34 protein-coding genes and 1 pseudogene are annotated in these 43,350 nt (G+C 30.7%); 14 read left to right on the top strand and 21 right to left on the bottom strand.

What is annotated here, in order from left to right:
* Positions 1-337: 337 nt before the first annotated feature.
* Positions 338-517 (top strand): annotated as a pseudogene (locus M3Z80_RS00420) (RHS repeat-associated core domain-containing protein); the annotation flags it as partial.
* A gap of 231 nt (positions 518-748) precedes the next feature.
* On the opposite strand, the gene porT reads toward M3Z80_RS00420, so the two are convergent.
* From porT to M3Z80_RS00405, 3 genes are read right to left on the bottom strand one after another with little or no spacing between them, the layout of a single operon-like run.
* A complete protein-coding gene (gene porT / locus M3Z80_RS00415) occupies positions 749-1,507 on the bottom strand; it encodes a type IX secretion/gliding motility protein PorT/SprT (protein ID WP_293916449.1) in 759 nt (252 codons plus the stop codon).
* Positions 1,508-1,534: 27 nt separating this feature from the next.
* On the bottom strand, positions 1,535-2,257 hold the full coding sequence (ubiE, locus tag M3Z80_RS00410) for a bifunctional demethylmenaquinone methyltransferase/2-methoxy-6-polyprenyl-1,4-benzoquinol methylase UbiE (RefSeq protein WP_293916447.1): 723 nt from the start codon (positions 2,255-2,257) through the stop codon (positions 1,535-1,537).
* Between the two features lie 41 nt (positions 2,258-2,298).
* Positions 2,299-2,865: a hypothetical protein gene (locus M3Z80_RS00405; protein ID WP_293916445.1), complete on the bottom strand. Its 567-nt coding sequence runs from the start codon at positions 2,863-2,865 to the stop codon at positions 2,299-2,301.
* 103 nt (positions 2,866-2,968) lie between these two features.
* Between M3Z80_RS00405 and M3Z80_RS00400 the strand changes: the two genes are divergently transcribed.
* From M3Z80_RS00400 to rlmN, 7 genes are all read left to right on the top strand, one after another.
* Entirely contained in the window at positions 2,969-4,045 is a 1,077-nt protein-coding gene (locus M3Z80_RS00400) for a 3-oxoacyl-ACP synthase III family protein (protein ID WP_293916443.1), read from the top strand.
* A 27-nt stretch (positions 4,046-4,072) separates the two neighbouring features.
* Positions 4,073-5,299 (top strand): metallophosphoesterase, encoded by a 1,227-nt coding sequence (locus M3Z80_RS00395; RefSeq protein WP_293916441.1) that lies wholly within the window; start codon positions 4,073-4,075, stop codon positions 5,297-5,299.
* Between the two features lie 77 nt (positions 5,300-5,376).
* Positions 5,377-6,237: a YicC family protein gene (locus tag M3Z80_RS00390; protein WP_293916439.1), complete on the top strand. Its 861-nt coding sequence runs from the start codon at positions 5,377-5,379 to the stop codon at positions 6,235-6,237.
* A 3-nt stretch (positions 6,238-6,240) separates the two neighbouring features.
* Positions 6,241-6,882, top strand: a complete 642-nt coding sequence (gmk, locus tag M3Z80_RS00385) for a guanylate kinase (RefSeq protein WP_293916437.1) — start codon at positions 6,241-6,243, stop codon at positions 6,880-6,882.
* 416 nt (positions 6,883-7,298) lie between these two features.
* Positions 7,299-8,138, top strand: coding sequence for a GH25 family lysozyme (locus tag M3Z80_RS00380; protein ID WP_293916435.1), 840 nt, complete (start codon positions 7,299-7,301; stop codon positions 8,136-8,138).
* Positions 8,139-8,449: 311 nt separating this feature from the next.
* On the top strand, positions 8,450-9,499 hold the full coding sequence (queA, locus tag M3Z80_RS00375; protein ID WP_293916433.1) for a tRNA preQ1(34) S-adenosylmethionine ribosyltransferase-isomerase QueA: 1,050 nt from the start codon (positions 8,450-8,452) through the stop codon (positions 9,497-9,499).
* Between the two features lie 18 nt (positions 9,500-9,517).
* On the top strand, positions 9,518-10,558 hold the full coding sequence (gene rlmN, locus M3Z80_RS00370; protein ID WP_293916431.1) for a dual-specificity RNA methyltransferase RlmN: 1,041 nt from the start codon (positions 9,518-9,520) through the stop codon (positions 10,556-10,558).
* An 88-nt stretch (positions 10,559-10,646) separates the two neighbouring features.
* Here rlmN and pnuC read toward each other — a convergent pair whose 3' ends face one another.
* The 5 genes from pnuC to gltB form a co-directional block, all read right to left on the bottom strand.
* Entirely contained in the window at positions 10,647-11,339 is a 693-nt protein-coding gene (pnuC, locus tag M3Z80_RS00365; protein WP_293916429.1) for a nicotinamide riboside transporter PnuC, read from the bottom strand.
* A 23-nt stretch (positions 11,340-11,362) separates the two neighbouring features.
* Positions 11,363-11,554: an EamA family transporter gene (locus tag M3Z80_RS09760; protein ID WP_366519826.1), complete on the bottom strand. Its 192-nt coding sequence runs from the start codon at positions 11,552-11,554 to the stop codon at positions 11,363-11,365.
* Complete coding sequence (locus M3Z80_RS00360) at positions 11,527-12,270, bottom strand: EamA family transporter (protein ID WP_293916427.1); 744 nt, start codon at positions 12,268-12,270, stop codon at positions 11,527-11,529. Before M3Z80_RS00360 ends, M3Z80_RS09760 begins: the two co-directional genes overlap by 28 nt.
* A gap of 725 nt (positions 12,271-12,995) precedes the next feature.
* Positions 12,996-14,417 carry a glutamate synthase subunit beta gene (locus tag M3Z80_RS00355; protein ID WP_293916426.1) on the bottom strand — a complete coding sequence of 474 codons (1,422 nt, stop codon included), beginning with the start codon at positions 14,415-14,417 and terminating at the stop codon, positions 12,996-12,998.
* Between the two features lie 17 nt (positions 14,418-14,434).
* Positions 14,435-18,934: a glutamate synthase large subunit gene (gene gltB, locus M3Z80_RS00350; protein ID WP_293916424.1), complete on the bottom strand. Its 4,500-nt coding sequence runs from the start codon at positions 18,932-18,934 to the stop codon at positions 14,435-14,437.
* A gap of 332 nt (positions 18,935-19,266) precedes the next feature.
* Here gltB and tssD point away from each other — a divergent pair, with 332 nt between their 5' ends.
* Positions 19,267-19,653 carry a type VI secretion system tube protein TssD gene (gene tssD / locus M3Z80_RS00345; RefSeq protein ID WP_293916422.1) on the top strand — a complete coding sequence of 129 codons (387 nt, stop codon included), beginning with the start codon at positions 19,267-19,269 and terminating at the stop codon, positions 19,651-19,653.
* Between the two features lie 198 nt (positions 19,654-19,851).
* Here tssD and recA read toward each other — a convergent pair whose 3' ends face one another.
* From recA to M3Z80_RS00290, 11 genes are all read right to left on the bottom strand, one after another.
* Positions 19,852-20,874: a recombinase RecA gene (gene recA, locus M3Z80_RS00340; protein WP_293916420.1), complete on the bottom strand. Its 1,023-nt coding sequence runs from the start codon at positions 20,872-20,874 to the stop codon at positions 19,852-19,854.
* A 101-nt stretch (positions 20,875-20,975) separates the two neighbouring features.
* Positions 20,976-21,434, bottom strand: a complete 459-nt coding sequence (gene bcp / locus M3Z80_RS00335; protein WP_293916419.1) for a thioredoxin-dependent thiol peroxidase — start codon at positions 21,432-21,434, stop codon at positions 20,976-20,978.
* Between the two features lie 183 nt (positions 21,435-21,617).
* Complete coding sequence (locus M3Z80_RS00330; RefSeq protein ID WP_293916417.1) at positions 21,618-22,541, bottom strand: GYDIA family GHMP kinase; 924 nt, start codon at positions 22,539-22,541, stop codon at positions 21,618-21,620.
* Between the two features lie 223 nt (positions 22,542-22,764).
* Positions 22,765-23,175, bottom strand: a complete 411-nt coding sequence (locus M3Z80_RS00325) for an acyl-CoA thioesterase (RefSeq protein ID WP_293916416.1) — start codon at positions 23,173-23,175, stop codon at positions 22,765-22,767.
* A 90-nt stretch (positions 23,176-23,265) separates the two neighbouring features.
* The gene (locus M3Z80_RS00320; RefSeq protein ID WP_293916415.1) at positions 23,266-25,233 is read right to left on the bottom strand and encodes a putative porin; all 1,968 of its coding nucleotides are present in this window, start codon (positions 25,231-25,233) and stop codon (positions 23,266-23,268) included.
* 332 nt (positions 25,234-25,565) lie between these two features.
* On the bottom strand, positions 25,566-26,978 hold the full coding sequence (locus M3Z80_RS00315; RefSeq protein ID WP_293916413.1) for a RagB/SusD family nutrient uptake outer membrane protein: 1,413 nt from the start codon (positions 26,976-26,978) through the stop codon (positions 25,566-25,568).
* A 17-nt stretch (positions 26,979-26,995) separates the two neighbouring features.
* Entirely contained in the window at positions 26,996-30,061 is a 3,066-nt protein-coding gene (locus M3Z80_RS00310) for a SusC/RagA family TonB-linked outer membrane protein (RefSeq protein WP_293916411.1), read from the bottom strand.
* Between the two features lie 244 nt (positions 30,062-30,305).
* Positions 30,306-33,155 (bottom strand): translation initiation factor IF-2, encoded by a 2,850-nt coding sequence (gene infB / locus M3Z80_RS00305; protein WP_293916410.1) that lies wholly within the window; start codon positions 33,153-33,155, stop codon positions 30,306-30,308.
* A 64-nt stretch (positions 33,156-33,219) separates the two neighbouring features.
* The gene (nusA, locus tag M3Z80_RS00300; RefSeq protein WP_293916408.1) at positions 33,220-34,455 is read right to left on the bottom strand and encodes a transcription termination factor NusA; all 1,236 of its coding nucleotides are present in this window, start codon (positions 34,453-34,455) and stop codon (positions 33,220-33,222) included.
* 19 nt (positions 34,456-34,474) lie between these two features.
* On the bottom strand, positions 34,475-34,942 hold the full coding sequence (gene rimP, locus M3Z80_RS00295; RefSeq protein ID WP_293916406.1) for a ribosome assembly cofactor RimP: 468 nt from the start codon (positions 34,940-34,942) through the stop codon (positions 34,475-34,477).
* Between the two features lie 203 nt (positions 34,943-35,145).
* Positions 35,146-36,228, bottom strand: a complete 1,083-nt coding sequence (locus M3Z80_RS00290; protein ID WP_459251429.1) for a putative type IX sorting system protein PorV2 — start codon at positions 36,226-36,228, stop codon at positions 35,146-35,148.
* Between the two features lie 309 nt (positions 36,229-36,537).
* Between M3Z80_RS00290 and M3Z80_RS09755 the strand changes: the two genes are divergently transcribed.
* The 5 genes from M3Z80_RS09755 to M3Z80_RS00275 all read left to right on the top strand — a co-directional run bounded on the left by M3Z80_RS09755 (position 36,538) and on the right by M3Z80_RS00275 (position 39,843).
* The gene (locus M3Z80_RS09755; protein WP_366519828.1) at positions 36,538-36,633 is read left to right on the top strand and encodes a DUF6056 family protein; all 96 of its coding nucleotides are present in this window, start codon (positions 36,538-36,540) and stop codon (positions 36,631-36,633) included.
* Between the two features lie 165 nt (positions 36,634-36,798).
* Positions 36,799-36,963 carry a DUF6056 family protein gene (locus M3Z80_RS09750; protein ID WP_366519827.1) on the top strand — a complete coding sequence of 55 codons (165 nt, stop codon included), beginning with the start codon at positions 36,799-36,801 and terminating at the stop codon, positions 36,961-36,963.
* A gap of 780 nt (positions 36,964-37,743) precedes the next feature.
* Entirely contained in the window at positions 37,744-38,493 is a 750-nt protein-coding gene (locus M3Z80_RS00285; protein ID WP_293916402.1) for a CDP-alcohol phosphatidyltransferase family protein, read from the top strand.
* Positions 38,474-39,238 (top strand): 3'-5' exonuclease, encoded by a 765-nt coding sequence (locus tag M3Z80_RS00280; protein WP_293916400.1) that lies wholly within the window; start codon positions 38,474-38,476, stop codon positions 39,236-39,238. Before M3Z80_RS00285 ends, M3Z80_RS00280 begins: the two co-directional genes overlap by 20 nt.
* On the top strand, positions 39,235-39,843 hold the full coding sequence (locus tag M3Z80_RS00275) for a fumarylacetoacetate hydrolase family protein (RefSeq protein ID WP_293916398.1): 609 nt from the start codon (positions 39,235-39,237) through the stop codon (positions 39,841-39,843). The genes M3Z80_RS00280 and M3Z80_RS00275 overlap by 4 nt, the downstream gene beginning before the upstream one ends.
* Before the next feature lie 4 nt (positions 39,844-39,847).
* Here the strand turns inward: M3Z80_RS00275 and M3Z80_RS00270 are convergent, their stop codons facing one another.
* Positions 39,848-40,543, bottom strand: coding sequence for a DUF421 domain-containing protein (locus M3Z80_RS00270; RefSeq protein ID WP_293916396.1), 696 nt, complete (start codon positions 40,541-40,543; stop codon positions 39,848-39,850).
* 387 nt (positions 40,544-40,930) lie between these two features.
* Positions 40,931-43,237, bottom strand: a complete 2,307-nt coding sequence (metE, locus tag M3Z80_RS00265) for a 5-methyltetrahydropteroyltriglutamate--homocysteine S-methyltransferase (protein ID WP_293916394.1) — start codon at positions 43,235-43,237, stop codon at positions 40,931-40,933.
* Positions 43,238-43,350 lie beyond the last annotated feature (113 nt).

The following is a 43,350-nucleotide window of genomic DNA, read 5'->3' as shown; positions in this document are numbered from 1 at the left end:
GTTTTTTTAGTAAAGATCCTCAGGCGGCCAAGTCCAACGCAGCTCATTACTAAAAAATCCGTTTTAGATATTTTTTTCATCTGAAAAAAAAGAATTGCAAGTAGTGTTAAGTGTTATCTGACGCATATAACTAACTACAAAATCCTATCATTATTTAGAGTTGAAAAATAGAATAAATAACAAAACCTATTTTTTATTTCAATTGAAATAAAAAGTATATCTTTGTAATTAGATAAAGTTGATTGACATATGGCTGTTTTTATATTTAAACAGTAGAGAGTAAAAGGAAAATCTCGGGCGAGGGAAATGTTATGCAGAAGCGTGACTATATTATTACGGTGCTAGGTATTACAATCCTAGAGAGAGTATCTTCTTAAGCGTGGATCCAATGTTTGAACAAACAGGAACCCCTTATCAGTATACCTACCAGAATCCGATTAGATTTATCGGTCCAGATGGACGTTTACCATTAGACGTTATCATAATATTCAATAAATCAACAGGTAAATTCTCTTAATTTTTTCCGAAATTAATAGATATTAAAAAAACTATATAATTTTATAAAAAACAAATTTACAGTTCAAAAAAGAATAACCGTAAATTATTAAAAAATGCTTGAGTAACATTTTAGTAAATGAGCTTATACAAAAAAGGAAATATTTATACTTATAACTAAGATAAATTATCAGCAGTAGTTTATTAAAAGATTAAAATGCCATAGGTATAATAAGAATAAAGAAAATAATGATTACTCAAATTTTAATGAAAAAACTACAGCCCTTGTATGTATAGATTTTAATGCCCCTGCCCAATATGGAGGTGTTCCGGGATTATCTGCAACTAATTCATTATTAAAAAAGAAAATTCCTCTAACCGATGGGGTCATTTTGAATCTCTTAAAATAAAGTTCAACACCTGCTTCTAATTGATAGGAAAAATTATTTGTTTTCATCCGAAAAGTCTGATTACTATTATCCTTTTCCTTTTTCTCATTACTTTGTAAATTGATCAGCCAACTTAACCCGGCTTGTAAATAAGGCCTAGAATTATACCATCTTTCTCCGTGAAATTTTAAAAAGAGTGGGAAATCTAAATACGTAGATTTGACATTTCGCTTTACATCTTGTTCGGTATAAGTGGTTTCAAGACCATTGGCTATTTCTTCATCAATAATTTTTTGAACATTGTTAAAAATCAAATCTCGTTGAGTAAAATGCATAGCCGGTTCTAACCTTAAATCAATATAATCATGGACTTTCATTTTTCCTATTAATCCTACGGTAAATCCTCCTTTAGAATCAACATCCACTAAGTATCTGCCTGAATGTTCTAATCCTTCATCATTGGGATGAATCTTTAAGTCAAAATAATTCATGCCAAGATAATACCCCCAAGAAAACTTCTGATCATCAAAATCATCATATCTTTCCATCACTTCTCTTGTTCGGAATTGCGCATTTACTCCACAATATATAAATAATATTAAAACTATGATTAATCTCTTCATAGTAGAGAAAACGATTTATTTATTTATTTATTTTATTCCCTCATAGACGGTAGCAACCCCGAAAGTCAACTTTCTAAAGCTTGCTTCTTTAAAACCGTTTTTGAGTATTAGATTTTTCATATTATCCCCATAGGGCATTACCTCTACTGAATTTGGCAAATAAGTATATGCGCTAGAATCGCCGGAAATTAATTTTCCAATATTCGGAAGTATCTTCTTAAAATAAAACATAAAGAATGGAGCAAAAAAGCCACTGGGTTTTGAAAATTCTAAAATTAGCAGCTTCCCTCCTTTTTTTAAAACCCTTCCCATTTCAGATATACCTTTTTCTAAATTCTCAAAATTTCTCACCCCAAATGAAACGGTAACAATATCAAATCCTTCATCCGGAAAAGGTAAATTTTCAGCATCACCTTTGATTAGTTTTATTCTATCTTTCAGTCCTTTCCTATCTATTTTAACCTGCCCATAATCTAGCATTTTTTGAGACAAATCTAAACCGGTAATTGCCGCCTTGGTTTTCTTTGCATGCTCAATGGCTAAATCAGCTGTCCCTGTAGCCACATCTAATATCTTTTCTGGATTATGCGCCACCACTCTTTTTTCTAGTTGATTTCTCCAATAAATATCAATATTAAATGATAACAATCTATTTAAGAAATCATAATTTTCAGAGATATTATCAAACATCTGTTCAACTTGTTTTTTCTTACTCTCTGTTTCATTATAGGGCTTTACAATATCCGGCATAATAATTATTTGCTGTTCTTACCTTACAAAATTAAATGTTTTTACTCAAATGTTGAGCGATAAAATTCTAAAAATTGGCTTTTTCTAAATAATTTAATTCTTGACTCAATCGAATCTACCTTAGTTATAATCTTAGGAAAATTTTGATTAATATTATAATAGAAATCTTGTATTAATAATTGATTATATTCATTTACTTCACCAATAAATTCTTTTCCATCAATTCTTTTTCGATGAACTTTATATAAAGAATCTATATTTTTTATATGCCCGTAGTATCTTCTAAAAGTAATATAAGTGTCAAACGAGGGATTAATTAATCCTCTTTTATTCCCATTAATAACAAAGAATGTATCTTTTAAGATACTGTTTCCATTTATATCCTGACTTGATATAGTATTTTTGCCTGCTAAAATAGGAACTGTAAGGGATTGACCCGCTGCAAGAAAATAATCCTTTCCATTTAAAACAACCTTTATTTGCTTATCACTGGAATTGTCCAATAAAAATTCATCATTTTTTTTTATATATAAATTATATATCAAAATTGAAACTAAAACTATAAATATTGCTACTAATAAACCTTGTAAGGGGCTTTTACTCAACATATAACCTTACTTTTATACACAAAGATAATAATATAATAGCTTTATTAGTAATTATTACATAAATTTGTCAAATTATTATCACGAATAATATTACAATTTTAATATGTTGCAAAGTATTATAACTGGATCTGGATCGTACTTACCTAAGAAAGTGGTTCCAAATAGCAATTTTGAAGGAATTACTTTTTATGACGAAAACAGAGAACCTATAACCAAACCTACTCCGGAAATTATTAAAAAATTTGCAGATATCACAGAAATAACTGAAAGACGTTATGTTGATGATAACAATATCATGAATTCCGATCTGGCCGCAGAAGTAGGTAGATTAGCAATTGAAAATGCCGGAATTGATAAAGAAGAGTTAGATTATGTTATCGTAGCTCACAATTTTGGTGATATAGATGCTAATGAGAGACAGGTTCGAATAATGCCATCCATATCTGCTCTTACAAAGAAAAAAATAGGTATTAAAAATATTTTGTGTAAACCCTATGATATGAATTTCGGATGTCCAGGCTGGAATGAAGGCATAATTTTAGCCGATCAATTATTAAAAGCAAGAATTGCTAAAAAAATCTTAGTAATTGGTTCTGAAACTCTTTCCAGAACGGTTGACCCTTTCGATAGGAATTGTATGATTTTTTCTGACGGAGCAGCCGGTGTGGTTCTTGAATCCAGAGAAACTGATCATAAAATAGGTATCCTTAACCATTATACAAGAAGTGATAACGGAGAAGAGGTATATTATATAGCTACGGATTCGTCTTTAAATCCGAATTATGTCGGCTCAAAGGCCAATATCAGAATGAAAGGAAGAAAAGTATATGAATATGCATTAACTTATGTTCCACAAGCAGTTAAAAAAGTTATTGATGATGCTGGATATACAATCTCAGATATTAATAAAGTTCTAATTCATCAAGCTAATGCAAAAATGGACCATGCTATATTAGAGAGAGTTTTCAAACTTTATAATTTAAATGATATTCCTGAAGGAATTGCTCCCATGACTATCCAAAAATTTGGAAACTCTTCGGTAGCAACCATTCCAACCATGTATGATATGATGGTAAAAGGAAATTTTCTAAATCAAACATTAAACTCCAATGATTTGGTAGTGTTTGCTTCTGTAGGTGCCGGAATGAATATAAATGCTATTTTATATAGAATGCCATAACTATAATTACTGATAATCAAAAGCGCATTGACCTCATTAATAGCTATATTATTTGTTATTTCACTTATTATTGAATATTATTGTTATCAAGCTATTAAAGTATTGACAAACAATAAATTAATAAGACATTGGTGGCTTGGAGTATCTATCAGTGCTCTATCCATTATTCTTATCTGGTCTATATTAATTGATAGAAACAATAAAGGGCAAGTCCATTTTTTATTGGGTTTTTTCATGATTGTTTTTATACCTAAACTAGTCTTAGCTTTAGCCCTAATTATTGAAGATTTTATAAGAGTTTTTAATTTTTTATTTAGGAAAATTTCTTCTAAGCCCGTTCAAAATCAGACGTATTTACCTGAACGGAGAAAAGCTATTAGTGCGATGGGATTAGGACTTGCTAGCATTCCATTTTTATCTATAATAGAAGGGATTGTTTGGGGCAAATTTGATTTTCGGGTTAGAAAAGTTTCAATTAAATTTCCCGATTTACCCAATGAATTTGACGGTTATAAAATAGCCCAACTTTCTGACATGCATTTGGGAAGCTTTGATAGTAAAGATTATGATAAGGTAGCCAGAGGCATTACAATGCTTAATAATCAAAACCCCGACTTATTTGTTTTTACTGGTGATTCTGTAAATAATCTTTCCGAAGAGATGAAACCTTGGCTTTCTCTTTTGAAAACAATAAAAGCTAAAGATGGCAAATATTCTATTTTAGGGAATCATGATTATGGAGTTTACGTTTTTGGAGAAGATAAAATAGCTCAACAAAAAAATATTGATAAGCTAAATCAATATCATGAATCAATCCATTGGAATTTATTAAGAAATGAATCAATAAGACTACATAAAGGGAATCAATTTATTAATATTATCGGAGTTAAAAATTGGGGTATTGGACATTTTCCTAAAGATGGAGATTTAGATCTGGCTACAAAAAATATTAACGATGGAGAATTTAATATTTTATTATCGCATGATCCCTCTCACTTTGATGCAATTGTAAAAAACTTTACGAAGAAAATGCATCTAACCTTATCAGGACATACTCACGGAATGCAATTTGGAATTGAAATTCCCGGAGTTATTAAATGGTCTCCCATCAAATACAGGTATCCTAAATGGGCGGATTTATATCAAGAAAATGATAAATACCTTTATGTAAACCGTGGATTCGGCTTTTTAGGATTTTCCGGAAGAGTAGGTATTTGGCCCGAAATAACTATAATTGAATTAAAAAAAGGTTAATTTTGTAATTCCTTTATTTACAAACTACATTTAAATTAGCTTAAGCTTACGCTTAGTTATAACAATATTTTATACATATGTTACAATCAATGACTGGCTATGGGAAGTCAGAAGTCAATACAGAAAATTTAAAAATTTCAATTGAGATTAAAACTCTTAACAGTAAATCATTAGATTTATTTGTAAGAATATCACCCAGGTATAGAAATAAAGAATTGGAACTAAGAAAAATTATAGGAAGTCAATTAGTCAGAGGAAAAATAGATTTCTCCATAATTATTGAAAATTTAGGAGCTGAGAATAATTCTCGTATTAATGCAAATGCAGTTAAAAATTATATATCAAATCTTGAAGAATTGCAAATAGAAGGTACTCAATTGGATTTTCTTAAGATGGCAATAAGAATGCCTGAGGTATTTACTAATCAAGAAGTAGAAATTAGTGAAGAGGAGTGGAAACTCGTTTTAGAATGCCTTAATTCTTCCCTTGAAAAAGTGAACGATTTTAGATCTGAAGAAGGGAGAGCATTAGAAGCTGCATTAAAGAAATACGCAAAAAATATACTTACTTCATTAGATGAGATAGAAAGATATGAGCAGGAAAGAATAATTTCCGTAAGACAAAAATTGGAAAAACAATTATCCGAATTAAAAATCCAATTTGATGAACAGCGCTTTCATCAAGAAGTGGTTTACTATATAGAAAAATTAGATATAAATGAAGAAAAAGTCCGATTAAAACAACATGGTGAATATTTCTTTAAAGTAATTGATAACGATGAACAAGCCGGAAAAAAATTAGGCTTTATAGCTCAAGAAATGGGTAGAGAAATAAATACAATAGGATCCAAAGCCAATCATTCTGAAATTCAGAAATTAGTTGTATTAATGAAAGATGAACTTGAAAAAATAAAAGAACAAACTAATAACGTTTTATAATTTATGGGATTAATATATCAGAAGCCGGGAAATGATACTTTTCAACTTAAAGAATTGCTTCCGGGAAAAAATTTAGAAGGTAAATTAATCATTTTTTCAGCACCCTCAGGTGCTGGAAAAACGACTATTGTGAAATATCTTTTAACCATATTTCCAGAAATTGCATTTTCAATTTCTTGTACTACACGCCCTAAAAGAGAATTTGAAGTTAACGGAAAAGATTATTATTTTCTAACAGAAAAAGAATTTAAAGAAAAAATCAAAAACAACGAATTTATAGAATATGAAGAAGTATACGAAGGTCGATTTTATGGAACACTTCATTCTGAAATAGAAAGACTTTGGAATCAAGGGAAACATGTAATTTTTGATATTGATGTAAAAGGAGGACTAAATCTTAAAAAACAATTTAAAGAGAGAGCTTTGGCTATTTTTATTGCTCCCCCCTCTTTAAAAGACCTTGAGGAAAGATTAAAAAATAGAAATACTGAAAATTCGGATTCACTACTTGCCAGAATTCAAAAAGCTGATGAAGAACTTTCATTTGCTAAAGATTTTGATGTAGTAATAATTAATGATAATTTGGAAAAAGCTCAAAATAAAGCCAAAACATTGGTAAAAAATTTTCTAGAAATAAATAAATAAGCTAATTATATTTTCTCTCATCGAAAATCTATTCTGCGCCTTTGTAATCTTTATCAATCACTATTCTCAAATTATAGCATTTCAAATAGATAAATTATTATACGTTATAGCAATCTTAACTACTATTATAAATGCAAAGGCATTTTTGGAATAATAAAAATATTATCAAATTATATTTAGAATTCTTTTTTAGTTCAAAAATTTAACACAATATTTTAAGGTTGCCTACCATTTCTTTGCATAACATTATCAATCTTTTTAATAAATACATATCATATTTATGGTGGAATTTTATTAGGATAAAACACATAATTACTATTTTTCTTATCCAATAGTTTATTATCTTTGAATCAATCTTATTTAAAGATGTCATCGAAAATTCAGAACCATATTCAACGAATATTTTTCATTTACTTATGAAAAGAAAAACTAACAAAAAAAATACTTATAGAGTACTTTACTATTGGCTAACAGGTGTCATTGTAATCCTATCCTTACTCTTTTTTTTTCGTACTTCGCTGATCACGTATTATTACCTTATTAAAAATAAGTGGGCCGGAGCGAACTTTGAAAATGAAAATTTAGAAAAAAATATTAAAATATCTGAAATTCAAAAGATCCAAGCTGTTTTCACTAAATATAAAAATAATGTTTTTGGGCTTGATATTAGTCAGCATCAGGGTAAAATTATATGGGATAGTATTCAATTTATCGATAAAGAAATTCCAATATCTTTTGTATTTGTAAGAGCAACACGGGGCGCTTTTACTCAAGATGCTTCATTTAAAAAAAATTGGAGAAATCTCGCTAAAAAAAATATTATAAAAGGCGCTTATCATTATTATGATGTTAACAGAAATTCTACCATACAAGCTGAAAATTTTATTAAGACTGTTACCTTAGAAAAAGGTGATTTACCACCTGTGCTTGATGTAGAAGAATTACCGAAAGATCAATCATTGGAATTATTAAAAACCGGACTTATAAACTGGTTAACTATCATTGAAAAAAATTATAAGGTTAAACCAATTATTTATTCCAACGATGCCTATTTCATTCATCACATATCTGATATGGATTTAACCGATTATATGATATGGACGGCAAATTACAATCCTATTGAAAGTCCTTTACATCAAAAATGGTCCTTTTGGCAGTTTACTGAAAAAGGAATAGTAAAAGGTATTACAGAAAATTATGTAGATATCAATGTTTTTAATGGAAACATTGAAGATTTAAAAAAGCTAACCCTATAAAAAACAATAAGGATAGAAAAATTTTCTACCCTTATTGCTCTAACTAAGTATAAATTTATTTGAAAGAAATTTTACTTTAAAAAAAATTTAATTTACTTTTAAATTATGTGTTATAAATAATTTTTCAGAAATTTTAAATCATTTCCCCATGGCTTAAAAATTATATTTTAAATATAACAACAATAACTTCTTACTAGTGAAATTTCAAAAAACTTGCCAAAAATTCTTTGCGATAAAGGTGTCTTAAAAATAAATACTTGACTTTAGGGGTACGCTTATTGTATATTTGTATTATAAACATAAATTTAATAATGAAAACTTCAGATTTTGATTTTAAGTTACCCCCTGAACTTCTTGCAGATAGACCTTCCAAAAACAGAGATGAGGCAAGGTTAATGGTGGTACATAAAAACACAGGAGAAATAGAACATAAATTATTTAAAGATGTCATTGATTATTTTGATGAAGGGGATGTCTTTATTTTAAATAATACTAAAGTATTTCCGGCCCGTTTATATGGTAATAAAGAAAAAACCGGAGCTCAAATAGAAGTTTTTTTATTAAGAGAGCTGGATGCTGAATCTAGAATATGGGATGTATTGGTTGATCCTGCAAGAAAAATAAGAATCGGAAATAAATTATTTTTTACAGAGGACGATAGTTTAGTTGCCGAAGTAGTTGATAATACTACATCCCGAGGTAGAACCTTACGTTTTTTATTTGACGGCTCTTATGAAGAATTTAGAAGAAAATTAAAGGAGTTAGGAGAAACTCCTCTACCTAAATATATTAAAAGAAAACCAGATGCGGATGATGCAGAAAGGTATCAAACAATTTATGCCAAAGAAGAGGGAGCTGTTGCCGCACCAACTGCAGGATTGCATTTTTCTAAACATCTATTAAAACGTTTGGAAATTAAAGGAATTGAATTTGCAGAAATTACTTTGCATGTTGGTTTAGGAACATTTGCTTCCGTAGAAGTTGAAGATCTTTCTAAACATAAAATGGAAAGTGAGCAAATCTCTATCTCAGAGAAAACTTGTAAAATTGTAAATCATGCTATTGAGACTAAACATCGCGTTTGTGCAGTGGGTACTACTTCAATGAGAGCTATTGAAACCTCAGTTTCTGCAAATAAACGACTAAATCCTTATGAAGGATGGACCAATAAATTTATTTTCCCATCTTATGATTTTGGTATCGCCGATTCCATGATTACTAATTTCCATACACCAAAATCAACATTAATGATGATGGTTTCTGCTTTTGCAGGATATGATTTAATCATGAAAGCCTATAAAGAAGCAATTAAAGAAAATTATAAATTCTACTCTTACGGAGATGCAATGTTAATCATTTAATTTAGCTTTATAACTAGTTTGAATCAAAATAAAAAAGATATAAGAGCCTTAAGTTTACAAGAACTTGAGGCTTATTTTTCCTCAATAGGAGAAAAAGCTTTTCGTGCAAGACAGGTATATGATTGGCTCTGGAATAAAAATGCGCATTCCCTTGCAGGTATGACGAATCTATCCAAACCTCTTCGTGAAAAACTGGAAAATCATTTTATAATTAGACCGGCAGAAATTCATGTAATGCAAAGGTCTAAAGACGGAACTATAAAAAATGCGGTGAGACTTCACGACGGAAATGTTGTGGAATCTGTTCTAATACCTACTGCAAAAAGAACCACAGCCTGTGTATCATCTCAAGTGGGATGCAGTTTGGATTGCACATTTTGCGCAACTTCTCAACTTATTCGAATGAGAAATTTAACCACTGCTGAAATTGTAGATCAGGTAACACTTATAGATAAACAGAGTAGAGAATACCATCAGAAACCTCTTTCCAATATTGTTTTTATGGGAATGGGAGAGCCGCTTCTAAACTATTCTTCAGTACTTGATGCGATTCGGAAGATTACCGAAGATAAAGGTTTAGGTATGTCTCCAAGGCGAATTACCGTTTCTACATCCGGTATTCCCAAATTAATTGAGAAATTAGCCGATGAAAATGTAAAGGTTAAATTAGCGTTATCTTTACATTCAGCTATAGAAGAAAAACGGAATCAATTGATGCCTTTCAGTGTAAAATTTCCTCTTACCAACATTAAGGAATCTCTAAATTATTGGTATCAGAAGACCAAAAGCAGAATTACTTTGGAATATATTGTTTGGAAAGGAATCAATGACAGCAAGGAAGATATAAATGCTCTAGTAAAATTCTGTAAAACAATACCCTCCAAGGTTAATTTAATACAATACAACTCTATTGATAGTGGCAAATATTCTCAAGCAAGCTCGGAGATAATTCAAAATTATGTATCTACCTTAGAAAAAGAGAATATTATTGTAAAAATTAGAAAAAGTAGAGGAGACGATATTGATGCTGCCTGTGGTCAACTCGCCAATAAACATTAAAATATAATTTTTATATAATTATAGATTTAGATCATAATTAATAAAAATCACTTTATTCGATAGAATTCTACAAAATCCATAAGCAAATTTATTTTTTAGAATCAGAATACCATTTATAGATACCAATTACTGCATTTATCTCATATAAAACAGATTGGACGGCAAAAATATAATTGTGCGAAATAATATTTAAAGAAAGCCATACTAAATTACTTATACTCCATAAAATCCAAGAAAAGGGTTGTCTCATAATCATTGTAAATTGAGCAGATACCCCTATCGTAAAAGCTATGCAATTTAGTAAAAGCAGAGAAGTGGTTGCTCCTTCTTTAAAGATATAATCTCCGAAATAAAACATCAAAATGATTCCAAGTATACAAAACAAAATGGTGAATGCAAGAGCCATATAATTTGTTTTTGATACTTTAATTTTACCTTTCTCATCTTGATTTTCTTTCTTTGTCCATAAGAAAAGTCCTATTACATGAGTAATAAAATAATATAGATTACTACAAGCCAAACCTACATTACCATATAATAAATGGGTATATATTTCCCCTATATTTGCCGACATTCCTAATAGATTGGACACTACGGGTGAACGATAAACTAATATATTTACGCAAGTATATCCTAATAAAGCTGTAATTATAAAAATTATAATATTATAAGGTAATTCTTCGTTTCCCTTCCACATAGTATATCCCAAATATATAGTTAACATAAAAGCAACTAAATACCAGATAACTCTAAAAATTTTTTCGATTTTAGCTGAAACCATTTTATTTCGTCAATTGTTTTAATTTAATTTCTATTTCTCTTTATTTTTATGTCATTCTCCGAGACATAAACTCCAAATAATATAAATATAGCTCCAATAATTGATATGATAGTAATATTCTCTTTTAAAATAATTAAGGAAGTGAGTATTGTAACTAGTGGGACAACATATATATAATTAGTTGTCCTTATAATTCCCAGCTTCTTAATTGACATATTCCAAGTAAAAAACATATCATGAACGCAACAATCCCTAAAAATACCAAATTTGTCATAATAATTGAGGTGATTAGTATATCTTTCTGAAATTTAAAAGGATTTATAAAAATAAAGGGAATCAAAGTAATAATTCCATAAAAGAAAACTTTACGTGTTATATAAAGTATAGGGTATTTTTTTTCAAGCGTATTTAAAATTAAACTATAAAAGGACCAAGAAAGTACGGTCATAAAGGTTAATAAATCCCCTAAGAAATTTATTTTAAGTATAAATCTACCATTATATACTACCAAAAGCACCAATAACAATCCCTTTACCAGGTTTGCAGTAAGTTTTTCATTTTTATATATCAATACGGTTACTATAGGTGTAGTAGAAAGTATTAATGATACATTTGATACCAATGTAAGCTTTAATGCTGTATTTTCTGCAATAAAATAAAATAAGCCGCCGAATAATCTCAAAAATAATAATAATAATTCATCTTTATAATTTTTTGCAAAAATAACCTTAGAAGAAAAAAAACCAATACATACATAAGCCAACAAAAATCGATATAAAAAAATCTCGGTCGGTGTAAGTCCGTTATTTATTAATATCTTAGTTGAAATAAAAGTCGTTCCCCATATAATTACTGTAAATAAGGCTAACATATGATATTTTGAATCTATCTTATGACTGAAATTTTCGTTAGTTGTAATAGCAATCACCATCTTACAGTTGTGAGTTTACTATGATTTATGGTTCTTATCAAGAGTATTTTGGCATCAAGAGGTAAGAATATTTTGTTGCTTCATTATTTTTTCCAAAAGTTTTTATTTAGCAATGTCCTCCTTACTATCAATTTTTGTATCTATCTGCACTCCTGCATATTTTCTTTCTAAAAGCTACGGTACAAAGCCCTTTCTGTATTGTTCTGTGGAATCTTTATCAGATTCCTTTTATTTGTGGACTTTTCTTAAATCAATATCTTCATTGACAAGATATAACTGATATTCATGTTGCTCTCTTAGTCCACAGTACTCGGTTTCTCTATCAATTAATACATGAAGTAACCTTAATTCTTACTCAGCAAGGAATGTAATCGCCTGGTATTCGATAGCTATATCAATACGATTTTTAAGAATAGATTTACGCCGAGATATTTCCTATAAGGTTAGCTTTCCACCTTGTTCATAATAGTTCTTTAAAACAATAGAAACTATCCTGGCTATAGCCTATAATTATACAGGCTTTTAAATCATTTCCTAATTGTTAAACCAATCTTTAAACTCATATTTTTTTCTTAATAATTTTTTGCGGTGTAGTCATATTTAATCTTTTTATAATGTTACTGTGTTTTTATTAGTAATTATTAGATTACATTCTACAGTATTTGTATGAAAAACTGATAGCTTCTTTAAGCTATCAGTTTAACTTTTATTCTTATAGAAAAACGCTATTTTCTTAAAAACTCATCTATATGATGAGCGGTTTCCCTTCCGGATGCTATACTGGTTACAACGAGTGATTGTCCGCTGACACAGTCTCCTGCAGCAAAAATTTTATCAATGTTTGTTTTTCTGGTATTATCAGTATGTATATTTTTCCTTTCATTCATAATGATTTCCATCTCTTCCAAAAATCCCTCTTGAATAGGATTTACAAATCCCAAGGCTAAAAAAACCAAATCAATTTTTAAAATTTTAGGCTCTCCCACCTCATTCATAATAAATTTTCCAGAAGAATCTTTTTGCCATTCTACTTCTACCACTTCAACCCCTGTTAACTTACCGTTTTCACCGATAAATCTTTTTGTGTGTAAAGACCATTTTCGTTCACATCCTTCTAAATGTGACGATGAAGTTTTTAAGTAAACAGGAAAAGGAACCGGCCATCTATTTTCAACATCTTTAAGTTCTTTAGGCTTGGTTAAAATTTCAATCTGCATAATATTTGCAGCACCTTGCCGATTTGCAGTTCCAATACAATCGGAGCCTGTATCCCCTCCTCCAATGACAAGGACATTTTTACCTTTTGCGTTAATAAATTCGTCATCGGTAATTGATTCTTTAGCTACTATTTTATTTTGCATTTTTAGATATTCCATTGCATAGTGAACTCCTTCCAGCTCTCTTCCTTCAATATCTAAATTTCTAGGCACCTGAGAGCCTATGGCTATGCAAACGGCGTCATAGTTTTTTACTATATCCTTTCCTTTGATATCCTTTCCAATTTCGGTATTTACCACAAATTCTATTCCCTCCTCTTTCATCAAGTCAACTCTTCGCTGAACAACATTTTTATTCAATTTAAAATCAGGAATACCATATCGAAGCAATCCGCCTATGCTGGTATCTTTTTCATACACTGTTACTAAATGTCCTTTTTTATTTAGTTGATTCGCTACAGCCATTCCTGCCGGACCTGATCCGATAACAGCAACTTTTTTTCCTGTACGTGTGTTTGGTAACTCAGGCTTCATATATCCTTCCGAATAGGCATGTTCCATTACGGCAGCTTCATTTTCTCTAATTGTTACCGGTGAATCATCTATTGCTAAAACACAGGTTTTTTCACAAGGAGCCGGACATACGCGCCCTGTAAATTCAGGAAAATCATTGGTTGATTGTAAACTATGAGCGGCTCCTTTCCAATTTCCTTTATAGATAAGATCTTGCCATTCGGGCATTTTATTTCCCAAAGGGCACCCATATTGGCAAAATGGAACTCCACAGTCCATACATCGAGATGCTTGTAAAAGTCTATCCTCTGTATTTAATGTCTGTTCTACTTCTCCATAGTCCGAAATTCTTTCATGTCTAGGGCGGTACCCTGCTTCTTTTCTATTTATTGTTAAAAATGCTTTAGGATTTCCCATTTTATACTTATAATATCTTAATAATCGTATTCTAATTTTGAAATTTTCTCATTAATTGCACGAATCTTTTCTTCTTGCAATACTCTTTTGTACTCAATTGGTGTGACCTTAATAAAAGAATTAATTTCGTTCATCCAATTATCTAGAAGTCTTTTAGCCAAAGGACTTGAAGTATGTTTATAGTGATTGCTTATAATATCATGCAGTTCCCGTATATCGCTAATATCTTCAATTAAGGAAAGTTCTACCATTTCCATATTGCAATAGTAATCGAAATCTCCGTCAGGGTTATATACGTAGGCAATTCCCCCACTCATTCCGGCGGCAAAATTTCTTCCCGTTTTGCCTAATACTACGGTTCGTCCTCCGGTCATATATTCGCAACAATGATCACCGGCTCCTTCTACTACAGCAAGAGCCCCACTGTTTCTTACGCAAAAACGTTCACCTACCTGACCGTTAATATATACTTCTCCAGTTGTTGCTCCATATAAAAGTGTATTTCCTGCAATAATATTATCCTCGGGTTTAAAATTAGAGGTATCTGGAGGTAATAAAATTATTTTGCCTCCCGATAAACCTTTTCCTAGATAGTCATTGGCATCACCCTTTAATGTAAAGGTTATTCCTTTAGATAAAAAAGCTGCGAAACTTTGGCCTGCCGATCCTTTAAATTCACAATGAATGGTATTGTCAGGCAATCCATCATTTCCATATTTTTTTGCTACTTCACCGGATAACATAGCTCCTACGGCCCTATCTGTATTCTGAAGTATCCGTTTTAATGATACTGGCATAGCTTTATCAATAGCATTTCGGCAAGTATTAATCAATTCTCTATCCAATACTTTATCAATTTTATGATCTTGGATCTTGTTATGTTTAAGGGAATTTTCATTTTTTTCCGGATAAAACAAAATTCTACTTAAATCTAACTTTTCATGTCTTGGATTCTCTAAAGATGTTTTGGATTTTAATAGATCTGTTCTTCCAACAATATCCTCTAATTTTGTATAGCCTAGTAAAGCAAGGTGCTCTCGTACTTCTTCTGCTAAAAACGTAAAGAAATTAATAAGATAATCGCTTTTTCCTCTAAATTTTTTTCTTAATTGCTCATTTTGAGTTGCCACTCCTACAGGGCAAGTATTTAAATGACATTTTCTCATCATAACACAACCTAAAATAATCAAAGCACTCGTTGCAAAACCATATTCTTCTGCTCCTAACATAGCCGCAATTACTATATCCTTACCAGTTTTTAGTTGTCCATCTGTTTGAAGACGAATGTTACCTCTCAGATTATTAAGCACCAATGTCTGTTGTGTTTCAGCCAATCCAATCTCTAGGGGCAATCCGGCATGCTTGATTGAGCTTAACGGACTGGCTCCTGTTCCTCCGTCACAGCCGCTTATTAAAATTAAATCTGCTTTCGCTTTTGCTACCCCGGCAGCAATTGTCCCTACCCCACTTTCTGATACCAATTTAACACTAATTATTGCTTCGGGATTTACATTCTTCAAATCGTAGATTAATTGTGCCAAATCTTCAATTGAATAAATATCATGATGTGGAGGTGGAGATATTAAAGAAATTCCTGGTATGGAGTGCCTGGTTTTAGCTATGATATTATCTACTTTAAAGCCCGGCAATTGTCCTCCTTCTCCCGGTTTTGCACCCTGAGCTACTTTAATTTGTATTTCATCTGCATTTACTAAATATTCCGTTGTAACGCCAAATCTTCCTGAGGCTACTTGCTTTATAGCCGAGCGCGCTTTTGTAGAAAAACGTTCTTTAAGTTCTCCTCCTTCCCCTGTATTACTCTTTCCTCCTATGGTATTCATAGCTACTGCTATGGCCTCATGGGCTTCTTTACTGATTGAGCCAAAAGACATGGCTCCGGTAACAAATCGTTTCATTATTTCGGATGCAGGTTCTACCTGATCTATACTAATGGGATTTGTATTATAATCGATAAAATCTCGTATGAATATTTTATCTTTTTTATTATCAACTTCTTGTGTAAACTCTTTGAATTTATCGTAATCTCCGATTCGTGTAGCTATTTGAAGCTTTGCAATAGTTTCAGGATTCCAAGCATGAGCCTCTCTTCCTTTTCTCCATGCGTACATTCCTAAATTATCATATATAGTTGAGCCATGTATTCCTTCAAAAGCCTCTTCGAATGATGTTATAGTATCGTAGGCTATATCTTCCAATTCTATTCCTTCAATTTTAGAAATGGTATGACCAAAATAATTAGATAATACTTTAGAGCTAATTCCTATTGCTTCAAATACCTGAGCTCCTATATAACTTTTAAGGGTAGATATTCCCATTTTGGAAAGCACTTTCAATAATCCTTTATGTATGGATTTCATATAATTCCTTTCGGCTGTAGAGAATACCATTTGTATTTCACCTTTTTTAACTAAATCATTTAATATTGCAAATGATAGGTAGGGATTTACTGCATTAGCACCATATCCGAATAATAAGGCAAAATGCATCACTTCTCTCGGCTCCGCTGACTCAATTACTAAATCTATTTGCATACGTTTCCTTTTTTTTATCAGATAATGATGAACTGCGGAAACTGCTAAGAGGGAAGGTATTGCTATTTGCTCTATGTTTGCTTTCCTATCACTTAAAATAATATAATTACTTCCTTGATCTACAGCTAATTCGGCTGCTTCACAAAGCTTGTTAATTCCTTTTTCCAATCCATAGGCATATTCGTCAGGATTATGGGAAAAAGTCATGGGTATAACAGTTGACTTAAATCCTTTATAATGCAGATTTTCTAGTATATCTAACTCCTTATTGGTAATAATTGGATATGCCAGTCCTACCATCTTGCAATGTTCCGGCATGGGCTCTAAAATATTTTTATGAAGAGATCCGATATATCCTGCCAATGACATGACTAATTCTTCCCTTATGGGATCGATAGGAGGATTAGTTACCTGAGCAAAATGCTGTCTAAAATAAGAAAACAAACGATTGGGTTCTTTTGATAGTATGGCTAATGGAGAATCATTGCCCATAGAACCTACCGGTTCTTTTCCATCTTTAGCCATGGGGATTAATAGTTTTTCTATATCTTCCCGGTAATAGCCGTAAGCGGAGAGTATAATTCCCATATTCTCTACTTCGTATGTTACGCTTCTTCCCGAAGTGATGTTATCTAAAGATATTCTATTTTTATCCAACCATTGCTTATATGGATAGGCTTTTGCTAACTCTTCTTTTAATTCTTGATCATATTGTATAATACCGGTAGCTGTATCAATCATTAACATTTTTCCGGGTTTTAACCTACCTTTTTCTCTGATTTCCGACGGATCAAAGGTAACTACTCCGGTTTCTGAAGCTACCACCATCATATCATTATGAGTAATGAGATAACGAGCAGGCCGTAAGCCGTTTCTGTCCAACAATCCTCCTGCATATCTACCGTCACTAAATAAGATGGTTGCCGGACCGTCCCACGGCTCCATAAGTATGCTATGATATTCATAAAAAGCTTTTAATTCGGATGAAATAGGATTTTTATCATTCCATGATTCCGGAACCATCATTGCCAACGCATGAGGTAGGGACTTGCCCGACATTACTAAAAATTCCAACACATTGTCAAAGGAGGAGCTGTCACTCATTCCATTCTGTACAATCGGCCATATATCTTCTATGTTTCCGATTTTTTCAGATTTTAGTACGCTTTCACGTGCTTCCATCCACAATCTGTTTCCTTTTATAGTATTAATTTCTCCATTATGTCCTACTAAACGGAAAGGCTGCGCCAAATCCCAAGTAGGAAAAGTATTGGTACTGAAACGTGAATGTACCAAAGCTATGGCACTGGTAAAGTTTGGATGTAATAAATCCGGAAAATAATGTCTTAATTGTAGCGATGTCAACATCCCTTTATATACAATGGTTTTGGTTGACAAACTTACCAGATAACATCCGCGTTTGTTCTTTATATCTGATTTTAATATTGCTTTTTCAAATTTCTTTCTTAATAAATATAATTTTAATTCTAAAACTTCCTGAGAATACTCTTCTCCTTTTATGAATATCTGCTTTATAACCGGCTCATTTGCCATAGATATTTCTCCTAATATGTCACTATTAACAGGAACATCTCGTAAGGCTAAAAAATTTAAGCCTTCTTTCTTTATTAATTCGGATAATAAATTAAATGCTTTTTCTTCTTCATCTTTTTCTTTAGGAAAAAATAATAATCCACTTCCATACCTACCTCTTTCCGGAACTGCTATTCCTTGCAGAAGAACAAATTCATGAGGTATTTGAACCATAATGCCCGCTCCATCCCCGGTTTTATTGTCTGCACTTTCTGCCCCTCTATGGGTCATATTTTCTAAAACCTGGAGACCGTTCTCGACAATTGAATGGGATCTAACACCCTTTGTATGGACTATCATTCCTACACCGCACGCATCGTGCTCATAGTTTGGGTCATACAATCCTTTTTTACAGTATTCACTTTTCCACATAATTTTAACTCAGAAATTTTTAAGTTATAAAAGTAATAATTATAATTATAAATTATTGCATTAAACACAATAATATTTACAATTAATAGATTATAAACATAAATTAATTATTATTTTATATCTTAAAACACGCATATCGCTTTGGGATTGTAATATGATTTTCAATTCCTAAAAAATTTTAATGAGTACTTAGATAAAAATACGGTATATATTTTTTTATATTTTACAATTATTTTAACATACATTTAAAAAAAAGACAATTATCATGTGTTATATTTGTATTATAATTTCAATTAACACAATTTTATTAAGATAATCGCAAAATAATTATTATGTCATTTAGAGCAAAATTAGAAGTAGAAGGAAAAACATATAATGTATTGAATATTAATTACTCTTTAGCTCAGGAAACTGATCCTACAGGACGCCCTTCTTCTCAAACCAGAGGAGGAAGAATTGAAGTGTCTATTGAATCCACCGGTGAAACTGATATCTTTGAGTGGATGACTAATAGCTTTGAAAGAAAAGATGGTAAAATAGTTTTTATTAAAAGAGATAGTAATTCTACTTTAAAAGAATTATATTTTTTTGATGGATATGTGGTAAAATATAAAGAAAATTTTGATTCTTACGGTAAAACTCCTCTTACAGAAACTTTTACTATTTCAGCTAAAAGCATTAAAATGGGTACCGGAGAGCATATAAATGAATGGATCTAAAATTAAAGAAATTATAATTTCTTATTTTAATAAACAACTGACTAAATTTTTTTATGCCCATTTCAGTAAAATAACTATAAATTAATGATGTATTATTTACATCATAGTAGTATAAATAATATATATTGAGTTAAAAAAATGATGCATTTTGTTTAAATAAAATGCATCATTTTTTTTGATAATAAAAGGATTAAATCTTTATTGCTCCACTAATTTTTCTTTGATACGGGTTTCAATTTCCTCCAACAATTCTGGATTGTCTTTCAATAACTGTTTCACTGAATCTCTTCCTTGTCCGAGCTTGGTGTCTTGATAACTGAACCAAGACCCTGATTTTCCGACAATTCCCATTTCAACGCCTAAATCCAATACTTCTCCTACTTTGGATATTCCTTCTCCATACATAATATCGAATTCTGTCTGACGAAATGGAGGAGCTACTTTATTCTTAACTACCTTAACTTTTACACGACTTCCTATCGCATTGTCTCCATCTTTTATAGGTGAGCCTGATTTACGTATATCAATTCTTACAGAAGCATAGAATTTTAATGCATTTCCTCCGGTTGTTGTTTCCGGGTTTCCAAACATTACTCCTATTTTTTCTCTAAGCTGATTTATAAATATTACCGTACATTTAGTTTTACTTATGGTTGCGGTAAGCTTTCTTAAGGCTTGTGACATCAACCTTGCATGTAGTCCCATTTTGGAATCTCCCATTTCTCCTTCTATTTCAGCTCTAGGTGTTAGTGCAGCTACGGAATCAATGACAACAATATCTATAGCTCCTGAACGAATCAAATTGTCTGCTATTTCTAATGCTTGTTCTCCGTCATCAGGTTGCGATATAATCAAATCATCCAAATTTATCCCTAGTCTTTGTGCATAAGTAGGATCAAAGGCATGCTCAGCATCAATAAATGCTGCAATTCCACCTTTTTTTTGCGCTTCAGCTATCGCATGTAATGTAAGTGTAGTCTTACCAGATGATTCAGGACCGAATATTTCAATAATTCTTCCTCTTGGATAGCCTCCTACTCCCAATGCCAAATCTAAACCGAAAGAACCGGTTGGAATTGTATCCACCTCTTCTACAGGTTTATCCCCCATTCGCATGACTGATCCTTTTCCATAAGTTTTATCTAATTTATCTAAAATTAGATTCAACGCCTTCTTCTTTGCTTCCAAATTGTTTGCGTCTTTGCTTTCTTTTTCTGCCATTATTTATTTAATTTTTATATAAATGTTTAATTTTTCTGTTAATTTATGTATTTTAGATTCTTCTATACGTTCTTTATATTTCTATTATATTCCCATTATTTTCAATGGTCATTTTTTTCAAGTATCTGCTCTGCATGACTCTTGGTCTTTACTTTCGTAATAATATTTGTAATTATTCCATTTTCATCTACTATGAATGTATATCTTAAAATACCTTCAAATTCTTTCCCCATAAATTTTTTCATTCCCCAAGCACCAAATGATTCTATTATCTTCTTATCCACATCAGCTATTAGTGGAAATGGAAATGAATATTTTTCATGAAATGCTTTTTGCTTATCTATTGTATCTTTACTTATTCCTATAATTTCGTATCCTTCTTTTTGAAGTATTTGATAATTGTTTCTGAGGTTACACCCTTCAGCGGTACAGCCGGGTGTATTGGCTTTAGGATAAAAATATATGATAAGCTTTTTACCTTTATAATCAGAATATTTAATAATTTTTCCATCTTGATCTTTCCCTTGAAAATCAGGAATTTTATCGCCTATCTTTAACATAAACTTTTGGTTTAAAGTTTTCTTTATGTAAAGGTATTCATAATATATCTAAGTATCAATTTTTTAAAAAGCGAATACAATCCATTATCCGACCAACCTAAATAAATTACTAAAAACCAATCAAATATATATTATTGTTTTTTTATTACGATTAATAAATTTTATTAAGAAAAAAATAACCTTTCAATAGATAATTTCGTTATATCTTTTTATAACATTATAACCTTTTTTCTTGAAATAATCATCAGAAATTTCTAATTTTTCAACCATGATAAAATCGCCTCCCCAAGCGCCCAAGCTCTTAATAAATCCGGGATAATCACTAAATAATCTTTCTTTTACAGGTTGTATATTTATAAATTGAGAAATCATTTGTTCGTGTTCTAAAATAAGATTACTAAAGTGAGTAAAAGTAATTTTAGGATTACTTATTTCTCTTGTTATTTTTGAGATAGCATCTAATAAAAATTCCGATTTTGTTCTTTGCTTATACTGCTGTATTCCTTCTCTTGAATCTTGCTTCTGGTTTAAATAAACAAATAAAAGATGATCTGTTATTTCTTTGGATAACATTACCTTTTCCACTCTTGAAGAGCTATTCTCTTTTAATTGGTAAGTTATAGGAGTAATTGCATTCGCACAAGCTATATCATAACCACTTCCTCCAAATGTATTTTCAAGAAGCTTATAAGGATCTACTTTTGCCCAATGGGCAATATTGTTTATTAATGTAGAACTGGTTCCAAATCCCCAATTTTCAGGGAAATCAAGTTGTGTCGTACATTCATATCCAAAATTATTTTTGAATTTTTTACTTCCTAATTTATTTGCTTCTTGAAATATATGAAGTAATCTTTTTGAAAAATTAATATTATCGGTTTCTTCTATTTTGTTACTACGTATATCCAAAATAGTTTTAAACCATAATTTTCCATCATTTTTATGGGCTTTCCATACTATTTTATGATGGAGCTTATCAGCTTCTTTTACAAGCAAAGATTGCCCTAATCGTGTAGGGATTGCCAAGCTTAATGCGCCATCAAGCACTGTATATTCTCCTGTTAACAGTAATTTACCGTTACTTTTAAATTTTTGAAAAATACTCAAATTATGCGAGTTTGTTTATTTTAATGTTCAAGGAATTTAAAAAATTATATTCTTTTTATATTAGTTCGCAACTTAGCAAGCCAAAATAATTTACCTTTTATATAGTCAGGACTTCGTAATAAAAAGATTTTATTTTTATATTCTCATTAGATCTATAGGTTTTCGAATTGCAATAATATATTTTATAAGCTTCTTTTCCTAAATCTATTTCAATTTATGTAATCTATTTTTGAAAGTATTTAGCAAATGCTTCGTCCAATATAGGCAGTTTACTTACTCGACCATTAACGATACTTACTACTTCCGCATTTGCTTCTGAACAAATTTTATTATCAGATTTACGTATGATTTTTTGATTAAATAAATACCTAATTCCTTTTTTTTCTAAGGAATCAATAGTGCATAGAAATTTTTGCCCTCCTTTCAATGATTTCATATAGCGTACATATATGCTCACTAATACTAAATCAATTCCTTTGGTATGTAAGTCGTAAAAATCTAATCCGTGATGTTCTAAGAATTCATGACGACCTATTTCATAATAATGCTGGTAATTTGCATTATTTACGATCCCTTGAGCATCACATTCATAATCGCGTACTTTCAAATCGACTTCAAAAAGAGGTGTATTCATAATTTAACTTTTTATTCATAATAGCAAATTACAATTTACAAAAATTTAAATTCTTAAAAAGAAAAATTGCTAATTTCATATTTATAAAATCTAAGTAAATATATACCAGAGTATTCCTACATTCAAGCGAAAATCGGTATAAGGATTTAGAGGAGAACTATAGAATTTATAGCCGCTAAAACTGGAGTTGAAATGTTGTCCTTCCAAGATAATCAACATTCTTTTAACTTTAAAATGGAGAAATAAATCTAAAACAGGATATTCCCCTATATTATAATTTTCCGATTTTGATTGCAATCTAAATTCGTTAGTTACAGGAAGAAAAATTCGAGATTGGAATTTAGTAAAATAGTATGCATTTAATCCAAGTTGGAATTCGGCATTGTTTTTAAATGCTTTTGATTGATAATATACCGTTGCTCTACCTATAAAATCAGGAAGGGGTAATAGCTGTTTATTACTGGTAACATTTTGATAGGCTAGATGGGTTTCTAAATGAAACTTTTTATATTGAAAGGTATTCTTTATTCCTACTTGCACCAAATCTACAGATGAGGAAGATTGTTTAGGTAAATTATCGCTATCTAAATAGGTGTAATTCTTTATATTGTAAAATTGGGTGAAAATTCTTGTGTTATAGGGTTTTAAGTGTAATTCTCCTCCTGCTTGGACGGTTCTTTCATTTTCCGGATTTTCTACAAAGTAATTCATGGATTTGTAGAAGCTTTGGTTATACAATAAGTTAAGCGAAGGCATCTGTGATTTTATCCCCAAATTCGCTTCTATATAATAATCTTTTATCGGACTAACTATTAAATGATTATCTATATAATAAGAATTTTTAAATTCATCTCCGGACATAACTTCTCCTTGAGATTTTAAGACTATCTCTTTTTTCCAATTAAAAGTAAGTTTACCTGCTACACCTAGTCGGTTGTCCTTTAAATTTTTGGGGAAGGCTATACTTGAATCAACAATTCTGTCAAAATTAAATTCTAAGTGCTCATACTTTAATCCTGCTTCTACATGCAATCTATCGGTCCAATCATAAACAACTGTTGATAAGTTGGTAATTTTTCTCAGTTTTTTGATATTATAATGTCCTTTTAAATTATCTACCTCAAAAATTCCTTCTCTATCTGCAAAAAATGTATTAAGAGCTTTAAATTCTTCATAGGAATAATGTGAAGATTCTGCTGTAAATATATTTTTTATAGATAAGGGATATCTGTTTTGACCTGAATTAATAATCCCCAATTGCTGTCCTACATAGAATCTTCGCCTTCCATATTTTGATTGAGCTCCTGTTAAATTTACCTCCATTCGGTCTCTGTCTTTAAACTTACTGTCTCCATCTTCAAAATTTTTGGGAAATTGTATTCCTCCATTTTCTTCATCATCAACATTTGCTGTAATGTAATGGCTCCACAAATTATATTTTTGATTTTTTGTATGATAGTTAACAGTAAATAAAAGTGTATTGTTTGAAGCTAGTTGTTCAAGATATTTGCCTTCTGATCTTAATCCCCTATACTGTACTGAATAATTGATTCTTGAATTTATATTATGCGTAAATAAGCTTGATAGGGAATGTCCTTGCTTATACCCATTATTGTATTGAAATTCTGTCATGGGTGTTTGCACATCAAAATATCTCACCTCATCTGCTTCAATAAGATTGAAAGATTTCCCTATAGGAATTAAATCAATAGCAGAATTGATTTTGGTTGTATATAGTAAGGGATTAAATGTATGCCCTATATTGGAAAATGGCATGATTCCAAAACTATCTTTATGATTATACATTTTATTTCTATAGTATTTATCTATAGTTAAAACTGTATCAAAAATTTGTTTGGTATTATCTTCTGTCCAATATTTATACGACTGTATGGTAGGGTTGTAATATTTTATGGAGTCAGTACTTACTGTCTTAATATTATTAGTAGTATTGGATATAGGCACATGATCTGCTTTTTCTTCTGTTACCTGAGCAAAAGAAAATATTGAAACTATGCTTAAAAAAAAACAGACTAAAAGTAATCTAATTCTACTCATGTAATAAAACAATATGCAAATATAAAAATAAAAAAAAGGCAAAAAAATCACCTGTTTAATCTATATGTTATATTATTCATAATAATTGTTAAAATGATGCCGAATACAAACCTTTTTGCATAAAAATTTTAAGATTTCTTCTTTTAAACTTATCTTATTTGTACCTTAAACGGAAAAATTATAATCAACCTTTCAAATGATCGAATAAGATTTCATGAAAGTTCCATTAAAAATATTTTGCATTAGTTAAAAATTTATTTAGAATTTATTCATTCAAATATAATATAAAAAAACCACCTTAATAAGGTGGTTTTTTTTATGTTTACAATATATTAATAACCTTTATTTTGTTGTTTAGATAATCCTGGATTATTATCAACTTCAGATCGAGGTATAGGAAAAGCTAACCTATAATCACCCTCGGATAAAACATCTTCTTTTTCTCCCGTTAAGCCCAAACGAGTTAATGACTTGTTCCATCTTAGTAAGTCCCATACTCTGAATCCTTCCCCCACTAATTCTTTTCTCCTTTCTTCTTTTAAATCATCCATAGTTACGGAAGTTAAAGGTGCGATACCTCTTTGTTCTCTAATACCATTAATTAGATTTAGTGCTTCGTCATTAGAACCTCCGCCTCCCATCAATATAGCTTCTACCTGATTTAAAGCAACTTCTTCATATCTTATTAATTTTTGGTTGGCTTCGCCCGTTAATACTGGATATTTTCCTTCTAGATAAGTAGAACTTTTTGAAGAATTTTGACGTAACATACCGGTCTTATCTTTTTCACCTTTTTTTATAGTTGCTCTAATATCTTCCGGATCATATGCATCGACTAAACTAGGAAGCACTCTTGTATTGGCATAGCCGTCCATAGAAAAAATATAGGCTATCCCGGCAGTTCCTAATGAACCGGAAACTCCATATGCTAATTCGAATATAGAATTAAGCCCTTCAATTCTCCAACTTGTAACATATAATCCTTTGTCTATTGGAGCGTATTGGTTGGTAACTTCACTTGCATATTTATATACATTTTTATAATCTTCTTTATATAAATAATATCTTGACATCAAAGCTGCTATAGCTCCTTTAGTTAAGGTCTGTTTCGTACCTAAGCTATATTCCGATTTATCGTAAGCTTGTTGAAAATCGGATTCAATTTGGGCATAGCATTCATCTAAGGTTGATCTAGCTATGGAAAATGAAGCTGGATCTTTTATATAATCTAAAATAATCGGAACCCCTAAGTTTTTATCCTGAGTATATTTTTGTCCATATAATTTAATTAGATCGAAATAAGCCCAAGCTCTTACGGCATATGCTTGTGATTTAATTTCATTGATCGATTTTTCTGAACTTCCATCAGTAATCGTTGCATTTATAACAATATTTGCATTGGCTATAACGCGATATATGCTTCTCCAAGTTAGATTAGAATAGCTATCTTCAGCATTCATAGTAAATTGAGAAACACTCAAATATCTTCCCGATGTACCAGTTGAAAACATTTCATCACTTCCTCTTACTTCCCCATAAACTATATAATCACAGCCATAATAATATCGAACCCTCATTAAAGCATAAGTTCCATTCATAAATGTTTGCAACTGCTCTAAAGTTGTTATCGGTGTATCTTCTATTATTTCATTTTGTTGTAATTGCGGATCCGTAAAATCATCTGAACATGATACGGTTGTAATTAATGATGATAAAACAGTTACTAATATTATAATTTTTTTCATACTTTTTTTCTTATTATTTAAAATCCGACATTAACTCCAACCGTAAAAGTTTTTAATATTGGTTGATCGAAATTACTCCCTCCTCCATTCATATTTTGTTCCGGTTCTATTTTTAAATGTCTTGTTTGACTATCAAAACAATAGGTCCATATATTAGTAGCTCTTAAATATATTTTAAGATTGGTTAAACCAATATCGTCTAAAACCGATTTTGAAAAAGTATATCCTAAGGTTAAATCTCTTAATCTAACGAAATCGCCATCGTATAAAAATCTAGTTGAATCATTATTAGATTGTGAGCTATTTGTAAATACCGGTTTCGGATTAGATGCATTAGGATTATCCGGCGTCCAGAAATCACCTTGCTCTTCATATCCTCCATAGACATGTATATATTGTCCGTCACTGGTAGTATAATTTCTCCATCCGTCATAGATTTTATGCCCAAAGCTACCACTAAATGTTGCAGATAAAGATATACCTTTGTATGACAAATCTGTAGAAAGTCCTGCCATGTATTTTGGATAAGGAACTCCTTGAATAGCTCTTTGCGCTTTATTGTATTCGGTTGTCACTTCTCCATCTTTGCCATTTATATACCATTGGGCTTCACCTGTAGCTGGATTAACACCTGCCCATTTTCTCATATACCAGCTACTAACCGCTTTGCCTTTTTGAGTAATATTTACTGTTTTTACTGTCTCTCCTAAAGGTAAATCTGTTACCTCATTTTTTACATAGGTAAAATTACCTGATAAATACCAGTTGAAACCATCCGGTGTATCCGATTTAATTATCGTTCCTCCTAAGTCTAATTCAACTCCTTGGTTTACCATATCTCCGGCATTCGCTGTAACACTCGCGAAACCGGTTGTTAATGATATTGCTTTAGGAAATACTAAGTCTTTTGTTTTTTTATGAAAATAAGAGGCTGCAAAATTCATTCTATTATTAAAGAATACTGTTTCAAAACCTACATCGAATTGTCTAATTTTTTCCCAAGTAAAATCATTGTAGCCCAACTGATAGATATAGCCCCCAGCTGAATCGTTATAGTTTATATCATACGCATACAGAGAAAAGGAATTTATATCGTCATATAGTAATTGATTTCCTAATTCTCCATAGGAAGCTTTAATTTTCAGTAAATCAACAAATGTTCCTGCTAAAAAATTTTCGTTAGAAATATCATAGGCTGCTCCTACAGACCAGAATGTACCCCATTTGTTATCTGAGTTAAAGTTATTTAATGCTTCTCTTCTGATAGTTCCGTCAACAAAGTATTTTTTACCGTAATCATAGCTTAGGTTTGCCGCATATGCATTTCTGGTTGCAACATATCCGTTACCACTCGTACGTTCATTTTTTACAAAATTATCTGTGGAGTATAAGCCTAATCTTCCTACAGTCGTATTAGAAGTATATAAATATTTATAATCTTTCTTATAGGCCTCTTGTATAATTCTAGCATCGAAATGATGATTTTCTCCAACTTTGAAAAAGTAATTTAAGATATTTTGTACATTCCAATTAAAATATCGCATTCTTTGATTAATCATCCTTCCGTTTACATTGGCTCCGTCTCCGTGAATCGGATTATCATACCTATCTCTCTCTATATTAATATATTCCGGAGCAAAATTTATAATATATTTTAGATTATTAAAAATTTTGTACTCACCTTGTATATTGGCAAAAACTCTTGCTGTTTTAGTAGTATTATAATTATTTTCCAACAAGTAAGCGGAATTAAACATACCATTAAACATCCTTCCATTCCCTAAATTATAGCTTCCATCCGGATTTTTAGCATTATCAGTAGGTAGGATAAAATATTTGGTTAAAAGCGGATTGGAGAAATATCCCCCGTTTAACACACTGTTTTGTTTGGTATAGGAAGCATTGATATCAGTCCGTATTGTCAATCTATCCGTTGCCGTATAATCTGTAGCCAACCTACCACCTACTCTATCGAAATCTGTAGCTCTTACGATACCTTCTTGTGAAAAATAATTAAGAGAAGAGGCATATCTTATTTTGTCAGAACCTCCTGTTACTCCAATATTAAGGCTATTTTGGGAAGTATAATCTCTCTCCACTAGCTTAGTCCAATCGGTTACTGGAGTTTTTCCGTCCCATAGCGCTAAAGTCGTCCCATTACTAGCTAAACCGTTAATATAATCGATTGCCTCTTGCTCGGTTACGTTTCTCTTATTTTTAACAGATTCTATAAATACTTTATTCCATGTCCCGGGTGTTATGGGTTGAGGATCTTTAACTGCTCTTCTACCAAATCCTCTTTCTAAATCGACTGTGAATTTTGGCTTCCCTTTTTTTCCTTTTTTGGTAGTTATCACTATAACACCTGCGCCTGCATCTGCTCCATATAATGAAGTTGCTGCTGCATCTTTCAATACAGTATAAGATTCAATGTCATTAGGATTTATAGTTGCTAAAACGTTAGTTGACGGATCTGAGGTTGACTCATTACGATCAGTCGATAAATTCCCTGAAGAAATTCTTACCCCATCAATTATATAAATGGGGTTATTATTTCCATTTACAGAAGTTATACCTCTCAACCTTATTTGGGCTAATCCACCAGGCTGCCCCGTAGAAGAACTTACAGCTAAACCGGAAACTCTCCCTGCTAATGCTTTATCAAATGAGGCAACGGGCGCATTAGATATATCTGATCCTTTAACAACAGAAGCCGATCCTACGACATCTTTAGCATCTCTTATCCTACCAAAACCTAGTACCACTACTTCATCAAGTTCTTTCTCTTTCTTATTTTTAACTTTTTTTGAAAATTTAAAAGCTAATTCTTCTTTTGCTACTACTTCTTCTGATTCCTCTTCTAAATTAGTTATTACTAAAACATCCCCAACTTTTCCTGTAGATAATTCAAAATTACCCTCATCATCGGTTCTTGTAAAAGTATTCGTCCCTTTAATTTCGACCTTCGCACCTATAGAAGGCTCACCATCAACCTCTTGCACACTCCCTTTAATTTGACTAAATGCAAATTGCCCGGATAAGCACAAACCTAGCACGCTTAAAATTTTAAGTTCTTTCCTCATACAATAATATAATACTTAGTTAAGCGGCAAAATTCTAACATTTTTTTAATATATCCAAAAATAATATTAAATGATCTTGAATTATTAATTTTTTGCTATACAAAAACTAATTATTTTAATTATATGACGAATTTTATTGAGAAATTTACTAATTGATTGAAAAAACACTATAAGTTAAGGTTGTGTAAAATAAAAAAGGCTGCATGAAATTCATACAGCCTTTTTTATTTTTATAAATTTTTAATTAAATTTTTAATTTCTTTTTAACTTCTACTTCTTCATAAACCTCTAATAAATCTCCTATCTGTATATCGTTATAATTTTTAATATTTAATCCGCATTCATATCCTTTACTAACCTCTTTCACATCATCTTTAAATCTCTTTAAACTTTCAAGTTCTCCTGTATAAACTACTATTCCTTCTCTTATAATACGAATTTTAGAATTTCTATGAATCGTTCCATCTAAAACCATACAACCGGCAATAGTTCCTACTTTGGAAATTTTAAAAGTTTCGCGAATTTCTACATTCCCGATAATTTGTTCTTTTATCTCAGGAGAAAGCATGCCTTCCATAGCTTCTTTGACATCGTTTATTACGTCATATATAATGGAGTATGTTCTAATTTCAATTTCTTCTCTTTCTGCTAAATCTCTTGCACTTAGATTAGGACGGATATTAAATCCTATTAAAATAGCATCTGAAGCTGCTGCCAATAATATATCAGATTCCGTAATTTGTCCTACTCCTTTGTGTATGATATTAATTTGGATCTGATCATTAGATAGTTTTTGTAAGGAATCTGTTAAGGCTTCTACTGAACCGTCTACATCTCCTTTCAAGATAATATTTAATTCTTTAAAATCACCTAATGCAATTCTTCTTCCAATTTCATCTAAGGTTATATGTTTCTGAGTTCTTATAGATTGCTCTCTAATTAATTGCTCTCGCTTATTAGCAATTTGCTTCGCCTCTTTTTCATCTTCAAAAACTCTAAATTTATCTCCAGCGGTAGGTGCCCCATCTAGTCCTAAAACCGTAACCGGTACTGAAGGTCCGGCTTCTTTCATAGGGTTGCCTCTCTCATCCATCATGGCGCGTACTTTTCCATGATTTTTTCCTGCCAAAATATAATCTCCTACACGTAAAGTACCATTTTGAATTAATATAGTAGAAACATATCCTCTACCCTTATCAAGAGCTGCTTCAATCACTACTCCATTGGATAGCCTGTTTGGATTTGCCTTTAAATCTAATATTTCAGCTTCCAATAAAACTTTTTCTAATAAAATATCCACATTTGTTCCAAATTTAGCAGAAATTTCTTGGGACTGAATATTACCTCCCCAATCTTCCACTAATAAGTTCATTTGAGACAGTTCCTCCTTAATCTTATCTGGATTGGAGTTGGGTTTATCTATTTTATTGATTGCAAATATCATAGGTACTCCGGCTGCTTGAGCATGACTAATTGCTTCTTTCGTCTGAGGCATTACATTATCATCCGCTGCAACTACGATAATAGCTAAATCCGTAACTTGTGCACCCCGCGCTCTCATCGCAGTAAAGGCTTCGTGACCGGGAGTATCTAAAAAGGTTATTTTTTGTCCATTTGAAAGCACAACATTGTAAGCTCCTATGTGCTGTGTAATCCCTCCGGATTCTCCGGCAATCACGTTAGTATTTCTAATGTAGTCGAGTAAAGATGTTTTTCCATGATCCACATGTCCCATCACAGTTACAATAGGAGCTCTGGTGACTAAATCTTCTTCTTTGTCCTGCTCTTCTTCTATGGCAGAATCATCTACTTCAGAATCTGTAAATTCAATTTTATAACCAAATTCATCGGCTACCAATACCATGGTGTCTGCATCTAATCTCTGATTCATGGTTACCATAACGCCTAATGAAAAGCAAGCAGAAATAATTTCTGTAGCTGAAACGTTCATTAAACTTGCTAATTCATTTACTGTAATGAATTCAGTAACCTTTATGGTATTGTCTTTTCTTTCTTGTTCATGTAACTCTGCCTCTTGCTCTCTTCTTTGAATTCTCTTATCTCTTCTGAACTTGGAACTTTTAGATTTCCCTCCTTTGGACGTTAATTTTTCCAAAGTTTCTTTAATCTGATTTTTTACTTGCTCATCCGTCAATTCTGTCGGACGAACGTTCCTGTTATTTCCACCGGAATTAGGCCTCCTATTGCCTCCTCCTTTTTTTAAGTTTTTATTTTGACCTTGTCCAAAACCTTCTTTTTTATGTCCGGTATTATTAATGGACTTGGCAACTGCATTGACATCTACTTTAGAATCTTTTACAATTCTTTTTCTTTTCTTTTTCTCGGAATTAGAATTTTCTTTATTGGTTTTCTTTGGCTTTTGAAACTGTGTTAAGTCAATCTTTTGACCTGTAATTTTTGGCCCGTCTAATTTTTGATATTGGGTTTCTAATTTTTCCGGCTCATCATCCTGAGGTTTTTTTTCAGTTTCTCTTACCTTAGGTAAGGAAACAGCTTTGGGCTCTTCTTGTTTTTTTTCTTCTTTTTTTATTTCCTGCTTAGGTTCTTCTACAACATTCTTATCTTTTGTCTTTTTAACAGGATATGTAGGTTCTTTAGCTCGCTGAAGTTCTTCAGGAGAAATTTTTCCAACTATTTTAATGCCTGATTTCTTTTCCTCTGTTATGGATTTTTCTTCTTTTTGCTCCTTTGACTGGGAAGGAATGATTTTTTCTTCTTCTTTGTCTTTTTCTTTTCGAGAATCTTTTCTAGTCTTTTTGTGAGCATCAAGGTCTATTTTTCCTATTGTTTTAGGTGCAGCTATTTCATCAGCTTTAACCTTAAATATTTCCGGTTGCTCTACCTTCTCTTCCTTTCTTCTCTCCGGAATTTTGTTAATGACCACATCTAAAGACGCATCTTTTTTCATTTTATCTTCTGAAAATTCAGTAATTAAGAGCTGATACGCTTTTTGATCTAACTTTACGTTAGGGTTTTTCTCAATCCCGACATTCTGAGAATGTAAATACTCTACTGCTCTGTCAAGAGAGATATTAAGGTCTTTTAATACTTTACTTAATCGAATACCCGACATATTATATTTTGTTGTTATTCTATTTTTTTACAAATATGATAATATTTATTGAATGAAATTTACATTATTCTTCAAATTCTTCTTTTAAAATACGGATAACATCAATAATGGTTTCTTCCTCTAAATCCGTAAGTTCTAATAAATCATTCACATCTTTTTCTAATACAGATCTTGCTGTATCCAATCCTACTTTTTTCAACTCTTCAATAACCCAGCTTTCTATCTCATCGGAAAATTCTGTCAATTCAATATCTTCTTCTTCCGGTTCATCTCTTCTTACATCGATTTCATATCCTGTTAACCAACTTGCGAGCTTAATATTTTGGCCTCCTTTTCCTATAGCTTTAGATACTTCTTCTGGTCGTAAGAAAACAACTGCATGCTTATTTTCTTCGTCTACTTCCATAGTAGACACTTTAGCCGGACTAAGAGCTCTTTGGATAAATAATTGTTGATTATTGGTATAACTGATTACATCTATATTTTCGTTTCTTAATTCCCTTACGATAGAGTGAATTCTAGATCCTTTCATTCCTACACATGCTCCTACAGGGTCGATTCTATCATCATACGATTCCACTGCTACTTTAGCCTTTTCTCCCGGTATACGAACTGTTTTTTTTATGGTTATTAAGCCATCATAAATTTCCGGAATTTCAAATTCAAACAATTTTTCTAAAAATTTTGGTGAGGTTCGGGAAAGAATTATTAATGGTTTTCCTCCTTTAAATCCAACTTCTTCTACTACAGCTTTTACTGTTTCTCCTTTTCGGAAAAAATCTGAAGGGATTTGGTTTTCTTTGGGAAGTATCATATCATTTTGATCTTCATCCATTAAGATAACCTGTTTGTGACGGATGTAATGTACTTCTCCGCTAACAATTTCTCCTTCTATAGATTTAAATTTTTCATATAAATTAGAATTGTCATATTCTGCAATTTTTGTATTCAACACTTGTTTGAACGCTAGAATATTTCTTCTTCCTAATTCGTTTAATTCTATCTTTTGAGTATATTCTTCTCCTATTTCAAAGCTTGGATCGATTTTCCTAACTTCACTGATTTCTATTTCTAATAAATCATCTTCCGACATTTCATCTTCCACAATTTTTCTATTCAAATATATTTCTAAATCACCTTTATCGGGATTTACAATTACATCAAAATGATCATCTGAACCATATCTCTTTCTTAAAACGGTTTTCATTGATTCTTCAACGATTGCCATTAAAGTAATTCTATCTATATTTTTTTCGTCTTTAAAATCTGCAAATGATTCTATTAACTCTATACTGTCCATCGGTTCGTTCTAATTTAAATTAAAATTTTATATTAATTGTTGCTCTTTTTATATTACTGTATAATAGTTCTTCTTTTACTTCAACAGTTTCTTTACCTTTGCCTTTTTCTTTTGGTCTTCTTTCCTTCCATGTAAGAACTACTTTTTCTTCATCGGCTCCCACTATAGTTCCGTTTATCTCTCTATTTTCTGCAGTAATGATATTTAATTCTCTTCCCCTATTTTTTAAATATTGCCTTGAATTTAATAAAGGATTAGATATACCATAAGAGTATACTGACAATTCAAAATCCTCTTCTTCTCTATCTAAATTATTTTCAACAGCTCTGCTGCAATCCAAACAATCTTGTATTGAAACTCCGTCATCTCCATCTATTATAATCTCTATTTTGTTAGTTTGAGAAACTTTACAAGATATTAAAAACAAGTCTGTTCTAGTATTAAGAAATTCTTCTAATAATAAATTAACTTTCTCTTCTAATGCCATAACAACATTTTCTAATAAATAACTAAGTTATAATTATCTACAAAACTAGTTTCTAAGAATAAAGTACAAAAAAAAGCCCTCGTAAATAGGCTTTTAATAATCTTTTAAATCCCAAAAACCTTACAAAGGTAACATTTATTTTCTAAATAATAAAATTATACTGCCTATCTGTAAGATAATTAATGGTTTATACTTTAAATAGGTTATTTTGAAAATTTAGCCATATCGATTTTTACTGAAAATATATTTGAATATAAAGCAACCGAAGAGTTTCCAATATTGGTAAGTGCATAGTCTATTGTTACTCCTTTATAACGAAAACCTATACCCGCATTAGGCTGTATCGTTAATTTTCTTGAATCATCAAATTTAGTTTCATATTGCATATTATTTAATCCTGCACGTACATATACAACATTATCATAATCAAACTCTACCCCTAAGGAGGGAGACATACTTACTGCATCGGATGAAATCCAATCATTATTTCTATCGAATTCAAAATTTAAATCGAGTTCAGCTAATAAACCTACTTTTCCATCAAAATCAAATTTTTTAGCGGCACCTATTTTAAGTTTAGGCATCGTAAGCTCTATTTTATCTTTAGGAGCTTCATTTAAGGTTTCACCGTCTAATTCTAATTTATTTAATTTTTTTTGATTAACTGACCATACGTTAAAGGTTGTAGTGATATCTCTAGCCATCAATCCGAAATAAAATTTATCTTGTGTACGGTACTGTAATCCCGCATCCAAGCCAAAGCCAAATGCATTTGCAAAATCACCTACATGTCTGTATACTATTTTTGCGCTCGTACCTATAGAAAGATCCGGATTATTAAACAAATTACCTGCATAAGAAGCCATAAATGCATAATCCGCTGTAGAGAAACGGCTTATTTTATTATAATCTATATTCCCCTGATTATCTATCAATTGAGTTGTATTCATAATATCATCTACGGCAAATCGATAGAGTGAAAATCCAATAGTCCCTTCTGTCCCGTTATCAAAGCTATTAATAGGTATAGCCGCAGCTGCATATTCGTATTTTGCAATAGATTGAAAATATTCCGCATGCATTAAAGCTCCTTGCCATGCGTCTTTGACTTCCGTTAAACCTGCAGGATTCCAATACCCGGCGTTCACATCTGATATATTAGCTACCACAGTATTCCCCATTCCAAAGGCTCTAGCGTCTGCACCAATATTTAAAAATTCATTAGAATATTTTCTAAAAGCTTGTGCATGAAGCAAGGTTATGGAATGAAGAGTCCATATTATTATGACTAATTTATAATTTTGTTGATATTTTTTTTTCAAATAATATTTCTTTAATAAAAATAAGTAATATTGTGAACGATAAAAATATAAGTTTATTACTCTATAGTAAAATATAATTATAGATAGTTTAATTTTACATTGATAAATTTTTGTAAACCAACTATGAAATTTAAAAACTAACTTACTGCATAACAATTTTTATCATTTTTTTCTTATTTATAATTTATATCTTTTATTTCCCCCTCTTTACTGATGATTCGCCATACAGCTTTATTTACGGAACGAATCACTCATATGTTAAAAATATAAAAGATTTTTTTTTCTCAATACAACCATTATTTCGGTTGGGGTAGTCGTACTGTTGTTCATCTAATTGTTCAATTTTTGTTATTTATAGGAGCTAAATGAGTAATATTTTAAATAGTATAGATTATGATATATAAAATATCAAACTTAAATAAAAAACAATCTTCTTTAATTACTGTTTTTATTATTTATAATTTATTTATTAGCCCTTTTATAATCTGCACATTATGGTTAACTGTGAGTAGTAACTACTAATGGAAGACTTTAATTATTTTGATATTTATATATCAATATTACAAGTATTACAATATAAAAGAATCGGATGATAATATTATAAAAAGTTTATTATTTCTCTCAAGCGGAATTATTTTAGGATGGACGAACGAAAATATGTTTTTTGCTCAATGTCTTTTTATATTAGTTATAGTTTAAAAGGAACATAGACTAATACTTAAATGGTTTTTATTTTTTTTGGATTGCTAATTGGGGGGATTATGATATTAGCTACCGGAAATATTGAAAGACAGGAGTATCTAAATAAGTTATATAACTAAACATTATTAGATAAGACCCCAGTTGTACACCGTTCAAAAACAATACATTAATCAAATTTCCTTCTTACCTTTTATATATATTTTACTTCTTTCGTAGAATAAAAAATATAATTAGAAGTATTAATCGTAAGACAATTAATGGCTCTTTATTATTCTTTTTATCGGGAAAAACAGCTTGATTATGTATGGTTGTTTCTCCAACCTTTTCATCAAGAGCGATTTATTGAATCTTAACATTGATAATTGTCGGTACTAGGAATATTATATGCAAATATTTATTTTATTAATAAAATTAAATATATTTCTAGGGCTTTTTACTTATGCTATCTATTCAACCCTCAAACAATTACCATAAAGACGTTAAAAATTGAAAATTCTTAATCCAGAAATTAATGAGCATGCATCTATTATTAAAACAGAAAAATTAAGAAGTAATCGAAACATCTTATTTTTCAAGAAAATAACAATACCTAAAAAATATGGATCTGAAAAATTGAGTGATGATTTTAAATTTTGGTTAAACCAAGATATTTCTATTATTTATTAGGATATTAATTCTGTAAAAATGTATTATAGTAAGTAATAAATTCGAAAATGGAACTAAGAATAATACAAAATTCTTAGATTTGTATTTTTATTATTATTTATATCACAAAAAATGAAACATATACCTAATACACTTACACTTGCCAATTTATTATGTGGAAGCGTTGCGTGTATTTTAACAATTATTAAAGCCCCTATAAATTACATTTTAATTCTCCTTTTATGTTCACTTATTTTTGATTTTTTTGATGGTTTTGCTGCACGACTTACAAAAGTTTCAGGTCCTTTTGGTAAAGAGCTTGATAGTTTAGCCGATGTGGTTACTTTTGGCGTACTTCCCGGCTTATTAATGTTTACTATGTTAGGTGGAGATGATTTTTATACACGTTTGAACAATTTAACGTCCGGATTTGTCTATAATGGGTATATTATTGGACTGTTTCCTTTTTTTGGTTTGTTAATAACATTATTTTCGGCTATTAGATTAGCCAAATTTAATCTTGATGAAGATCAAAGTTACTATTTTAAAGGGTTGCCAACTCCTGCTAATACATTATTTATTTTTTCATTATATTATATTCACCAAAATCATTCTTTCTCTTTATTAAATAATATCTGGTTTTTACTATTTATTACAGCATTGTCCTGTTATCTATTAGTATCAAATATTCCTTTACTAGCTTTAAAATTTAAAAATTTAAAATGGAAAGATAATTCACTTATTTTTTCTTTTCTCATAATCTGTTTAATTCTGTTAATCTTTCTTAAAATTTCTGCTATTCCCATACTAATTTTGATTTATATACTTTTATCAATTATATTTAGAAAAAAAATTATTTCTGATGGAACTAAAACTACATAAATCAATCTGCTTTTTTGATTTAGAAACTACCGGAATAAACATAAGCAAAGATCGTATAGTTGAAATTAGCATTTTAAAAGTAAATCCTGATCAATCTAAGGAGAGTAAAACTTGGAGAGTTAATCCGGAAATTCCTATCCCTAAAGAATCATCTTTAATTCATGGAATTTATGACGAAGATATTGCCGATGCTCCAACTTTTAAGAAAATTGCTCCTCAAATTTTGGAAATGATAAAGGATTCTGATCTTTCTGGATATAACTCCAATAGATTTGATATACCGCTACTTGCTGAAGAACTTTTACGTAATGGGTTCGAATTTGACATAAAGAAGCACAGACCTATTGATATTCAGGTAATTTTCCATAAAATGGAACCGCGAAATCTATCCGCCGCTTATAAATTTTATTGTGATAAAAATTTGGAAAATGCCCACTCGGCATCTGCGGATACCTTCGCTACCTACGAGATATTAAAAGCTCAACTTGAAAAATATGAGGAAATTCAAAATGATGTCAAATTCCTTCATGAATTTACAACTCAAAATAAAAATGCTGATTTAGCCGGATTTGTAGGTATAGATAAAGATGATGATGAAATTTTTAACTTTGGAAAATATAAAGGAAAAAAGCTTAAAAATGTTTTTTTAAGTGATTTAGGGTACTACTCTTGGTTAATGAATGCAGATTTTCCTTTATATTCAAAAAAAATTTTTACTAGAGCTAAATTAAAAAGTGTTTTATGAAAATTATTTGTGTAGGGAGAAATTTTAAAAATCACGCGAAAGAGCTAAATAATGAAATTCCTAAAGAACCGGTTTTATTTATTAAACCTGATACCTCTATAATAAGATCCGGTGATGATCTTTATATTCCTGAATTTACCGACAACCTTCAGCATGAAGTTGAAATTCTTATAAAAATTTCTAAAGTTGGAAAGTACATCCAACCTGAATTTGCCTGTAATTATTATTCTGAAATAGGCCTTGGTATTGACTTTACGGCCAGAGATCTTCAAGATGAATTGAAAGAGAAAGGTCTTCCTTGGGAAAAATCAAAAGCTTTTGATCGCTCGGCATTAATTGGAAATTTTGTTAGCAAAGAAAAATTTAATTTAGATAATTTAAATTTTTCTTTAGTTAAGAATAATCAAATTCAACAAAAGGGAAATACTTCCGAAATGATTTTTTCATTCGATTTTCTTATCTCTTATATTTCGCAATTTTTTACTTTAAAAATGGGTGATATTATATTTACGGGAACCCCATCCGGAGTTTCAAAACTTAATGAAAATGATTTATTAGAAGGTTTTATTGAAAATGAAAGGTTTTTTGAAGTACGAATTAAATAAGCTTTTATTCGTTAACTTTTAATTTATAATCCTGATCTTTGGGAACAATAAAAAACTTTTTAGGAGACCATTGAGCAAGAAAAATTTCAGATACATCATCATATCCTTGTTTTCTAAGTTCATCTTTAAGCCATTCTTCTGTTTTATTAATGCCGTCTAAGTAAACGTGATTAATTTTTCCCTCAATAACTAATAATACTGCATATTTATCGTAATCATCTGTAAATGCAGTTATGGAACCATCTTGTTCCATTTGTGCAAAATATACTTTAGATATATCATATATGCCGTTATTTTTTAATACACTGGCATAAGTCATTATATCTATCTTTGCTTTTCTAAATCCTTCAATATTGAATTTCCCTTTTAATACCAAAGGAATAATTGGTCCTTCGATCAAACCTCGTAAGCGACTGTATTTCTTAGTTAGAAAAGCTATTAAATACACAATAAATGTCCAGATAAATAATACGAGAGCAAATTCCATGATAGAAATATTCGGATTATAGATTATTCCACCTACTAGTCCTCCTAAAACTATATTTTGTATTAAATCAATTCCTGACACCTGATTTAAAATAGTCCTACCCACTAATTTTATATAAACCAGTACTGCGAAAAATGCTACAACTAATTTTATTGAAATAAAGATATTATCATATAAATTAAAACTTCCGAAAAATGCATTTTTTAAATCCATTGTATTTTTTGTAATTTAGTGTTATATACAAAAGTATAAATTAATTCAATATATTGACTTATATTTATTTACTTCTTTTTTGTTTCAAGTATAAAGAAATATATTAATATAAAATTATACTAAAAAGAAAAAAATCAAAAAGCTGAAAGTATATACTTTCAGCCTATCATAACACATAAAAATATATGAATCTAAATAATTTTAAATCTGATTTTTGATTTTTTTATTCACAGTTATCTTATTTGAAAAAAATTATATAATTAGCTTTCTCTAAATTTATATCATACAATATTTCAAAACATTAAACGCTTTATTTAGTAATTAACTTTTGTTAAATATTAATTACTGCTATTTCTAAAATCACAATTTATTTTCAAGGTCATAAATCTAATATTGTTTACGCATTTCCGTAGCTGCTCCTACCATTTCAATGAGTGATTTTTCTGTTTCCTCCCACCCTCGTGTTTTAAGTCCACAATCAGGATTTATCCATAACTGATCAACCGGTATGCTTTTTATTGCTTTTTGTAGCAAGGAAATCATTTCCTGCTTAGAAGGTACTCTTGGAGAATGTATATCATAAACACCAGGACCTATATCATTTGGATACTTAAATTCTGAAAAAATACTTAAAAGCTTCATATCTGATTTAGAGCATTCAATAGTAATTACATCTGCGTCCATATCAGCTATATTTTGTATTATATCGTTGAATTCAGAATAACACATATGAGTATGAATTTGAGTTCTATCCTCAACTCCGCAGGAGGCAATTCTAAATGCTTTTATTGCCCAATCCAAATAGTTTTTCCATTCATTTTTACGTAAGGGAAGTCCTTCTCTGATTGCGGGTTCATCGATTTGAATAATTTTTATACCTGCTTTTTCAAGGTCCAACACTTCTTCTCTTATTGCTAATGCAATCTGGAAACATGTATCTTTTCTTGGTTGATCGTCTCTTACAAAACTCCATTGCAATATAGTAACGGGACCGGTCAACATTCCTTTTACATTTTTATTTGTTAACGACTGAGCATAAGAAGACCATTTCACTGTCATAGGATGTGGTCTAAAAATATCTCCATATATGATAGGTGGCTTTACACAACGACTTCCGTAGCTTTGTACCCATCCGTTTTTAGAAAAGGCGACTCCGTCTAACTGTTCTCCGAAATATTCAACCATATCATTACGTTCAAATTCGCCATGAACTAATACATCAATGCCTATTTTTTCTTGGAAACGAATTGTTTTTTCAATTTCTTTTTTTACCAACTCTTCATATTCTAAAGATGTTATTAATCCTTTTTTCAATTTTGATCTCCAACTACGAACTTCTGAGGTCTGAGGAAAAGAGCCTATTGTTGTTGTAGCAAATGAAGGTAATTGCAATGCTTCTTTTTGTTTTTTCTTACGTTCTGAAAAAATAGATTCTCTTTTATCTACTACACTTTCTATATTTTTTATTTTTTCTTTAACCTTCTCATTATGTATTAAGGTAGAAGTTCTTCTACTTTCGACAATTTTTTTATTTTCTTGTAATTTTTTTTGTAATTCCGAATCATTTTCTTTCTCTGCAAGACGTTTCAATGTAACTACCTCATCGATTTTTTGCTTGGCAAATGCTAACCATTTTTTAGTTTCTAAAGAAAGTGATTTTGTATCTGTTTCCAAATCTAAATCTACGGGACTGTGAAGTAGTGAACATGAAGGCGCTATCATGACACGGTCTGCACCTATTTTGGAAACTGCTTTATGAATCATTTCCAAAGAATTTTCAAAATCGTTTTTCCAGATATTTCTTCCGTCAACGATTCCTAGGGATAAAATAATATTTCCAGGAATATTGCCTAATATTTCTTCTAGTTGCTGGGGACAACGAACCAAATCAATATGTAAAGCTTGTATCGGAAGTTTATAGGCTAGCTGTAAATTATCTTTTATGCCGTCAAAATAAGTAGTAAGCAACTTGTTTATATAAGGAAATTGCTTATGAATTTCTATATATGCGTATTCGAATGTTTCTTTTGTCTTTGTATCTAAATCCAAGGCTAAGAAAGGTTCATCAAACTGTACCCATTCAACCCCTTCTTCTTTTAATCTTGTTAAAATTTCCACATATACGGGAAGTATATTTTTTATTAAGTCCAACTTATTGAAATTCTCTTCTTTCTCCTTTCCTAACAATAAATAAGATACCGGACCTATAATTACAGGTTTTGTTTTGATTCCTGCTTTTTTAGCCTCTAAATATTCATCTATGATTTTTGTAGAAAATAATGAAAATTTCTGATTACTTTCAAATTCCGGTACGATATAATGATAATTAGTATCGAACCATTTGGTCATTTCCATAGCTTTTATATCAATACCTTCTTTTTGAAAGCCCCTTGCCATAGCAAAGTATAAATCCAATTCTGTATTTGATTTATCCAGTATTACCTTATTATATCTTTTGGGAATTGCTCCTACCATCAGGGACATATCTAGTACCTGATCGTAATAGGAGAAATCATTGGACGGAATCCAGTCTATTCCTATTTCTTTTTGTGTCATCCAGTTTTGATGCCGAATATTTTTTCCTGTTATCATCAGCTCTTCTACTGATGCTTTACCTGCCCAATATTTTTCACAGGCTTTTTTAAGTTCTCTGTCACTACCAATACGCGGATAGCCTAGATTGTGTGTCTGCATTTGTATAACTTTTTAAACGATTATATTATAAAAAGCTCTTATTGCTAAACTTCACAATGCCTTTTTGTTATGAATTGGAAATACAAAATAAAATATGATATTAAAAAGCCCTC

Origin of the sequence: Apibacter sp. (assembly GCF_025291155.1) — a bacterium.
Lineage (GTDB): Bacteria > Bacteroidota > Bacteroidia > Flavobacteriales > Weeksellaceae > Apibacter.
Note: the sequence above shows the minus strand (reverse complement) of the source record. Positions and strands in the feature narration are given on the sequence as shown.

What these genes read in the sequence shown, in the direction of transcription:
- infB (WP_293916410.1), bottom strand. Translation starts at nt 33,155, where the DNA reads ATGTCGGGTATTCGATTAAGTAAAGTATTAAAAGACCTTAATATCTCT.
- M3Z80_RS00315 (WP_293916413.1), bottom strand. Translation starts at nt 26,978, where the DNA reads ATGAAAAAAATTATAATATTAGTAACTGTTTTATCATCATTAATTACA.
- M3Z80_RS00310 (WP_293916411.1), bottom strand. Translation starts at nt 30,061, where the DNA reads ATGAGGAAAGAACTTAAAATTTTAAGCGTGCTAGGTTTGTGCTTATCC.
- M3Z80_RS00270 (WP_293916396.1), bottom strand. Translation starts at nt 40,543, where the DNA reads ATGGATTTAAAAAATGCATTTTTCGGAAGTTTTAATTTATATGATAAT.
- porT (WP_293916449.1), bottom strand. Translation starts at nt 1,507, where the DNA reads ATGAAGAGATTAATCATAGTTTTAATATTATTTATATATTGTGGAGTA.
- tssD (WP_293916422.1), top strand. Translation starts at nt 19,267, where the DNA reads ATGTCATTTAGAGCAAAATTAGAAGTAGAAGGAAAAACATATAATGTA.
- nusA (WP_293916408.1), bottom strand. Translation starts at nt 34,455, where the DNA reads ATGGACAGTATAGAGTTAATAGAATCATTTGCAGATTTTAAAGACGAA.
- M3Z80_RS09760 (WP_366519826.1), bottom strand. Translation starts at nt 11,554, where the DNA reads ATGTCAATTAAGAAGCTGGGAATTATAAGGACAACTAATTATATATAT.
- recA (WP_293916420.1), bottom strand. Translation starts at nt 20,874, where the DNA reads ATGGCAGAAAAAGAAAGCAAAGACGCAAACAATTTGGAAGCAAAGAAG.
- rimP (WP_293916406.1), bottom strand. Translation starts at nt 34,942, where the DNA reads ATGGCATTAGAAGAGAAAGTTAATTTATTATTAGAAGAATTTCTTAAT.
- gmk (WP_293916437.1), top strand. Translation starts at nt 6,241, where the DNA reads ATGGGATTAATATATCAGAAGCCGGGAAATGATACTTTTCAACTTAAA.
- M3Z80_RS00380 (WP_293916435.1), top strand. Translation starts at nt 7,299, where the DNA reads ATGAAAAGAAAAACTAACAAAAAAAATACTTATAGAGTACTTTACTAT.
- pnuC (WP_293916429.1), bottom strand. Translation starts at nt 11,339, where the DNA reads ATGGTTTCAGCTAAAATCGAAAAAATTTTTAGAGTTATCTGGTATTTA.
- queA (WP_293916433.1), top strand. Translation starts at nt 8,450, where the DNA reads ATGAAAACTTCAGATTTTGATTTTAAGTTACCCCCTGAACTTCTTGCA.
- gltB (WP_293916424.1), bottom strand. Translation starts at nt 18,934, where the DNA reads ATGTGGAAAAGTGAATACTGTAAAAAAGGATTGTATGACCCAAACTAT.
- M3Z80_RS00400 (WP_293916443.1), top strand. Translation starts at nt 2,969, where the DNA reads ATGTTGCAAAGTATTATAACTGGATCTGGATCGTACTTACCTAAGAAA.
- M3Z80_RS00360 (WP_293916427.1), bottom strand. Translation starts at nt 12,270, where the DNA reads ATGGTGATTGCTATTACAACTAACGAAAATTTCAGTCATAAGATAGAT.
- M3Z80_RS00390 (WP_293916439.1), top strand. Translation starts at nt 5,377, where the DNA reads ATGTTACAATCAATGACTGGCTATGGGAAGTCAGAAGTCAATACAGAA.
- metE (WP_293916394.1), bottom strand. Translation starts at nt 43,237, where the DNA reads ATGCAGACACACAATCTAGGCTATCCGCGTATTGGTAGTGACAGAGAA.
- ubiE (WP_293916447.1), bottom strand. Translation starts at nt 2,257, where the DNA reads ATGCCGGATATTGTAAAGCCCTATAATGAAACAGAGAGTAAGAAAAAA.
- M3Z80_RS00320 (WP_293916415.1), bottom strand. Translation starts at nt 25,233, where the DNA reads ATGAGTAGAATTAGATTACTTTTAGTCTGTTTTTTTTTAAGCATAGTT.
- M3Z80_RS00325 (WP_293916416.1), bottom strand. Translation starts at nt 23,175, where the DNA reads ATGAATACACCTCTTTTTGAAGTCGATTTGAAAGTACGCGATTATGAA.
- M3Z80_RS00355 (WP_293916426.1), bottom strand. Translation starts at nt 14,417, where the DNA reads ATGGGAAATCCTAAAGCATTTTTAACAATAAATAGAAAAGAAGCAGGG.
- M3Z80_RS00405 (WP_293916445.1), bottom strand. Translation starts at nt 2,865, where the DNA reads ATGTTGAGTAAAAGCCCCTTACAAGGTTTATTAGTAGCAATATTTATA.
- M3Z80_RS00285 (WP_293916402.1), top strand. Translation starts at nt 37,744, where the DNA reads ATGAAACATATACCTAATACACTTACACTTGCCAATTTATTATGTGGA.
- M3Z80_RS00280 (WP_293916400.1), top strand. Translation starts at nt 38,474, where the DNA reads ATGGAACTAAAACTACATAAATCAATCTGCTTTTTTGATTTAGAAACT.
- M3Z80_RS00275 (WP_293916398.1), top strand. Translation starts at nt 39,235, where the DNA reads ATGAAAATTATTTGTGTAGGGAGAAATTTTAAAAATCACGCGAAAGAG.
- bcp (WP_293916419.1), bottom strand. Translation starts at nt 21,434, where the DNA reads ATGTTAAAGATAGGCGATAAAATTCCTGATTTTCAAGGGAAAGATCAA.